Below are 57,671 nucleotides of genomic sequence, written 5' to 3' on the forward strand. Positions count from 1 at the left end.
AATCACTCATTTCGTGATACGAATCAAAATTATCCTGTCCGACTTGAGGCAAAACGATTGCCGAAGTCTTTTTTCCGAAAATATCAATTGCATTTCTCCAGTCTAAATACAAGCGATATCCAATTCTGTTATTTTCCCAACCCGGACCTTCATAACGAATATCAAACGAATGATCTGTATGTTCCGGGGCTAATTTTAGTTTGTCAACGTTTTTAAAAACAGTTCCTCCAATGTACTTTCTATTTTCCCATTTTCCATCTGTTTTTACCGATAATTCGGCATAGGTTTTTGCCGTTTTGATATCGTATTTCTTTTGAGCTTTACAAGCCGAAAGTCCAAAAACTAAAGCTGCTGATACCGTTATTAATGTTTTCATTTTATAAAATTTATTTAAATATTTTGTCCAAAAATTGTGTTATATACTTTGTCATTTCATCAAACCAAGGTTGAAAAAATCAAAAGGAATGTGGCGAATTTTCAATTGTTTTTACTTCGCTGTAAATCTTATTTTCCTCTAAAATTGCGATCATATCATCTCTTCCGGAATGAAACCTATCAAAACTACTGTTTATAAATAAGATTGGCGGCGTGCTTTTATTTGTATGGCTTAAAGCCGAAGCATTTTTCCAATTCTCCGGGTTTTCTTCATAAGAACCTTTTAGCCAAAATGCTGCCATCTCTCCTTCTTTTGATTCCGGATGTTTAAATGCTAATATTCCGTCTACATCAATAATTGCATTTACTTTTGATGAAGATTTACTTTTAAATTGTACGTCTTCAAAAGCCAAGTCCTCATTTGTTGTACCAATCAAAGCTGCCATTTGACCTCCCGAAGAACATCCTAAAACGGCAACTTTGTTTGGATCTACATGAAACTTTTTAGCATTATCTTTTATAAATTTAATTGCATTTTTAATATCATAAATCCCTTCCGGATATTTCGCTTCAAGTGATAATCTGTATTCAATTGCAAAACAAGAATAACCTTTTGAAGCAATTTCTTGTGCCATAATCCGCATCTGACTTTTATTTCCTGATCTCCATCCGCCGCCATGAATCATGATTACAGCTGGATTTCGTTTTTCTTTTTTATAAAAATAAGAATCTAAATGTAAGTCTCTATTTTGCTTTTTATCATAGACAACATCATAAATTTCAGTAACATTTTCATTCTTTTTTGACTCCGCAATTTTGATAAAAGAATATTGTTTTATCAACTTACTATAAGTGCTTTTTATCGTATACGAAGTGTCAATTTCAAACTTGCTTTGCGCAGAAATTGCCGTTGCATACATCATAAAAAACAGTACTATCTTCTTCATCTGCAAACTTCAATTATTGGTTAAGAAAGGAGTTTGATATGCGGTCAAACTCCTTTATAACTACTTCAAAAAAATAATCTCAAAAATTATCAAATTACTAATATGCAGGATTTTGAGGAAAATCTTTATTTCTGTTCAAATCTAATGCTGATTGTGGGATTGGTCTTAGAATTTTAAGATTACCATTTTGTCCTGCAAAAGCATTTGTTGTTGTCACTTTTGGGTTGTACAAAACAGTTCTTTCTACTAATGTTCCAGTACGTTTTAAGTCAAACCATCGGTGGTATTCTCCCAATAATTCTCTACCTCTTTCGTCTAATATTGTATTGATATCAATTGACGTTAATACCGGAATTGCTCCTACAACTCCGCCTCCAGCTCTTCTTCTTACTTCGTTTAATCGTGCTAAAGCTGTTCCTGATTGACCTGCTTTAAAATAAGCTTCGGCAGCAATTAGATACGTTTCACCCAATCTTGAAATAATAAAATCGCGCGTACTACTTCTGTTAGTAGCTGGTGTAATTGGCGTTGTGTTATAATTTGCACTTGTTGCACCACTATATGGAGCATTTGGATCATCAAATTTACGAACCGGAATCAGGTTATAATCTCCTCCCGAAGCCGCTGATGAAGAATAAGTTCCCCAATTATGATATCTGAAATTCGCTACCATTCTTGAAGCATTATCCAGTTTCCAAGCGTCTCTGTCAGCTGTTGTAAACCATTTTGGCTCATAGAAATCTGAAATTTTCAAAGCTGCTTTATCTGTTACGGTATAATAATCATAATATCTGCTGTAGATTTCATTCATAAAAGTACCTTCCCAACGTTTATCTCCTTTTTCATATAATGACAAAGCATAAACCGTAGGACAAAGTGTGTAACTTCTATTTGGATAAGGATTTCCAGCCGCCGCTGCGCCTAAATAAGAACTAAACCAATAGTTTTGAGAACTTCCTAAAGCTGTTGTTCCCGTTGCATTTGAAGCAATCGAAAACTGAACCGAAAAGATAGTTTCTGCATTCATTTCATTTCCTGGTTTTACAACATTATCAAAAGATACATTCAAAGCCTGACCACCAATTGCCTGATCTGCCAAAACAGCCGCTGTTGTAAAATCTGCCGGAGTTCCAAAAGTTTCATAACCTCTTGTCAAATATACTTTTGCCAATAAATCCTGAACCGCTCTTTTATTAACTCTTCCGCCATATGCCGCTGTACTTACTGCCGGAAGTGCCTCGTTAAGATCTTTGAAAATTTGTGTATAAACTTCCTCTGCCGTATTTCTGTCAAATGATGTCACTGCTGTATTGATATTATCCAAAACAACCGGAACTCCTCCATAAGTTTGAACTAACAGAAAATAAGCGTTTGCACGTAAAAATTTAAGTTCGCCAATTCTGGTATCCAACGTGCTTGATTTCTCTGTAATTGTCGAATAATACAATCCTTTATTTGCCTGTTGAATTGCGATATAACAAGTTCTGTACAATTGATCAACTCCTGCAGATGACGATGATAATGTCAAATATTTGGCTAATCCTTCCGGTTCTTGATTTCTTCCCTCAGAATACATATCTGTTCCTGCTTCAAACAACCACGGATCTCCTCCATAAATGTCTTTTAGTGTTGCATAATTTGTATTTATTAATGACTCAAATCCCGCAGAAGTCAAAAAATATTGCTCTGCTGAACCGTAAGAACGATTGTCTTCCTCGATAAAATCTGAGCAAGAATTTAATGTCGTTCCCAGTATTAGTATAGCTATTATTAATTTTTTCATTTTTTCTAATTTAAAATTTTAAACTTAATCCCATTTGAACTGTCATTGTCGACACACGATTCACTGCTAAAGCCGCAGTCGCCCATTCCGGATCGTACCCTTCATAAGGTGTAATTACAAACGGATTCAACACATTCACATAAAAACGCATGCTTTTAAGTTTCAATTTATTTACCAGATCATTATCCAAACTATATCCTAATGCTATGTTTTGAACTTTGACAAATGATGCATTTTTGTAAAAAGCAACATTATTAGTATCATAATAAACTCCCGCTCCACGTGGCAAAGGGTTTGTATTTGAATATTGTGGTGCAATACCGGCGCCATTGGCAGGAATGTACCAATCATCAAGATCTAATTTCTGACGACCTCTGTCTGTAACATCGGCAAAATTATCGTGGAAGCCACTAAACACAGTCATTCCCTGATTTGTGATTAAAGACAATGACAAATCAAATTGTTTTACTTTTAATGTAGTAGAAAAACTTCCAGACCATTTAGGATCGTAATTTCCTAAAATTGCCCTGTCATTATTGGCATCAATTTTACCATCATTATTTAGATCTTTGACTCTTGCTTCTCCAGGTTTCTGACCGTAAGAAAGTGCTTTTGCTGCTTCGCTTTCCTGCCAAACTCCATCAAAAACATAGTTATAATAAGAGTGAATGTTTTCTCCTATAAATAAGTTATTTCCAACATCATCAACTTTATCTTGTCCATAAATAGACTCTAATTTATTTACATTTTTAGTGAAAGTAAAACTGGTTTCCCAAGACACATTTTTAGTCTGAATATTTTTAGTTACCAATGCAACCTCGATTCCTTTATTACTGATAGAACCTACATTTGAAGTAATTGTAGGAACTCCAATCTCTAACGGTAATGCTTGTTGAAACAATAAATCTTTTGATAAACGATCGTAAACATCTACACTTCCTGAGATTCTGTTTTTAGCAAATCCAAAGTCTAAACCTAAATTCACCTCTCTTGTTTTTTCCCAAGTTAAATCAGTATTTCCTAAGCTTGAAGATGTAAAACCGTTTGCCGGAGTACCGTTAAAATCATAATAAGTTGGCACTTTTAAAACGCTTAAACTTGAATATGGCGAAACATTATCGTTTCCGGTATAACCAACACTTCCTCTTAATTTTAAATTAGAAATAAAAGAGACATTTTTCAAAAATGATTCCTGATTAATATTCCATCCTAAAGCCACAGAAGGGAAAGCAGTCCATTTATTTCCATCGGCTAAAACAGACGAACCGTCATAACGAACAGATGCTGTCAATAAATAACGCCCTTTGTAAGTATAATTTAAACGAGCTGCATAAGATTCTAACGTGTTTTTAGAATACGGAATAAATACTCCTGACGGAATTATCGCAATAGATCCTGAAGGCGTTAAATTGTAAGTTGGCTGTGCTCCTGAACCTAAATTATAAAATCCGGTTTCAAATGGATTTTCTCTTGAAGATTGGAAATAAGTTTCGGTCGTATTAGAATAAAAACTCTGAAGCAATAAAACGTTGAAAACATGATTTTCCTTTAAAGTATAATTGATATTAAACTGATTGTCCCAAGTATAATTAAAGTTCTGAACATTAGTTACATCTCCAGACGGCAAACTTTTGTTTTTAAGACCAAAATCTGTTTGAGCACCAAGAGATCTTCCTTCTCTCGCATTCATCGAACCAGCAGAAAAAGTCGATTTGAAAGACAACCAATTTGTAAATTTATATTCTCCATACAAATTACCAATTGTAGTAAATCTTTTTATCTCATCACTTGAATTTGCAATTTCTAAAAGCGGATTATAAGAACCCGTTTTATTAATTGCTAAAGTTCCGTTAGGATATCTTAGCGTACCTGGTTGTTGCGCATAAGTTCCAACAATTTCGTCGCCATTTGCATCAATTGCCCAAGGCGATGTATATGGATTTTGTCTAAAAGCTTCCTGCATAGCAGTTGCACTTCCTAATTGTTCATCCGTTTTTGATATCGTAAGATTTACTCCAAACGAAATTTTATCATTGATCTTATGATTTAAACCTGCTTTAAAATTATACTTATCAATACCTTCATTATCAATAACTCCAGTTTCTTTTTGCACACCAAGACCAATGTTATAAGACAAACTATTATCTGCACGACCGGTAATATTCAGATAATTATTCTGAGTCATTCCGCCTTTTAAAACCGCATCCTGCCAATTATAACTTTGATTATTAGCCACTCTGTTAAACAAAACAGGATTCGTTCCTGCCTGACCAACTGCCGTTTTTAATTCGGTTGCATCAATATCATTATACGTTGGGTTTGTAGCCGAAATTGTAGTTGCCAAAAATGCCGATTGATGATAATACCACCATTTTTCAGGACTCATTAATTTTGGTAATCTCACCGCTTGCTTATTTCCATAAGAACTGTCATAAGAAACTGATACGCCCGCTTTTGCATTTGTGCCACTTTTGGTCGTCACAATGATAACCCCACTTCCTCCTCTTGAACCGTAAATTGCCGCAGAAGAAGCGTCTTTCAACACGTCCATTCTCGCAATATCCTGCGGATTCAAAAAGTCGATATTATCCGTTGGAACGCCATCAACTACAAAAAGTGGTTTAGAACCGTCTTTATTAATAGAGTTTGCCCCTCTAATAATAACGTTGAACCCGTCGCCAATTCTACCGGAATTTGAAGTTACCTGAACTCCGGCAATTCCTCCCTGAATAGCTTCCATTGGGTTAGTAACATTTCTTTCCGTGATTTTAGCCGCAGATAAAGTATTTACAGCTCCGGTTAAATCTGTCTTTTTTACAGATCCATAACCTACAACCACAACCTCGTTAAGCGAATTGGATTGTTCTGAAAGACTAACATTTACTCTCGATTTTCCTGCAACGCTAACTTCCTGAGTCTGAAAACCCAAATAGCTTACAATCAAAACCGCTTTATTACTTGCAACGTTTATTTTAAAACTTCCCTCAAAATCTGTAGAAGTACCGTTTTTAGTACCTTTTTCCTGGATATTCACACCTGGAAGTGATAATCCTGCAGCATCAGTAATCTTTCCCTCTATCACACCCGACTGAGCGCTCATAGTGTTACTCAACAGAAAGTTGAGGAAAAATAAAAACACAAGATTGTATTTTATTTTTTTCTTTGATAATTGTTTAATGTTCATAGTTTGGTTAATTGGTTTGGTTAAAATGATAGTTTTCTTTTTTTAATTTTTAATCGATTCTACTTTCTTTCCATTGATATAAGTGCTTATAAAATTTATATTTTTTACGTTTTTTAACGAATAAACCGAGTCTACTTTTTCGATTACAACATCTTTAAAAGTGATATTTTCTATAGGAGATGTTTCGTAACCATCAGCAAGGATTCCGAACTTTCCTCCGTTTTTGACCCTAATATTTTCAAGGCTGATATTTTTGATTGCTGGTATAAAATTTCCCGATTGACTTCCGTAAACATCATAAAACATAGTTGCTCTCAAAACACATTCTTTTACAGTTCCAACCTCAATATTTCTAACATAAATGTCCTCTGTAGTTCCACCACGTTTAGAGTTTGTTTTGATCCTGATTGCCCTTTCTAAATTGGGACTATCCATTACACAATTCTCTACAAAAACATTATTTACTCCGGCAGAAATTTCGCTTCCCATCACAACTCCGCCGTGACCATCAATCATTTTACAATTCTGAACAATGATGTTTTTACTCGGAATCCCAACTCGTCTTCCATCAGCATCTCTTCCGGATTTTATCGCAATACAATCGTCTCCCGTATTAAAAGTGCAATTTCTAATAATTACATTTTGAGAATATTCAGGATCACAACCGTCATTATTAGGTCCGTGGCTATTGACCGTTACGCCGTCAACAATTACATTATTAGATTTTATCGGATGTAAAATCCAAAACGGAGCATTGATTATCGTTATATCTTTTACCAAAACCGTATTACACTCAAAAAACTCAATAAAATTGGGACGCAAATAATGTCCTTCTCCAAAAATTCTTTGTTCAACAGGAACTCCTTTTTCAGCCATTTCGATCAAAGCAATACGATTAAGAGGATCATTTTGAGAAGCAATACCTTTTTGCCAACCGTACATTTTACTTCCTGCCCAAATCCACCAATTTGTATTATTTGCCTGTCCGTTTAATGTTCCTTTTCCAGTTATTGCAACATTCGTTTTGTTCTTTGCATAAATAAGTGGCGAATGATTCATTAATTCTGTTCCCTCAAATGAAGTATGCACCAAAGGATAATCTTTTGAATCAATACTAAACAGAATTTCAGCATTGTCTTCTAAATGCAAATTCACGTTGCTTTCTAAATGTATTGGTCCAGTTAGATATTTTCCATTTGGCACAAGTACTTTTCCACCGCCATTTTCAGCGCAAGCTTTAATGGCTTTTTCAAAAACTGCTGTATTTGATGTTTTTCCATCTGCAACAGCACCATAATCCATAACATTATAAGTCTTGTCTAAAAACTGCGTTTGTGGAATGCTTTTTACGATTAATTCCATTTTTTTCCATGGATTAGCTTCTGAAGTATTCGAAACTTGTTTTCCACAAGACAAAAATGAAATCGCAGTCAGGCTAAAAACCAGAACAACTTTTGACGCTATAGACTTACTTGTAATCATTTAAATATAGATTTTGATTTTCCGATTACAAAAATCAATATTAATGTAATCGATTACACGAAAGTAGAAAAATTGTTTCAATACAACAAATTTATTTAGATAAAATTTATATATTTAATTTTTATTATTAATTATATTTACATTTAATGCAAAAATGCTCCTAAATTATTATCATTACGGAGTATACAACGTTTTAGTTATCCGTTATGGTAATCGATAACATTTTATAATTTGATAATAAAAAAATATGTATTTTTGTCTAACAATTAACCTGAAACACTTTTTGAATGAGCGAAAAAATAACCATTTATGATATTGCCGAGAAATTAAATATCACTGCTGCTACTGTTTCAAGAGCCTTAAACAACAACCCGAAGATCAAAGAAAGTACACGAGAGCTAGTTCTAAAAACTGCTGCATCGATGAACTATAAGCAGAATAAACTGGCGTTAGCCTTAAAAAGTGGTCGTAGTAATAATATAGGTGTAATTGTTCCTCGTATCGATAGCAACTTCTTTGCATCGGTAATTAGAGGAGTCGAAGAAGAACTTCATCCACATGGTTATCAGGTTATTATTTGCCAAACGCATGAAGATCCAAAAAGAGAAAATGAAAACTTATATACCTTAATAGATGCTCAAGTAGACGGTATTATCATGTCGGTTACAGATGTGACTAACGAAAATGATGGCGCGTTTCATAATGTTTTAGAGAAAAATGTTCCGTTAATCTTTTTTGACAGAAGCAAACATATCGATGGCGTAAGTTCCGTGACAATCAATGACTTTAAAGGCGGATATATCACAGCAAAACATTTAATTGATGAAGGCTGCAGACATATTGCGCATTTCTCAGGAGATCAGTCTCTTGAGATATTCAAAAATCGTTTTTTAGGATACAAACAAGCATTATTGGATCACGGAATTAACTTTAAAGAAGAATATGTTATTCGTACTAAAAGTAGCGTTGAAGCCGGAAAAGAAGCAATCGACACTTTATTAAAACTAGAAACTCCACCAGACGCTTTATTTTCTTCGAGTGATTTTGCGGCTTTAGGTGCTATTCAGGAATTAAAAGAAAGAAATATTAGTATTCCAAATGAGTTTTGTGTGGCTGGTTTCAGTAACGAACCTTTCACAAAATTCATGGAATTATCGATAACTTCTGTTGATCAGTCTCCATTAGAAATGGGAAAAATGTCAGCACGTGTTTTCTTAGAACAAGTCGACAAAACCAATACGATTAAAATCGAAAAAAAGGTAGTTCTCGCACCAGAATTACACATTCGTAAATCTTCGTCAAGAACTACCTTCTAAGGATTTATACCATATAAGTTATATAAGTAATTATAAGCTGCATGCTTAAATTATGCGCAAAGCTAAAATGAACTTACATAACTTATATGGTAAAAGTTTTCAAATAATATAAGCAATTATAAGTTGCATGATAAATATGCGCAAAGCTAAAATGAACTTATATAACTTATATGGTAAAATCATAGTGAAACTCCTCTTTTCCAAGGAATAAATACATCTTGTTTCAACTGGTCTGCTTTTGTTTCCACGTTTCCGCTTGCCAATTCTATAATGTAATCTACTATTTCTGCTCCAACCTCGGCAATGGTTTTTTCACCAGTAATCACCGTTCCGGCATTTACATCGATAATATCAGACATTCTATTAATTAATGCCGTGTTCGAAGAAATTTTTACAACGGGTGCAATCGGATTTCCCATCGGATTTCCTAAACCTGTGGTAAATAAAACAACTGTTGCGCCCGATCCCACCAATCCTGTGGTACATTCTGCGTCATTTCCCGGAGTATTTAAAAGATTTAATCCTGGTTTTGAAATATATTCTCCGTAATCTAAAACATCCACAACAGGCGAAGTTCCACCTTTTTTAGCTGCGCCAGCAGATTTCATTGCATCTGTAATTAATCCGTCTTTGATGTTTCCCGGAGATGGATTCATATCAAACCCTGAACCTGCATCTACAACTGATTTTTCAAAAGCTTTCATTAAAGTTAAAAACTTATCTGCTTTTTCTTCGTCCACACATCGGTTCATCAATTCTTGCTCAACGCCACATAATTCTGGAAACTCTGCCAAAATTGTTTTCCCTCCCAAAGCTGCAAAAATATCTGAAACAATTCCTAATGCCGGATTAGCGGAAATTCCTGAAAACCCGTCAGACCCTCCACATTCTAAACCAATACTTAGCTTTGAAAGAGGAGCAGGTTTGCGTTCAATTTTGTTGGCTCTTTTAATGGCTTCATAAGAATCTTTAATCACCATTTGAAACATTTGATCAGTAGTTCCAATTTGTTGTTGCTCATAGATCAAAATTTCTTTATCACTATTCGGGCTCATTTCTTTCAATGCCTTTTTAAAAATATCAACTTGCAAATTTTGGCAACCTAAACTTAAAACAGTTGCACCTGCAACATTGGGGTTGTTCACATATCCTGCAAGCAGTTTCGCCAACAATTCTGAATCTTGTCTAATCCCTCCACAACCACCTTGATGATTGATAAATTTTACTTCGACATTCTCTAAAAGATTTTCATTTAAATTTTTATCCGAAACTTCTTCTACGCTTTTTTCTTCAATTAAAGAGCGTAACAAATTTTTATAAGAAACTTCTTTTTTGGGCATTAATTCGTTTTCGAAAATATCTTTCAGTTTTTCGATATTTTTGTTTTCACAAAAAACCAATGGAAAAAACAACCAAACGTTTTTGGTACCAACTTGTCCATCCGTACGATGGTATCCGTTGAAAGTTTTGTCTTTCCAACGATCTACATTTGGTGGAGTCCAACCTAAATTTCCGTTTTTACCAAAAACTTTTTCACTTTGATGTTTTACATTTTCGGTGGTAATTACTTCTCCTTTTTTTATAGGTTTAGCAGCTTTTCCAACCAAAACACCATACATTATAATATCATTACCAATTGTAAAATCTTTCTCTGCGATTTTATGTTTTGCTTTAACATCAGTTGTTGGTGAGACGGTATTTCCTTCAAACATAATTTGTTCGTTTTGTACCAAATCGGTTAAAGCGACAATTACGTTATCTGCTGAGTTGACTTTTATTATTTTTTTTTGAGTTGCCATGATTAAGCGTTCTGAGTTGTAGTATGTAATTGTTTTTGAAAATTAGCAAAACCATTTTCAATTCCGTTTGCATCAATTTCCTCCAAAGCTGTTGTAATTGCTTTTGTCAAGCCCGGAATTAGCGTTAAATCTTCATCCCAGAAACTTTTATTCTGCAAAGTAAGTCTTGCTATTTTGTTATAATCATCAGATTTCCAAAGTCCATCGAAGAAAGTAACAATATCTTCGCTATCATTTACCGGTAAATTTTCACCTTTCCACGTTCCTTTATAAAAACGAATTAAAGCCGCAAATGCAAACGTCAAATGAACCGGAAGTTTATGATGAATATCTACATAACCCGTTAAACTTGGTAATACTCGAACTTTAAATTTAGAAATTGAATTTAAAGCAATCGAAGACAATAAATGCTTGATAAACGGATTTCTAAAACGGTCTAATATTTCTTCAGCGAAACTTGTTAATTCCGCTTTATCCATGTTTAAAGTTTCATTAATCTCCTCAAAAACTGCCTTGTTTACAAATTCTCCTGTAAAGGCATTATCAACAGTTTCTTTTACGGTTTCATTTCCGTAAAGCAATGAAAACGGAACCATTGCAGTGTGCGCTCCATTCAAAATTCTAACTTTTCTCGTGCGATACGGTTGCATATCGGCTACGATTTTTACATCTAAATCTGTTTTCTCAAACGGAAGTTTTACTTTCAATTTATCATCGCCTTCAATTACCCATAAAAAGAAACTTTCAGCGCTTACAATCAAATCGTCTTTATAACTTAATTGACTATTATATTCTTCGATTTGATCTTTTGGATATCCCGGTACAATCCTGTCTACCAAAGTATTATGGAACGTACAATCTTTTAATAACCATGATTTAAAATCTTCCTCCAGATTCCAATCATCACAATATTTCAAAACAATTTCCTTTAAAGTATCCGAATTATAATTAATTAACTCACAAGGAATAACGGTTAAAGCTTTCGATTTATCGCCATTAAAATGCTTGAATCTTTCATATAAAAGTACGGTTAATTTTGCAGGAAATGAAACTGGCGGTTGCATTGTCAGGCGATCAGATTCTATATATTCGATTCCGGCTTCGGTTGTATTTGAAATGATGAACGCCAATTCTTCTTCTTTGGCTAAAGCCAAAAATTCCTGAAAAGAAGCATACGGATCAATTGCTTTTACTATATTAGTTATAAGCTCTTTTTCCTGAATTTCTTCGCCTTTTTTCACGCCTTTCATAAACAACGTATACAAACCGTCCTGAGCGTTGATCATATTGACCAAACCTTTATCAATAGGTTGTACAACAGCGATTCCCGCATTAAAATCGGCTTTTTGATTTAACTTTTGAAAAGCATATTCTACAAAAGCTCTTAAGAAATTTCCCTCTCCAAATTGTACTATTTTAATCGGAAGTCTCTCTGAAAATTCCGTATTTGATCTGCTTATTTTATCCATTATAATTTCTTTAAAACTTTATAAATAATCCCAAAATGCCTTATTCGTTTTCTGTGCGAAGATTATAAACTTGTAAAAGAAACATTACACTTGTTTACGATAAAATAGAAACTTGCTGTGAGGAATGACAAGCTTTATTTTTCAAGCGTAATGCTCAATTACAATCTCTAAAACCAAAAAAACTGCGTTTCAAATAAGGAATTGGCATGATTACTCCTTATTTATTTTTAATATTATTTATGATGTCAAGAATCTGACTTACTTTCGTTTTTAAACCTTCAAAATCATTATTATCCAAAATATCTTTTGATATCAATTGTGATCCAATTCCAACACAATATGCACCCGCATTAAACCATGAAGTCAAACTTTCTACTGTTGGCAAAACACCGCCCGTTGGCATAATATTCGTCCAAGGACATGGACCTTTTATTGCTTTTATAAATTCTGGTCCATAAATATCTCCGGGGAATAATTTCACGACTTCACAACCTAATTCTTCGGCTCTTGCAATTTCTGTTAATGTTCCGCAACCTGGAGACCACAATACTTTACGACGATTACAGGCAATTGCAATATCTTCTCTAAAAACCGGAGTTACAATAAAATTAGCACCTAAACTCATGTATAATGAAGCTGCTGCAGCATCGGTAATCGATCCAACTCCTAAGATCATTCCCGGTAATTCGGCCAAAGCATATTTGTTTAAAGCTCCAAAAACTTCATGAGCAAAATCGCCTCTGCTCGTAAATTCCATTAATCTTGCGCCACCATCATAACAGGCTTTTAGCACCTTTTTACTAATTTCTATATCCGAATGAAAAAAGAGCGGAACCATTCCGTTTTCTTTCATCGTTAAAGCCACTTCAATTCTTGAATATTTTGCCATTTTTATCTAATTATCTTGATACTAATCCTGCCGAATTACCATCAATCATATTTTCAACTTCTTTTAAGGTTACCAAATTATAATCTCCTGCAATAGTGTGTTTTAAACAACAAGCCGACACTGCAAAATCTAACGCTTTTTGGTTATTATTTTTATATTCTAAAAGTCCATAAATCAATCCGCCCATAAAAGCATCACCACTTCCTACTCTATCTACAACTGGCGTAACTTCTTTAATTCCCGCATGATATATTGATTTTCCGTCGAATAAAACACCACCAATTCTCTGATGTGAAGCACTTACAGAATAGCGTAAAGTTGTTGCAACCGTTTTTAAATTCGGAATCAAATCAAACAACTTCGTATACAAAACCGGAAGTGATTTTTCGTCTTGATAATTCGGGTTTACTTTCGGAATTCCCAACATGAAATATGCAGTATCAATATCCCCCAAAATAACATTACAATATTTCAACATTTCGGGCATCACGTCACTTGGAGTTTTACCATATTGCCACAATTTTGATCGGTAATTCAAGTCGCATGAAATTGTAATTCCCATTTTGTGCGCGATTTTAATCGCTTCTAAACAAGCTTCGGCAGCGGTTTCTGAAATTGCTGGTGTAATTCCGCTCCAATGAAACCAATTTGCACCTTCCAGAACTTTTTCCCAATCAATATTTCCCTTCTCAATAGTTGCCATTGAACTATGCGCACGATCGTAAACAACGTTGCTTCCCCGCGTTCCTGCTCCGGTTTCTAAGAAATAAATCCCTAAACGTTCACCTCCATAAATGATATTTTTGGACTCAACATTCATTTTTCGCATTTCTTTTAATGCCGAAATTCCGATTTCGTTATCTGGTAATCGCGTTACAAACTCAGCGTTTACACCATAATTGGATAAAGACACGCAAACATTAAATTCTCCGCCTCCGTAAGAAGCGCCAAATGCTGTAGATTGTGAAAAACGCAAATGCCTTTCAGTCGAAAGACGCAACATGATTTCTCCAAATGCAACTACTTTATTCATATTGTTTTATTGTTTTACCAGTAAAATTTTTCTTTTTTCACCATTAAGATATTAAGTCAATTAAGCTTTGAACTTAATCTTAATTGTTATTTTTTTGCCACAGATTCCAATGATTAAAAGATTTTAAGCCCAAACAAAAATTCTTTCTTCTATATTCTATGTTCTTTCCTCTTTCTTCTCAACTAAAATTTGAAATATTCTTTTGCGTTGTTGTATGAAATGTCCTGAACCATTTTTCCTATCCATTCCATGTCGTTTGGAAGTTCTCCGCGTTTGATTTCATCCCCTAAAAGATTACATAAAATACGTCTGAAATATTCGTGTCTTGGAAATGATAAAAAGCTTCTTGAATCTGTCAACATTCCAACGAAACAACTAATTAATCCCATATTTGAAAGAGCATTTAATTGTTTGGTCATTCCGTCTTTTTGATCTAAAAACCACCATCCTGAACCAAACTGAATTTTTCCTTTGACACTTCCGTCATTGAAATTTCCAATCATGGTTGCCATTACTTCATTATCAGCCGGATTTAGATTATAAATGATCGTTTTGGTCAATTTATCTTTACTATCTAAAGCATTTAAAAAACTCGATAATTTTTGCGCCTGCGGAAAATCGCTAATAGAATCCCAACCAGTATCAGGACCTAAAATCCTGTGCATACGCGCATTATTATTTCTTAAAGCGCCTAAGTGAAATTGCTGAACCCAACCAAATTCATGGTAGGTTTCGGATAAAAACAATAGAATTGCACTCTGAAATTTCAATGCTTCTTCTGGAGAAATTACTTGATTTTCTCTTTTCTTTTTGAAAATAGAATTGATTTCATTTTCGGTAAAATTTTCAAAATAAATCTGATCTAAACCGTGATCGCTTAATTTACAGCCGTTTTGAGCAAAAAATTCAATTCTGTTTTTTAAAGCATTACACAAATCCGAATAAGAATTAATTGCAATTCCGGACACATCCCCTAATGTGTCCAGATATGCATTATATCCATCATTAGAAATTAAGATGGCTTTATCAGGTCTGAAAGCCGTACTTACTTTAGTTCCAAAAGGATTCTTAGCCAGTTTTTGATGATGTTCTAAGCTATCAATAGGATCTTCAGTTGTACAAACCAATTCAGCATTTACTTTTTTAAGCAGGTTTTGTGTACTGTAAGCTTCAGAATTTATTTTTTCTGAAGTCTCGATATATATTTTCTCTGCTGATTTTTCATTCAATAAATCGTAGATATCAAAATAACGTGCCAGTTCTAAATGTGTCCAATGATATAAAGGATTACGCATCGTGTACGGAACCGTTTTTCCCCAGTTTAAGAACTTCTCTTTATCAGATCCATTTCCGGTTATAAATTGTTCGTTTACACCCAACGTACGCATTGCACGCCATTTATAATGATCTCCATTTATCCAAACCTGCGTTATGTTATCAAAAATTTTATCTTCGGCAATAAACTGAGGATTCAAATGATTGTGGTAATCTATTATCGGCTGATTTTTAGAATAGTTATGATATAATTCTTCCGCGAATTTATTTTCAAGTAAAAAATTATCGTTTATAAAAGTCTGATTTACACTCATGTCTTTTTAGTTATAATTGAGAATTATGCTTCGTTTGACGGTTTACCAATTGTAGCGAGAATTCCACCGTCTACATACAAAATATGACCGTTTACAAAATCACTTGCTTTAGAAGATAAAAATATTGCTGCTCCGGCTAAATCACTCGGATCTCCCCATTTTGCAGCAGGAGTTCTACTTATGATAAAATCGTTAAACGGATGCCCGTCAACTCTAATAGGTTTTGTTTGTTCTGTTGCAAAATATCCAGGACCAATTCCGTTGATTTGAACGTTGTATTTTGCCCATTCTGTTGCCATGTTTTTGGTCAGCATTTTAAGTCCGCCTTTTGCAGCAGCATAAGCTCCAACCGTATTTCTACCAAGCTCGCTCATCATCGAACAAATGTTGATGATTTTTCCTTGGCGTCTTTCAATCATTCCTTTGGCAACATGTTTTGAAACTATAAAAGGCGAAACCAAATCAATGTCAATTACTTCTTTAAAATCAGTAACTTCCATTTCGATAAGCGGAATCCTTTTGATAATTCCCGCATTATTAATCAGGATTGCAATTGGTCCAACTTCAGATTCAATTTTCTGAATTGCAGTTATAACTTCTTGTTCATCGGTTACATTAAATTTATAACCAACAGCACTTATTCCTTCATTTTTAAGTTCAGCTACAGCATCATCAATTTTTTGTTGAGAAGAGTTTCCGTTTACAATAATAGTCGCTCCGGCTTGACCTAAACCTTTTGCCATTGCCATTCCAAGTCCGTGCGTACTTCCGGTGATTAAGGCGATTTTACCTTTTATATCAAATAAATTTGTCATGGTTCTTATCTTAAATCAGTGATTTTACAAACGTCCATATCTCCATAATCCAAGTTTTCACCAGCCATTCCCCAGATAAAAGTATAATTTGAAGTTCCTGAACCCGAGTGAATTGACCAAGGCGGAGAAATTACCGCTTGATGATTATTCATCCAAATATGACGTGTTTCCTGAGGTTGTCCCATAAAATGACAAACAGCCTGATTCTCCGGAATATCCAAATAGAAATAAACTTCCATACGACGATCGTGAACGTGCGCCGGCATTGTATTCCAAACACTTCCCGGTTTTAGTTCCGTCATTCCCATTTGCAATTGACAAGTGGTAACAACGCTTCCAATAATCATTTGATTTACCGTTCTGTGATTTGCCGTTTCCATTGTTCCCAGTTGTAATTTATTGGCTTCTGCCAAACTCACTTTTACAGTTGGATAACTTGTATGTGCGGGAGCAGAATTGATATAGAATTTAGCAGGATTCTTGCTGTCGTCGCTTTTAAAAACCACTTCTTTATTACCACTTCCGATATACAAAGCATCTTTAAAATCTAATTCGAAAGATTTCCCTTCGACAACAACAGAACCTTTACCACCAACATTAATAATCCCGATTTCTCTTCTTTCCAAAAAATAAGAAGCTTTAAGCGGATCGATACTTTCTAAAGTCAAATCACCTTTTACCGGAACTGCTGATCCTGTAATATATCTGTCGTAATGAGAATACGTTAATACAATTTCATCTTCCTGCATTAGATCTTCAATTAAGAATTCTTTTCTTAATTCCTGAGTATCATATTTTTTAACAGCTTCTGGGCTTGACGCGTATCTTGAACTATATTTCGTCATAATTTTAATTTAATGTAATCGATTGCACAAATTTAGATTTTTATTTTAAAATACCTTTTAGAATCGTTCTAAAATTTTGCTAAATCTTATAAATCTGTGATTGGACGGTATTTTGGAACCAATGTTTTCATTACGATCCAACCTGTTAAGTAACAAACGGCGCAAATAGAAAAGATGATAAAGTATCCGGCTTCAATTCCTTTAAAGCCCATAAAAGCCATATTGGTTTCTTTGCTATAATCAAACAACAAACCCGAACCTTTGTTGATTAAAGTTGAACCAACACCTCCGGCTAAACCACCAATTCCCGTAATAGTTGCGATTGCTTTTTTAGGAAACATATCTCCTACTGTAGTAAAAATATTTGCCGACCACGATTGATGTGCCGCGCCCGAAATTCCAATAATAATTACTGGAATCCAATAACTTATATATCCTAAAGGCTGTGCAATCAACGCTAATAAAGGGAAAAATGCAAAAATCAACATTGCTCTCATTCTGCCTTCGTATGGATTCATTCCTTTCTTTTCGACAAAATAAGTCGGTAGCCAGCCTCCAATAATAGAAAGCAATGTAATCATGTATAAAACAAATAATGGCAATGCGGCTTCTGTAGAATCCATTCCGTAAACCGAACTTAAATACGCTGGCGTCCAGAACAAAAAGAACCACCAAACACCATCTGTCATGAATTTTCCAAAAGCAAAAGCCCACGTTTGTTTGTATTTAAAACAATCCACAAAAGAAACTTTGGTTTTGGTTTCCGGAATATAGCCAACTAGTTTACTATCAGCAATATCATCTTGTTGAATATATTCTAGTTCTGCAGCACTAACTCTTGGATGTTTTTCTGGTTTATCATACATAAAAACCCAAAATCCCATCCATACAAAACCTAACGCACCAATGATAATAAAAGACATTTCCCAACCAAAAGACGCTGCAATGAACGGAATCGATATTGGAGCTGCCAATGCGCCAACAGTAGCTCCGGCATTAAATATACTGGTAGAAAATGCTCTGTCTTTTTTAGGAAAATATTCGGCTGTTGTTTTGATCGCCGCAGGAAAATTTCCCGCTTCACCAATTGCCAGAACAAAACGGGCAAATATGAACAATGTAACACTTACATTAATGACTAATCCGGTATCTTTTACAAGATGAATTGCTTCTTTAGCACCTTCAAAACCTACAAACCAGTTTCCTGTAATATATCCTGCCGTTGCAATCCCACAAAAGGCGTGTAAACAAGCTCCAAAAGACCAAATCCCGATTGCCCAAAGAAATCCTTTTTTAGTATCCAACCAATCCACAAAACGTCCAGCAAATAATAATGAAACTGCATAAAATATAGAAAATAATGCTGTAATATTCCCGTAATCATTATTAGTCCAATGAAACTCCGGCGCAATAAAATCGCTCCATGTCAACGAAAGTACTTGTCTGTCTAAATAATTAATTGTAGTTGCAAAAAATAGCAATGCGCAAATACTCCAACGATACTTTCCTGTAGATTTACCGGTTTGGCTCATAATAACTGCATCTGTTTGGTTCATTGTAATGGTTTATTATAAATTTTTACTTTTTGGCTTTTCAATTTCATTATTATTTAAAAATTCGAAAGATTCAAATCTTTAAAAAATCAAATAATGTAATCGATTGCACAAATATACTTTTAAATCTTTATATTCCAAATAATTTGTTTAAAATTTTAATTTAAGCCAATAAATAAACATATCGAATAAAAAAAATAATACATAATTACATATTAAACAATATATTTGTTAATTCGTGAATTTCAAAAAACAAAAGATTTATCAACATAAAAACACCCTAAAAGAGCTCTTTTTTCAGATGTTTTTTTCTAATAGAAAATTCCTCATATTTTTACCGTTTTTACAGCATAAATCGACTTTTATAAAGTAAATTACATCCCGATTACGACAACCCTAAATACTTTTAAAATTGAAAAAACTAAAAAACCAATTATTCAAGAAAACACTACTAATTCCAATACTGTTCTTAGCATTTATGAATTCTTTACAAGCACAAAATTCTCAACCAATACCACTTTGGGATAAAGTTCCAGGGGAAATTAAACACTATGATTATATTGAAAAACCTGGTTTTAATTTAAATCCTTGGTATATTGAAAGTACGAGTCATGTTACAATGCCTACTTTAACTGTCTTTTTGCCAAAAGAACAAAAGGCGATTCAAAGCGCCGTTATTATACTTCCCGGAGGAGGATATCAACACTTAGCAATTGATAAAGAAGGAACTAAGGTTGCTGAATGGTTTAATAGTTTAGGAATTGCAGCATTTGTTTTAAAATACCGTTTGCCTAGTGATTTAATTATGACGGATAAAACCATTGGTCCTTTACAAGATGCGCAGCAAGCCGTTCGCTATGTGAGAGAAAATGCTAAAAAATGGAATATTGATCCGAAAAAGATTGGTGTTTTAGGATTTTCTGCCGGAGGACATTTGGCATCAACTTTAGCAACACATTATGATGATAAAGTATATGAAAACGCTTCAAAAGTAAGTGCTAGACCAGATTTTTCTCTTCTGATTTATCCTGTAATTTCGATGCAAAATGATATTACACACAAAGGTTCACAAACTAGTTTATTAGGTGAACATCCTTCTCAGGAATTAATTGATTCATTTTCTAATGAAAAAAGAGTAACCGCACAAACTCCACCAACCTTTTTGATTCATGCTACAGACGATACTGTGGTTTTGCCCGAAAACAGCATCAATTACTATTTAGCACTCAAAAAAAATGGTGTTTCTGCTGAAATGCATATTTATGAAAAAGGCGGACACGGTTTTGGTTTAGGCATTGAAGATACCAGTAAACACTGGACTAAAGATTGCGAAGAATGGCTAAAAAGTAATGGTTATAAAAACTAAAAGTAAAAAAAAGGGTCTTTAGAATCAGTTAAAAAACCAAATCTAAAGACCCTATAAAAATTAGACAGACTTGTACTCTTGCAAATTTATACAACTCGACCCACGATCAAATGAATACGCCCAATTTTCATTGTAATAAAAAATTGTTTCTCCAAAAACAGTTTTAACCATAGAATCAAATAAGATGTTTAAAAAGGCAAAAGCATCTTATTTCTTGATTTCTACTCTACAAAACTACATTGTACTTTTATGAATTCATTACGGGTTTCCTCATTTTACACAATAAAAATCATTTTTTATTACTTATAATTTCTAATTTCTTGTTTTCGATCGCGTTAGAAATATTTTTTAACAAAAGTTTAATTAAAAGGTACTAAGGCTTTAAGCTCCTAAGTTACTAAGGTTTTAATCGAATGTTAATTTTTAGTTAGTATCGCGAAACTTTGATACTGAAATTCTGATTCATTAACATTTCTTGTTCTAGATTAAGTTGAAACTGTAATTTCTGAAATACATTTGTCATGTAAATTAGAAGTTCTTTTGACAACTAAAAAACTTAGCGACTTAGTACCTTAGAAACTCAGAACCTTAATTAAAAGATTTCTTGTTCTAGATTAAGTTGAAACTGCAATTTCTGAAATACATTTGTCATGTAAATTAGAAGTTCTAATAAAATATGAAGATTAAAAAAACTTAGAAACATAGAACCTCAAATAAAAACAAACAAAATGAAAATATTTGAATTCTTAATACTCGGAAAAAACGAACCAATTTTGGAGATCTTACTTAGATTGGTAAATGCATACGAAAATTGGAATGCAGTTGGCTTCAGCGATGAAAATCTAGCTCAGGAATATTTTCAAAACCACAAAATCGATATTGTTCTTTTGAGTTCCGGAATCGAAGATCACATCGAAAAAGAGTTTACCCAATTTTGTTTAGAACAACAACCTGATGTCGAAGTAATAGAACATTTTGGCGGCGGAAGCGGTTTACTAAAATCTGAAATACAACACAGATTATATCTTAAAGGAAAAATTTAGATACCCGAATTTTTCTCTTCAATACTTTATTAATTAACACATTTACGAAGATCGCCTAACTATTGACGATATATCGTTAAAATCTCTATTGCCTTTTTTTAAAAATTCGTTAGAAATCAACGCCTTACAAACAAGGCACTGCTTTTGAACGCAATAAACTGAAAATCAAACTGAATACAAATTTTAAAAACCTTTTTTATTAACAAACAAAATTACATTATCATGAAAAAATTAGTTTTAACAGCAGTTTTATTATTCGTAGTATTTATCGGTTTCGCACAAAAACCAAGCCCGGCACTACTAGACCCAACAAATCATACTTTAGTCTTAATTGATTACGAAAGCCAAATGGCCTTTGCAGTAAGCAACATTCCAATAGATCAGCTTAGAAACAATACTGCATTAGTAGCCGGAGCTTCTAAAATTTTCAAAGTGCCGACTATCGTAACAACCGTTGCCGAAAAATCTTTCAGCGGACCTGTTTTTAGAGAAATTGAAGAGTTTTATCCTCAAAAAACTTCTAACTATATCGATCGTACAACCATGAATACTTGGGAAGATGCCCCAGCACGTAAAGCAATTATTGCAACAGGTAAAAAGAAAATTGTTTTTGGCGGATTATGGACAAGCGTTTGTATTGTTGGACCGGTTTTATCAGCCATTAACGAAGGTTATGATGTGTATGTAATTACAGATGCGAGCGGTGATGTTTCTAAAGAAGCTCACGAAATGGCTGTAACTCGTATGGTTCAAGCCGGTGCTCATCCTGTAACTTCATTGCAATATTTATTAGAATTACAACGCGACTGGGCTCGTCAGGAAACTTATGTTCCTGTAACAGATTTAGTTAAAAAATACGGCGGCGCTTATGGTGTAGGTGTTCAGTATGCGCACGAAATGTTGAAACACTAAATACAATTCAACGCGGATAAAACGGATTCGCTATCGCGAAAACGCTGATTTTAAGGATTTTTTTAATTAAAGTTAAATCTATAAATCCGTTTTTATCCGCGTTTTTGCAACGCAAATCCCTAAAATCAGCGATCTATTTCCTCTTAAAATATTTCCAGAAATTGATTTTGAAAGCATTTTTTTGTTCCAGATAAATTCAAAATAAGACAGACTGATTAATAAGAAATTTATAGTATTTTTGATAAAGCAATTCAAAACAATACCACTTAAAGATTTCTGTTTATGAAAAATAGTCTACTCTTAGTAATACTTTGTTTATCGGTACAAATAAGCAATTCACAAAAATTATACTTTCCAAAAAGTAATTATACTGACAGCCTTAATTTTTCTAAAAACCTGACATTATTAGCCAAAAAGATAGTGCCTGTTTATTCCAATTCGGACAAAGCAACGTATTTGGATAATTACGCCCGAATCAATTTTATTGCTCAGGATTATACAACGATGAAAAAGACAATGCGAACTTATGCGCAAGAGATTATGGGTGACAGTATTGCCAATAAGCCGTTTGGTTTTCATTACAGAACTTATGCAAATGCGATTGCTAAAAACCCAAAAACAAAAGCTGAATTCGATAAATATTTCACCTCTGAATTTAAAACTTTATATGATAGTTATAATAATGATGGAAAAACCTGGGTAGAAAATTATTATAGTATTCAACTAAATGAAATGAAGAAGCAATATGAAACTAAACGAAACGATTGTCAGGCCAATGACAGTATCAGTTTAGAAGATGCCGCTTTATTATGTAAAGTCTATTCGAGATATGTAGTTTACAGTAAAAGCCTTGCTCCTGCCAAAGAAATAATCGCAAAAATAGAAGCCGAAAAATATATTATAGACAACAATATCATCATTACATTACCAAACGGAAGCACGATATCCGGCTCGATGGTTAGAAATCGAAATATAACGGAACCACAACCAGTTGTAATGCAATATAATATTTACGCAGGAGCTGAAGTTTCAGACTGCAAGGAAATTGCTAATATGGGATATGTGGGTTTTGTAGCAAATACAAGAGGAAAACGACTGAGCAACGATCCTATAGAACCTTATGAACACGATGGTGACGACGCTTATTACATCTTAGACTGGATTAGTAAACAGCCTTGGTGCAATGGCAAAATTGGTATTTATGGAGGAAGTTATTTAGGCTTTAGCCAATGGAGCGCTGTAAAAAAAGTACATCCAGCCTTAAAAACAATCGTTCCGCTTGTGTCTGTGGGCGCAGGAATTGATTTCCCCATGCAAAATGGCGTCTTTATGAGTTATGCTTTAAGATGGATTCATTTTGTAGCAAATAACAAACTAACGGATTTAAATGACTTTCAAAATAACAAAAAATGGGACGACGTTTTTACGCAATATTATAAAAATGGTTCCAGTTTTCGTTCCCTAGATAAAATTGAAGGAAATCCATCTCCATTGTTTCATAGATGGCTAGATCATCCAACTTATGACAGTTATTGGCAAAATATGACACCACAAAAAGAAGCTTTTGCCAATATTAATATTCCTATTTTAAGTACAACAGGATATTATGATGACGATCAGATTGGTGCAATGTATTATTACAACCAATATCATAAATACAACAAAAGCGATAACTATTATCTAATTATAGGACCTTATGATCACGGAGGTTCACAAGGATATCCCAAAAAAGAATTAGGCGGTTATACGCTTGACGAAGTTGCTACTATTCCGATAAATTCTATCATTTTCGAATGGTTTGATTATATCTTAAAAGGCGCAAAACGTCCGGAAGTTTTAAAAGACAAAGTCAACTTTGAAATTATGGGCAAAAATAAATGGAAAAGTGTTCCATCGTTGGATAAAATGCACAATCAGGAAATCACTTTTTATCTTGACAATGCAAACTCAAAATATTCATTACAAAAAGCGGCTCCTAAAAAACCAATTGCAATAAATCAAACCGTTGACCTTAAAGATCGCTCAGAAATTAACATCTATCAGGATGATTCTGTTTCCGGTTTTCCCAGAGTCATAGATTCGATTTTAAGAACCGAAAAACAATTAATGATTTTTGAAAGTGACGCATTAGCTGAACCAACAATTATAAGTGGTTCAATAAAAGCATCTTTAAAAATCAGTATCAATAAAAAGGATTTGGATGTACAAATACAACTTTATGAAAAAACTCCTGATGGCCGTTATTTTGCTTTAACAAATAACTTGCAAAGAGCCAGTTTAGCAAAAGACAGAACAAAAAGACAACTTTTGACTCCTAATAAAATAGAAACAATTGATTTGAATCAAAATTATATCATCTCAAAACAATTACAAAAAGGAAGCAAAATTGTAATTGCTCTTGGTGTAAATAAAAATCCAAATTGGGAAGTTAACTATGGTTCCGGCAAGAATGTAAGCGACGAAACAATGGCTGATGCCGCTGAACCTCTAAAAATAAAATGGTACTCAAATAGTTCGATTACAATTCCAATTTTAAAACAATAATTAATGCTGAACGATAAAAGAATAGTTCCTGTTTTCAAATTATTTTTAGGATGCCTTTTCGTGATTTTTATTTCATGGGTTTTATTTTTTTTGATCGATGAATTTGATCTTTATAGCAATCCTTTTTGGAGTTTGATTTTTTATATATTGTATTTTGCAGTTTTTATATCTTTTTATTTAGCTGTTATTTTATTCATTGCTTTAGTTTATTTAGTACTAAGAAAATATGTTTTAAAGAAGGTATAAAACAACGTTTTAAAGCAAAACAATTCTCTAAGTAAACAACCTTAAATTAAAATGGAAAAGAAATATTCTGTTGTTATTCATCCTTCGCAAGATGTTATTGATTCGATTAAAACGATGAAAGAACTTTTAGCGGATAAAGTTGGTTGGTTTAACAGCAAAAATTCTGTGGCTCATATTACGATTTGTGAATTTAAAATTGATGAATCTCAAATTGACAAATACAAACAGAAACTCTTTAAAATCTGTGATACTTTTTCGCCTTTTCAGGTTTATTTAGATCATTATGATTCTTATGAAAATGGCGCTTTTTTCATTTCTCCAAATGAAGATTCTAAAATGCTTCTAAAACCTATCATGAAAAAAACTCAGGATGCATTGCAGCTTTCAAACTTGATAAAAAGCAATGATCCTCATATTTCAATTGGTCGAAGATTAACGCCCGAAAGCCTTAAAATTGCCAATCATTTATTTACAACAATCGATATTGATTTTTTGTGTGACAATATCATTTTAAGAGAATTCGATCCCGTAAAAAAACAGTTTTTTGTAATTGATTCTTTTTCTTTTAATGGAAATTCACAACCGGAATTTGTTCAGGGAAGTTTGTTTTAAATACAAAGCTGGTATTATTTAATCGCGCAAAGACGCAAAGTCGCAAAGTTTATTTCCTTTACCACTTTGCGTCTTTGCGTGAATTAACTTTGCGAACCTTGCGTAAAACCTTGCGAGCTTTGCGGTTAAATAACAACAAAGTAAAAACATGAAACAAAGAAAACCTGAAACCCAAAAAACAATCTTTTAATTTTTCGTATATTTGAATTTTACAAATTTACTCTCATGAAATCATTAGATTCATTTTACGAAGATATTACAGGAGGCTCTACTATCGAACCGAGTTCATTGTTACCAAACGACATTAAAAAAGAAATTGGGCATTTTAATGTTTTTGATATAAAAGAGCTTTACGAAAGGATGAAAGAAAAGCCTGGTATGCCTTATGACAGAAGAGCTTATTACAAAATAAGTTTGATAAGAGGTAAAAACAGAGCCGAATATGCTGATAAAATAATCGAAATCGATAAACAAGGACTTTTATTTGCTACGCCAAAAATCCCTTATAACTATTTACCGCAAGACACAAATCAATCCGGGCAATTTTGCGTTTTCACAAGTGAGTTTTTATCGAAAAATAAAAGCGGAATTGACTTAGATGAACTTCCTATTTTTGCTACAGACGGATATCCTATTTTTCAACTTACAGATGAAGAAGTTGCCGAAGTTGAATTGATTTTCAATAAAATACAAAAAGAAATCAACTCCGATTATATTTATAAATATGATTTAATTCGAAATTATGTTGCTGAATTAATTCACTTTGGACAAAAATTACAGCCAATAACTGCGTTGTATTCTAAACATAATTCAGCTACAAGAGTTTCGTCTTTATTTGCAGAATTACTGGAAAGACAATTCCCAATTGAATCACCAAATCAACGATTAGAGCTAAGAACTGCTAAAGATTTTGCGGAAAGATTATCCGTTCATGTCAATCATTTGAATAAAGTTCTAAAAGAAAACACAGGAAAAACCACAACCGAATTAATCAGTACGAGATTAACGAATGAGGCCAAAATCCTTTTAAAACAAACCGATTGGAACATATCTGAGATTGCGTTTTCATTAGGTTTTGAAGAATTGGCGCACTTTTCTAATTTCTTCAAAAAACAAACTTCTTTTACGCCTTTAGTGTTTAGATTGTAGAATTTAGATTTCTGATTTTAGATTTCTGATTTTAGATTACTGCTTGTTGATTATTGCAGAATAGTAATCTCAAAGCTTGTCCTCCTGAGCGAAGTCGAAGGATCTCATGCTAAATCCGTATAGAACGTTAAACGGTGTGTGTCCTTCGACTTCGCTCAGGAAGACATAAAATGAAAATAGAAAATTGGATTTTATTCTTTCTCTGATTTGAATTTTGCAAACATCGGTTTGATATTTACAATTCCCCAAGACTACTTCGCTCCTACCTTTGTCTAATCAATTTAAAAGATCGAAAAGATGAATTTATCAAACAACAAAATTTTAATAACTGGTGGCGCAAGCGGCATTGGACTTGGGCTTACCGAAAGATTTATTCAGGAAAACAATACTGTAATTATTTGCGGAAGACGTGAATCTGTTTTGGAAGAAGTTAAAGCAAAATTCCCAACAGTAATTACAAAAGTACGCGACTTGTCAAACGAAGCAGAACGTGTAGCGCTTTACGAATGGATTGCAGAAAATCACAGCGATTTGAATGTTTTAATTAATAATGCAGGAATTCAAAAATGGGTTTCGGTTACAGATGCAGACTTTTTCGAAAGTGCCAAAACTGAAATCGCAACAAATATAGAAGCTCCGCTACATTTAACTTCTCTTTTTATTCAGTTAAAATCGCTTACAACTGTAATGAATGTAACTTCTGGATTATCACTTTCTCCATTTGCAAAAGTTCCTGTTTATTCGGCTACCAAAGCATTTTTCCGTTCGTTCACGATTTCACTTCGTCATATCTTAAAAGGAAAAAATATTGAAGTAATCGAAATTATTCCTCCGGCTTTAAATACAGATCTTGGCGGAGTTGGTTTACACGATGCACATCCAAGTGTAAGTGATTTTATCGTTTCTATTTTTGAACAATTAAAAGAAGGAAACGACGAACTTACTTTTGGAACCAGCGCAACAAGAATAAACTCCAGCATTCCGGAATTAAAAGAATCTTTCAACGCATTGCACGCTAATTTGTAAAACTGTGAAATGTAAAATGTGATTTGTGAAATACTATATACTAAAACATCTCACAAATCACATTTTACATCTAACATTTTACTTTTCACAATCAACAATTAACAATCAACAATTAAATAAAATGGCAGTAAATACAAAAATAGCTCTTGTTACAGGCGGTAGCAGAGGTTTAGGAAAAAATATGGCAATCGCAATTGCAAAAAAAGGAATTGACGTAATCATTACTTACAACAGTAAAAAAGACGAAGCAGATTCAGTAGTAAAAGAAATCGAAAGTCTAGGACAAAAAGCAGTGGCTCTTCAACTGAATGTTGCGGATTCAAGTACATTTGATGGCTTTTTCGGAAGTATTTCTGAAACTTTAAAAACCGTTTTTAGCACAGATAAATTTGACTTTTTGGTTAACAACGCCGGAATCGGAATTCATAATTCGTTTATAGGAACAACAGAAGCGGAGTTTGATCAATTGACAAATATTCAGTTCAAAGGACCTTTTTTCTTAACGCAAAAAGCGCTTAATGTAATGAATGACGGCGGCGGAATTGTAAATATTTCAACTGGTTTGGCAAGATTTTCATTCCCTGGTTATGCCGCATATGCATCTATGAAAGGTGCAATTGAAACACTAACAAAATACCAGGCAAAAGAACTTGGCGAAAGAAAAATCAGAGCAAACGTTGTAGCTCCGGGCGCAATCGAAACTGATTTTGGCGGCGGAGTCGTTCGTGACAATGAGCAATTAAACAAAAACTTAGCAGCTTTAACCGCTTTAGGAAGAGTTGGTTTGCCGGATGATATTGGCGGAGTTGTTGCTTTTTTATGTACCGAAGATGCTCGTTGGGTAAACGCACAAAGAATCGAAGTTTCTGGCGGAATGAATTTGTAATTTTAAATTAATCCACAATCTGATTAAACCTAGCAGATTTTATATCGAGGCTTCGGGCAATGGCATTAAGCTAAGCTTTTAGAAAATAAAATCCGTTTTTATCCGCGTTTTTACGAAGTAAATCTGTTTTATCCGCGTCAAAATTAGACGCTGATTTTACGGATTCGCTAAAGCGAAAACGCTGATAAAAACGGATTTTTTTAATTACTTTTTTGATTAAATTGTTAAGTAGTTTTGTAGATTTCTCCTTAACTTAAAGACATTGGGCTTCGGGATTGTTGGGTTTGTTATTAGAAGTAAACTTGCTTATTATAAAATATCTATCTCGATTCTTTTAATAAATTCACCTTCTTTATTAAAGACAATATTGTACATTTTTTTATCTTTTTTTGCTTCTGCAATGTACGTTTCATTGTTTTTATCATCAATCTTGGTCAAAATTTTACCGACAGACTTTACTTTACCTTTTATGGGGTAATTTATCTTTAGGTAATCCTGAGCTTTTAAAGGCAGTTTATTAATTGAAATTTCTGTTTTTAAAGATTTAAAAGCTCCATAACTATCATAAAGCACATATGCTTTGGTTGCAGTAACAGGATTAAATGTTCCTTCAAAATAAATTTCTTCCTCATTACCATACTCAATAGACCAAAGTACTTTTTTTTGAGAATATTCTTTTTCAAAAACTGTAGTCACAGCTTGTGGCGGCACAAGTATACTCCTTTGCCCTATTAAGAAACTCGTGTTTAAAAAAGTAATAATTAGTAAAATATATTTCATTTATATCTATTGTAATTTCAATGACTACAAATAACGTGAAAAATGTACAGTACTTAATAAAAGAAAGATAAAACTTACGTATTTTTTTTATTGACCACTTTTTGAAATTCATCTGAAATAGCAAACTATTGCTTTTTAGCTCCGATAGTCGAAGCATAGGGTGCGGGATTAGCTCCTAAAAAAATTACTATAATTAATTGAAAAACAAAATGATAAAAATCAAAACCCGACAAGTTTAAATAAACAAGTCGGGTTTCTCATTTTCAAATATATTGAATTAGTAAGTCTTCTTTTAGTCTTTTTGGATTATGACGTCAAAACCGCCATTTTGATCAAAGACAACATCGTAAAATTTTGATTCTTTTTCTACACCTACTTCATAAGTAGTTTTCTTTTTATCATCTACTACGACAGCAATTTCGCGAATGGCTTTTGCCGGATAATTTTTCTTTAAATAACTTTGAGCTTTCGCCGGAAGTTTACTTAATGGAATTTGCGTTTCAAATGCTTTTAAAACTCCCAGATTATCATAAACCGCTAGCGATTCTGTATTTTCATTGGTTCTAAACTTTCCTTCGTAACGTATTTCATCATCATCATCGCCAACATATTTTAAAGTCCAGGATGCTATTTTTCCAGGATATTCTTTTTGAAAAGTAAACAAGACTTTTTCTGGTGGCGTAACTGCACTACTTGGTGCAATTTGATTTTGCGCTACTAGAAAGCAACTATACAAAAGTGTTAAAATTAAAAATGCTTTTCTCATGAGTCCGATTTTTACATTAATAATACTTCACTAAAATTACATTTTTTTTAACAAGAAAAAAGAACTTTTAACGAATACTTCATTTTTTTAATCTATCGGACAACTCTCTTTTATAAGTAATTCCTATAGGAAGTTTCTCGTTTTTAATAATAACAAAATCTTTGTCCGTAGTTTCAATCTTATCCAACGCTACAATATAGGATTTGTGAATGCGCATAAAGTTCTTTTCGGGCAGACATTTTTCAAATTCACTTGTTGTAATCGAAGCTAAATAGGTTCTTTTTATCGTGTGTAGTTTCACATAATTTCCAAAACTCTGCGCAAACAAAAGCTGATCTAATTCGATGTCCATAAAATAACCGTCGACTTTTACGCTAACGGAATTTATAACTGTTTCTTCTGTTTTTGCTTTTGCGCTTTCGGCACCAAAAAAACGATCAACGGCCTTTAAAAATCTCGGAAAATAAATAGGTTTTAAAAGATAATCAATCACTCCGTAATCATAACTTTCAAGAGCAAATTCAGAATAAGCAGTCGTTAGAATAGTTTTAGGATGCGTTGGCAGAATCTTTAGCAATTCCATTCCTGAAATCTCCGGCATATTAATATCCAAAAACATCAGATCAACCGGATTTTCGCGAAGATAATCCATTGCTTCAATACCATTGTAGCCTTGAAAAACCAACTCTAATTGTGGATTTTGCTTGATGTAATTCGCCAACACATAATGCGCTGCGGGTTCATCGTCTACAATTATACATTTTTTGGATTCTCTCATTCTACAAACTTTTTCAATTGTACTTTAAAATCTACAATGTAAGTGTTCTTATCGTCCTGAATGTCCAATTTATAGTTTTTTCCGTAAATTAAATTCAAACGTTCGATTGTATTTTTTAAACCAATTTTAGTCGAAACTACATCGGTTTTCTTTGTTGGAATTGAATTTACAACATGCAAATGCAATAATCCATTTTCGACCGTAATAATTATTCTGACGAAACATTTTTCAATAGCACAAGTTCCGTGTTTAAAGGCATTTTCGATAAAAGCAATCAACAACATTGGAGACACTTTATAGGCGTTTTCGTTATCGATTTTAGAATCATAAGTGATTTCGCAACGATAACCAACACGTTCTTTTTCGAGTTGCACATAACTGTTTATAAACTCCAGTTCATCTTCGAGTGAAACACATTTTTTATTGTTACTTTCGAGCTGATAACGCATTAATTGCGAAACTTTCATGATCAAATCCGGCGTTCTGTCCGGAAATTCCAAGCTGATTCCGTAAAGCGTATTAAAGGTATTAAATAAAAAATGCGGATTCAATTGTCCTTTCAAAGAATTCAATTGCATTTCATTAAACAATAGGGTTTCATCTGTTTGTTTTCTGTGAATTCTGTAGAATTTAAACACAATTATAGGACTCAAAATACAAACCAAAGTTCCTAAAACACTCGCCAATTGGTAGACATAACTGCGTTGATGCGAGTTTTGATACAAGCGGCAATTACTAAACATATCGAGCATTGTTATCTCATATAAAAGTACTGAAAATACAAAAACTCCAAAAAGCGTTAGAAATATATAGGTTAAAGGACGTTGTGTTTTGAATAATATTGGCAAAAGAAAAAAACGATTGAATTGGGCATGCATGTATAAAATGAAGTAGAAAAATATGCCCATTAATATGGAAGTAAAAGAACTAAATAACATCCAGTCATTCTTTAATGTATAGATTGTAAATGAAAAGGCAACAACGGCAATTTCCTGCCACCATTTGTTGTCCAATATGTTATCAAATTTTTTATTCATTTTTAAAACTTAAATAGTTTACAAATTAACCACAATTTTTTAATTATTATTTCCATTAAATGACAAATTCAATTGGTCATTTATGATTGTATTACATCATTTAAGAATGGTTAAATCCGCTAAAGACGAATAATTTTGGTAGATAATTTCATACCACTAATTTTATGTACTTCAGAAAAATTACTTTGTTAGTTTTCTTGATTTTTGCCAGTGGCAGTTATTCACAAAACCTGACTTTAAAAGAAGCCATAAAAACAGGTTTAGAAAACTACGGTTCCATCAAGGCAAAAAGCAATTACACGAATGCCTCACGCGAGAGTCTCAAACAATCTAAGCGTGATTATTTGCCAAATCTAAATTTATCGGCACAACAAGATTACGGAACTATCAACGCTCAAAACGGTGCGTTGTATGGTTTTAATGGTTTAGGAACAGCTTCTTCCGGACCTGCATTGCCGGACCAAAACTGGAATTCAGCTTTTGGTGCGTTGTATTTAGTCAATATGAACTGGGATTTTTTCACTTTCGGAAAAACGCAGGAAAAAATCAATTTGGCTAAAGTTGATGTTCAGGCAAAAGAAAAAGACTTGAAACAAGAGCAATTTCAACAGGAAATTAAAATTTCTGCTGCTTATTTGAATTTGTTGGCAAGCCAAAGATTATTGATTTCGCAACAAAAGAATTTAAGCCGTGCCGAAGTTTTTAAGAAAACTGCCGTTGCACGAGTTAAAAACGGATTATTGGCGGGTGTCGATTCTACATTGGCTACAGCCGAAGTTTCGAAAGCTAAAATTGCACTGAATCTGGCTAGAAATTTTGTCAAGGAACAAAACAGCAAATTAGTCGATTTAATGGGCGTTGCGCCTCAGGATTTTGTTACAGATACTTTATTTGTAAACGATATTCCGAAAGAAGTTTTAAGAGGAACTGCAACTTCAGACAGTTTGCATCCTTTATTGCAATTCTACAAAACGAAGATCGATTACAGCAATCAGCAAACTAAATTATACAAACGTTTTTATTATCCAACGATGAGCGCTTTTGGTGTTTTACAAACGCGTGCTTCTGGATTTAATAGCGATTATGTGACGAATCAAAATTCTTTCAGCAGAAATTATTGGGATGGCGTAAATCCGGATCGCACCAATTATTTAGTCGGAATTGGTATTAGCTGGAATTTGACAACTCCGTTTAGAGCAAGCAAACAAGTAAGTGCTCAAAAGTATATTTCGCAAGGACTTCAAGAAGAATATAATCAGGCGGACAGAGAATTGAAATCGCAATTAAAACTTGCCGACGATAAAATACAAATCACGCTTGAAAACTTTGCCGAAGCGCCAATTCAGGTTGATGCAGCGAAAAGAGCGTATTTGCAAAAATCGACTTTATACAAAAACGGATTGACTGATTTAACAGATATTACTCAGACTTTATATACGTTAAACCGTGCCGAAATTGACCGCGATATCGTGAACAATAATGTATGGCAATCGTTTTTGCTTAAAGTAGCTGCGACAGGCAATTTTGACTTATTTATAAATGAATTTTAATTAGATCCTAATGAATTTAATACGTTTTGCACTCCGCAAACCCATCTCCATATTAGTATTGGTTGCGGGTCTATTTTTCTTCGGAATTGGTGCCATCCAAGACATTAAGGTAGATATTCTACCAAAAATGAACTTGCCGGTTATCTACATTGCGCATCCTTTTGGAGGTTATACGCCAGACCAGATGGAAGCTTATTTTGCTAAGACTTATGTCAACATTTTACCGTTTGCCAATGGTGTAAAATCGGTAGAAACCAAAAATATTCAAGGGTTAATGATCATGAAATTAACCTATTATGAAAACACAAATATGGCTCAGGCTGCAGCCGAATTAAGTTCACTTTCGAACAGGATTCAGGCGGCATTTCCTCCCGGAACCCAACCTCCGTTTATCATTCGTTTTGATGCTTCTTCTCTTCCAATTGGTCAATTGGTTTTGAGCAGTAAAATACGTTCAAACAATGAATTGCAGGATTTAGCCAACGTTTATGTTCGTGCTTCGTTTACTTCGATTCCCGGTTTATTATCGCCGGCTCCCTTTGGCGGAAGCCCAAGAACTATTGAGGTTAACGTAGATCCTGATTTATTGCGTTCGCACAATATGACACCGGATCAGATTGTAGAAGCGATTCGTATCAACAACCAAACGGCTCCTTCCGGAAACGTGAGAATGGGCGATGTAAACTATATTACGCCAACAAATAATACGATTAAAGAAGTTAAGGATTTTGAGAATATTCCGTTGTTTAAAGGAAGTGTTCAAAACTTAAAATTAGGCGATGTTGCGACTGTAAAAGATGGTGCCGATATTACGCAAGGTTATGCTTTGGTAAACGGAAAACGTTCGGTTTATATTAGTATTGCAAAAGCCGGAGACGCTTCGACTTGGGATGTGGTTCAAAAATTAAAGGCTGAATTGCCTAAAATTCAAAGTACATTACCGGAAGATGTAAAATTATCATATGAATTTGACCAGTCAGTTTATGTAATTAACTCGGTAAAAAGTTTGATTACTGAAGGTATTATTGGAGCAGTTTTAACCGGATTAATGGTTTTACTTTTCCTTGGAGACAGACGTGCGGCTTTGATCGTAATCTTGACTATTCCAATCTCGATTATCTCCGGAGTTTTATTCCTGAAATTATTCGGACAAACAATCAACTTAATGTCTTTAAGCGGATTGGCACTTGCAATTGGTATTTTGGTGGATGAAAGTACGGTAACGATCGAAAATATTCACCAGCATCTCGATATGGGAAAACCCAAGGCGCTCGCTATTTGGGATGCGTGTCAGGAAATTGCATTGCCTAAATTATTGATCTTACTTTGTATTTTGGCGGTTTTTGCACCGGCATTTACAATGGTCGGAATTCCGGGAGCTTTGTTCTTGCCTTTGGCTTTAGCGATTGGATTCTCGATGGTTATTTCGTTTTTACTTTCTCAGACTTTTGTGCCTGTAATGGCAAACTGGTTGATGAAAGGTCATGAAAAACATGCACATGGTCCGGAAATTACTGATGATGAGGCTGAATTTAATGATTGCGGATTAACTCCGGAATCTGAAAAAGATCTGATCACTCAGAAAAAAGCTTACGTAGAAAGAGATGATACTAATAACAACGGAAAAATTGGTGCTTTCGAGCGTTTCAGAATCCGTTTTATGAGAACTCTGGATCGATTATTCCCTTATAAAAAAATAACTGCTTTAGTTTACCTTATCGGAATTACAGTTCTTGCTGTTGTCTTTATTAATTTCATTGGAAAAGATGTATTCCCAAAAGTAAACTCAAGTCAGTTTCAGCTGAGAATGCGTGCTCCGGACGGAACTCGTTTAGAACGTACCGAAGAAAAAGCAATCATTGTTTTGAAAGAATTGCAAAAAATGGTTGGAAAAGAACATATCGGAATCTCATCTGTTTATGTTGGACAACACCCGTCGTTATTCTCTATTAACCCGATTTATTTGTTCATGGCAGGTTCGCATGAAGCAGTATTTCAGGTGAGTTTAAAAGAATATCATACGGATATGGACGACTTTAAAGACGACTTTAGAGCCCGAATCAAAAAAGTACTTCCGGATGTAAAACTTTCTTTTGAGCCAATCGAATTGACTGATAAAGTTTTGAGCCAGGGATCTCCTACTCCAATCGAAGTTCGTATTGCCGGAAAAGACAAAAAACGAAATGAATTGTATGCGACTCAAATTGTAGAAAAATTAAAGAAAATCTCTTATTTCAGAGACGTACAAATTGGTCAGCCAATTCATTATCCTGCGATGAATATTGATATCGACAGAACTCGTGCAGCTGAACTAGGCGTTGACATGAACGACATATCACGATCATTAGTTGCGTCGACTTCGTCTTCAAGATATACCGAGAAAAACACTTGGGTTGACGAAAGAGCCGGATTATCATACAACGTTCAGGTACAAGTGCCTTTGAACAAAATGAAAAGCAAAACTGATATTGGAGAAATTCCGGTATTAAAAAATTCGCTTCGTCCTGTTTTAAGTGACGTTGCAAAAATTACACCCGGATTTGTAAGTGGTGAAAATGACAATTTAGGGGCGATGCCATACATAACAGTTACAGCCAACATTAGCCAGACCGATTTAGGAACGGCAGTAAAAGATGTGGATGCAACAATCAATTCATTAGGTGAATTACCCAGAGGGTTATTCATCACTCCAATTGGAATGAGTAAAGTATTGGTAGAAACATTAAGTAGTTTGCAAGTTGGATTATTGGTTGCCATATTTGTAATCTTCTTAATGTTAGCCGCTAATTTCCAATCGTTCAAGGTTTCGTTGGTGATTTTAACAACGGTTCCTGCGGTAGTTTTAGGAGCTTTATTAATGCTTACAATTACCGGTTCAACGCTTAACTTACAATCGTATATGGGAATCATCATGTCTGTTGGGGTTTCGATTGCAAATGCCGTTTTATTGGTTACAAATGCAGAACAGCTTCGAAAACGAAACGGAAACGCACTAGAATCTGCACGTGAAGCTGCAGCGTTACGTCTTCGTCCAATTATCATGACATCTGTTGCGATGATTGCGGGAATGTTGCCAATGGCGATTGGTCATGGCGAAGGTGGCGATCAGGTTTCTCCATTAGGAAGAGCCGTAATTGGTGGATTATTATTTTCGACTTTTGCCGTATTGCTAATCCTGCCACTTATCTTTGCGTGGGCACAAGAAAAAACAACAACACAATCTGTTTCTTTAGATCCTGAAGACGAAGAAAGCATACATTATATATCATCATTAAATCCGAAAAATGAAAAGTAATAACATTATACAATCGACCGCATTATTTTTTGTAGCCGTATTTTTTCTAACTAGCTGTAATTCTAAGAAAGAAGAAACTCCGACCGCAGAACTGGAACCAAAAACTGAAACGTTTCTTTTAACAAAAGAAAAACTAACTACAGAATTGCGTTTACCAGCCGAATTAACTGGTTTTCAACAAGTAGATTTGTATGCTAAAGTAAGCAGTTTTGTAAAATTGCTAAAAGTAGATATTGGTACCAAAGTAAAAAAAGGACAACTTTTGATTGTTCTTGAAGCACCGGAAATCAGCTCACAATTGGCTGCAGCCGAATCAAGATTGAAATCAATGGAAGCTATTTATGCTACAAGCAAAAGCACTTACAACCGTTTGTACGAAACAAGCAAAGTTGAAGGAACGATTTCTAAAAATGATTTAGAAATGGCAAACGGAAAGAAAAACTCTGATTACGCACAATATCAAGCCGCAGTTGCAGCTCACAAAGAAGTGTCGATTATAAGAGGTTATCTTGAAATTCGTGCTCCTTTTGACGGAGTTGTAGCGGCAAGAAACGTGAATTTAGGAACATTTGTTGGTCCGGCAGGAAAAGGTTCAGATTTGCCTTTATTGACAATTCAGCAGCAAGATAAATTGCGTTTGGCGGTTTCTGTTCCGGAATTGTATACAGGATATTTGCATGAAGGCGACGAAATGAGCTTTAATGTAAAATCATTACCTGAAAATTTTAAAGCTAAAATTACCAGAATGTCTGGAGCATTAGATTTAAAGTTACGTTCTGAGCGTGTAGAAATGGATGTTATTAATACCAAAAAAGATCTTTTACCAGGAATGGTTGCCGAAGTTCTATTGCCGCTTAACGCGAAAGACAGCACATTTGTAATTCCGAAATCAGGATTGGTAAGTTCTGCCGAAGGTTTATACGTAATAAAAGTTGTAAACCACAAAGCAACTCGTGTTGATGTGAAAAAAGGAAGAGAAATCGAAGATAAAATTGAAATATTCGGAGATTTAAACCCGAAAGATAAACTGGTAAAAATTGCCAGCGAAGAAACTAAAGAAGGCGATATCATAAACGAATAACCTGCGTTTAGTCTTCAATTTAGTGATTACCTAAACTGTACGCTTAATGCGGCATTTTAAAATCTGATTTTAGAATGTAAATTAAATTTACCTTAAAGGACGATACTTAATATAGTATCGTCTTTTTTTTGTGCCTTAAGGTTTTCTTATTTTAATTTCAAGTATTGCGATTAGCGTTACTGCAATGTATTACGTTACAAACATCTATGAGAATTAATAATAAACAACCTTTTTTTCAAAAATATATGAGTCTGGCTAACAACCATTTTATTGTATTATTTTTTATTAAAAAACTTCATTAATTTTTAATAAATAACCTTTCAGTCAACAAAATCCTATTATATTTACCAAATATTTAACATTTTTTATATTCAGAAAAGTTTTACCTAAATTGATTTAAAAGTAACCTCAAAAAATTCCAAAACAAATTATTAAAATGAAAAAAATAATTACTTTAATAATATTATTTACCAACACATTTATTTTTGCTCAAGCCCCATTCCCTCATATTTCGACCTCTACTTTTAATGCCGAAAGAGTTGCTAGTTTTGGAGTAATCGATGCACCAAGTGATTTTTTAGAAATAACAAATTCAACTGTTAATGATAATTCATTTATTCCATCAATTTGGGCGCATCAACAAAGTGATGACAGATATGTTTTAAGACTTTTTGCGACTACTACTTCTGCCAGAGATAATGGAAGTATTCCTATAATGATTTTCAGAACAGAAATTAGAAATGATTTAGTTACCAATGCTCCTACCGGATATTCTTTTCCCTGGGGTACAACATCAAGCACTATAGCAACCAGACCTGTATTTGCCTGGGAAAATGGTACTACACAATTAATGAGAATTCTGGCAAATGGTTACGTAGGAATTGGAACAATTAATCCAACTGCATTACTTCACACAAATGGAACCGTTCGTTTTGAAAATTTACCTACTACTACAACAAACACATATGTATTAACCACCGATGTAAATGGAAATGTAAGCAAACAGTTGTCTTCCTCTTTTGGAAGCAGTCTTACTAACAGTTGTAATACCACGAATTTTGTATTAAAGAAAGGAATATCTGGTTTAACTTGTTCACAAATTTTCGATAATGGCACTAATGTAGGTATCGGAACAATTAATCCTACTGCTTTATTTCAGACCAATGGTACTCTTAAATTTGAAAATTTAGCAGATGCAACAAATCCTTTTAAACTTCTTGGAACTGACAATTTAGGTAATGTATTCGAATATAGTCCGGCAGCGTTAATAAGTCCTAGTACGGGAGACTACGATTGGCTAAAACCAGACGGAACTTTTCCTACTGCGATTACTGATAATATTTACACAAGAGGAAATGTTGGTATTAATGTCATTAATCCTACTGCAACTCTTAATACAAACGGAACGCTGAAATTCGAGAATTTAGCAGATGCAACAAATCCTTTTAAAATTCTTGGAACTGATAACACAGGAAATGTTTTCGAATATAGTCCGGCAGCATTAATAGGTCCTAGTACGGGAGACTATGATTGGTTAAAACCAGACGGAACTTTTCCTATTGCGATTACTGATAATATTTACACAAGAGGAAATGTTGGTATTAATGTCGTTAATCCTACTGCAAATTTTAATACAAACGGAACGCTGAAATTCGAGAATCTGGCAGATGCTGCAAATCCTTTTAAAATTCTTGGAACTGATAATACAGGAAATGTTTTCGAATATAGTCCAGCAGCATTAATAGGTTCAGGTGCAGGAGACTTTGATTGGTTAAAGCCAGACGGAACTTTTCCTACTTCGATCACTGATAATATTTATACTCAAGGAAATGTTGGTATTAATGTAGTTAATCCTACTGCAAATCTTAATACAAACGGAACTTTGAAATTTGAAAATCTGGCAGATGCAACAACTCCTTTTAAGCTTCTTGGAACTGACAATGCAGGAAATGTTTTTGAATACAATCCCGCTACACTTACAGGTCCAAGCACGGGAGATTTTGATTGGCTAAAGCCAGACGGAACTTTTCCTACTTCGATTACTGATAACATTTATACCAAAGGAAATGTGGGTATAAATGTGGTTAATCCTACTGCAAATTTTAATACAAACGGAACTGTAAAATTAGAAAATTTAGCAGACGCAACTAGTCCATTTAAGATTCTTGGAACTGACAATGCAGGAAATGTTTTTGAATACAATCCGGCTGAGCTTACTGGCTCAGGTTCAGCAGTACATGACTACGACTGGCTTAGACCTGATGGAAGTTTTGCAACTTCTATCAATGATAACATTTATACTAATGGAAAAGTAGGGATCAATACAAGCGTTTTTCCTACTGAAGTTGGAAGCGTTGACGTAAGCTCTTATAGTTTATATGCTAAAGGAGGGATTTTAACAGAAGAAGTTCGAATTGCATTAGACTCTGAATGGGCGGATTTTGTATTTGATAAAAACTATAAACTAGAACCTTTAGAAAATGTTGAAAAATTCATAAACGAAAACAAACATTTAAAAGATGTTCCAAGTGCTAAAGAAGTAGAAAAGAATGGTATTGAATTGGGTGAAATGAATAAAATTTTACTTCTTAAAATCGAAGAATTAACTTTGCATTTGATTGAAATGAATAAAAAAATAGATGCTCAAAATGCTATAATTGAAAAATTGAAATAGAAATGAGAGATACTCTTTTAATCCTTATTTTATTCGTTTTCAATTTTGCGTCGGCCCAAAAGACCAATTCAGATTGTACAGATAATTTTGTATTATCAAATACCGAAAGCAATAAAATCTACACTTACAACGCTCAAAATTCAATTACAACGCAAGACAATTATTCGATTAGCGCTTCAAGCGATATAAAAATGAAGGCCGGAAATGTAATTGTATTAAAGCCTGGTACCTATTTAAAAAAAGGACCTTTGTATTTAGCAAAAATAGAAGCTTGTACAATTTGTGAACAGACTTTTTCTTTTCCAAATTTCTTTACTCCAAACGGCGATGGTTTTAATGACTCTTGGAAAGTAGATTGGTTTGACTCGACTAGTTTTTCTGCAGTATCTATTTTTGATCGATACGGGAAATTAATTAAAGTATTACAAAATGTAAATGATTCCTGGGACGGAACAAGTAATTCAAATGATATTTCTTCTTCAGATTATTGGTTTAGACTCAAATATGTAGATTGTAACGGAAATTCGAAAGAATATAAATCCCATTTTTCATTGAAAAGATAGTTTATACAAACCAAATATTTCTCACAGAAAACCTGAAAAAAAATATTTTTAATTAAACGATAATTAAGTAAATTTGTCCACTAATAAAGCTCTGATTTTTGACAAATCAGAGCTTTTAATTTAAAAAATAACATGGGAATTATAAAAGATAGTCTATATAAAATTTCAAATAAAAACGCATTAGGTTTTTTTAAAAAACAGTCAGTTTTTCCGTACTATCATATTATCAGAGACAATAAAGTTGCTCATATTGAAAATTTATATCAATATAAAAACGTAGCTCAGTTTAAAAATGATTTAGATGTATTGTCTAAAAATTTTAGCCCAATAACTATAAATGACTTAATTGAGAAAAAGCCACATACTAATTCGTTTTTAATTTCATTTGATGATGGTCTGGAAGAAATCTACAGTGTTGTTTTTCCAATTTTAAAAGAAAGAAATTTAAAAGCTGTTTTTTTTATAAATCCTGTTTTTGTTGATAATAATGAAGGTTTATACAAACATTACATCAGCATAATTATAAGTGATCTAAAAAAGGCAAATTACCCTAAGGAACATTTAGATAAAATTTCTTCTATTCTTGATTTTAGTTACATTTCAAACGAAGATTTTATAAATAAATTCAAAAGCATCAAATTTTCTCAAAGAAGTAAAATTACTGATGTCTTAAACCTTTTAAATATTGATATTCAAAAATATTTAGAAACTCATAAACCTTATATTTCAAAAGAGCAAATTAAAGAAATGGTTGATAATGGCTTTTATTTTGGAGGTCACACAATGTCTCATCCCCCATTAGAACAACTTACTTTTGAAGAACAAAAAAAGGAAATTATAGATTCAATCGATTGGATTAAAAATAACTTTGACATCAAATATTCTTTGTTCGCATTTCCTTTTTCGGATAAAAAAATATCAAAAAAATTATTAAATGACTTGTTTCAATATGATGAGAATATCTTGTTATTTGGAAATTCAGGTTTAAAGAAAGATTTTGATAATAGAATAATTCAACGCTTTTCACTTGAAAATCCAAATAAAGAAGTTAAGAAGCTTATTGTAACTGAAAATCTATATAAAAATTTTAATAAAATTATTGGCAAATACAAAATCAGTAGAATATGATTGAGATAAAACAAATTTCTAAAAAAAATGTTCCTTTGTTGTTTGAAGATAAATCATTTTGGAATCATGATTTTTTATCAATAAGCAAACACAGACTACTATCTCATTATAGAAATCCAAATAGCAAGGATGATGATATTGTTTTAATCCTAGCGTATCTAGACAATGAAATTGTAGGTTATATGGGTGTTTTTATTGATCAGATAATCTTAGATAATGTTGAAACCAAAATTGGATGGCTTACGACTTGGTGGGTGCATCCAAAAAAGACATTTAGACTAGGAGTTGGCCGACAAATATTAGATACAGCATATCAAATTAATAATGGCAGGGTTGGAATTTCTCAATTTACCAAAAGTGCCAAAAGAGTATATGACAAAACCGGTTATTTTAATACTTTAAAAGAAAACCATGGTGTAAAAGCTGTTTTAAGAAGTAACTTGATTTTTGTGATTCCAAAATTATATCCAAAATTAAGTTCTCTTAGCCCATTATTAAATTTTACAGATAGTTTTTTAAATCTGTTTATAGATCTAAAACTAGATTTACAGCAAAAATCTCTATCTCGAAAATTAAAAAATATACAGCTAGAATATTTAAACAAACCTGATACTGAAGTTTTAGAGTTAATCGAAAGATATGGCAAAAATGATATTGCACATAAAAAAGAAGATTACTTTGAATGGCTAAAAGCATATTATTGGGTTCAGGAAGCTCCTCTTTTAGAATTTACAAATAAAGACAAATACGAGTTTTCTATTTACGATCATCAATTTAATATTTATTACATAAAAGTTATAAAAGATTCCGAGTGTATCGGTTTCTTAGTTCTGCAAAGAAGAAATAATGTTTGTAAATTATTATTTGCTTATTACGACCATACAATCCATGCAAATATAATGGCCGATATTATCAAATTACAATGCGTAAGACAAAATATCCGTGAAATAATTTGTTATGATGAAGCTATATGTGATAATTTCAAAAAGTCAAATTTGTTTATTTACAAAACAAAAAAACTAAAGCAATCCATAATATCAAAAGCATTCGAAAAAACGGATTTTAGCGATGTAAAAATGAATTTTGGAGATGGAGATTGTTGCTTCGCATAATTGACGAAGATTTTTTTTCAAACATAAATAAAAAGCTTTTTTTATCATGTATGTGATGAAAAAAGCTTTTTATTTTATATCCTTTCAAAGTTTTTATTTTTTGTCATTTCGACGAAGGAGAAATCCCCACTAGAAGCTCGACAAAGATTGGATTCTCGTTGCAGAGTTACTTGCGGAGATTTCTCGTTCCTCGAAATGACAGACTTTGCGGTTATATTCTTTTTAAACTTTTACTTAAATAAAAATTCCTAGAATTTTTAGGAGCTATTTCCTGCTATCATTCCAATCTTTTATGCCGAACCCCGGCACAAAAGGATTTTCCCTTCTATCAGGTCTAAAAATTCGTTTCTCATGAAAATAAACAGGTAAAAGTACTTGACGGTTTAGATTTATAAATTGATATTTTTGATAAATTGATATTTCTTTCAGCAAAATTAATCCAATAATAGTTTTTCAAAGAGATAATATAATTAGTACTACTCCTTTAGACAGCATATATAAGTTGAATACTTTTAAAAGGATAAAAATAAAAACCTATAATTATTAAATAAAATTTAGTTACTTACCACTTACAAGCAAACAAATTATTATGAGACTTGCAGCTATATATATCTATGATCACTTTCTATTCGAAAATTCTAAAACGATTAATTTTGGTTCAAAATATAATTATGATATTGAAACAGATGGAAAATTTTGTTCAATTAAGAGAAAAGAAAACTTATCATTTATTTCAAATTTTTTCGCAGAAGATACTATTATAAATATATCAGCAATAGTAGGGACAAATGGAGTTGGGAAGACAACAATTTTAAAAGAAATAACAGATTTATTTGGATCAAGATATGGGACAAAATCAATAATTATTTTTGAAAGTGATGATGAAATGATAATTCACAAAAATCATTATGAAAAAAGAATTATTACTGAAATAAAATATAGATCAGAAATTATAGATTTTCAAACTATTTATTATTCCCCTTTCTTAGATTTCAAAGAACCTTTTTCAGGTATTGATTTGAGTTTCGATAATCTATTATCTTTCGATTTAGACAATATGAAAGGGGTACGGGAGGGAAATGAGAGAGTTATTCCAATAGAGCGTTTAAAACAAAAGAATTCGAAAAGAATAAGAAATTTAAAAAATTCGGAATTTGCGCATTCAATTTCAAAAATTTTTGATTTCCCTGAGGATGATTTACATAGAGTAACTTTCACTCGTCATATTATAGATGCAAATGAAAAAGAAATTAACTTTCACAACACTCCAATGGATTTTCGATTCTTTCTAGATGAATTATTTTTGAAAATCAGGAATGAAAATAAAAATGCAAACAGAAGCGTTAATAATGAATTTGAACGTTTTCAACTTCAAAAAAATCTTTATAAGAATTATTTACTAATGGATGTTTTGTGTCTATTAGTCAATTTGATGGAGTCTAAAAATACATATTTAAGTGAAGGACATTTTATATCAACACCTTATGATAAACAAAAAGAATTAGTAAAAAAACTTAGTGCATTCGAGCTATTAGAATTTTGGTTAAGTAACTATAAATATTCTAAAGGTAAACCGCAACCACTTCCACATAAAGAAGTTCTTGATTTACTGAATTTTATTTATGAATATTTAGATAAAATTGAATGTGATGAGTTTGGTAAATCAGAATTATTTGATTGGGGGAGAAAGAATTTATATTTTAATTCAGAAAATCTAGACAAGTTATTCTTACTAGATAAAGCCTTAATTAATAAATTACCAATGTATTATTCAAAAACGGGTGTCAAAAATGAAACCTATTATGATTTGCTATCTGAACTGTCACATTTTACAAATCTTGAACCTTCGACAAGAAATCTAAGTTCTGGAGAAACAGCAATGCTCAATTTATTTAGTAGAATATATGATTATTTTGACAATAGACTTCTACAAATACAAACAGAAAAAAAATATGCAAATTATCTTTTATTATTAGACGAAGCTGATTTAGGATTTCATCCTCAATGGAAAAAAAACTTTATTACAATTTTAATAACCTTCATAAAAGATTTTTTTCTAAAAATAGGATCGGAAGTACAAATAATTTTCACAACTCATGATCCTTTAACTCTTTCTGAATTACCAAATTATAATATTATATATCTAGATAAAGATAATTCTGGAAAATCTCAAATTATGAAATATGACGATCCTAAAAGACCAAAAAAATCATTCGCAGCTAATATTACAGAGCTTCTTGCTGATTCCTTTTTTGTAAAAGAAGGATTAATTGGGAAATTTGCATCTGATAAAATTGATAAAACAATTCAATGGTTGAATTCAAAAGACAAATCAAATAATGAATATCATAAAAAACTGATTCAAAACATTGACGAGCCAATCATTCAAAGAAAATTAGCGGAAATGTATTCTGAAAAGATGCAGCAAAATCTATCAAAAGAAATATTGAAAAAAGAAATTGAAATGTTAACAGAAAGATTAAATAATTTATAACTATGATCTATTTCGATATAAATTCAAGGCAAGATATTATTGATGAACATTATAATTCTCTTAAGGATTATCTGGATTCTCAAATTGCTTCTAGCACAATTAATAAAGAACTTAAGGAATATATAAAAAAGAATCTCGAAGAAATAATTAAAGGTAAACCAAGTAAAATCAAAAACTTAAATTCAAGTTTCAAATTATTAAAAACTTATAAATCAACAAAAATTCTTAAAGGTAAAATTTCTAAAATTTTTAATTACAAACATTTTGCAACAAAAAAAGACAATGCATATGACGGATATGATTTAGCACAAAAATTAAATATAAAAACTTGTTTATATTGTAATCGTAACTACACTCTTACTGTTTTAAAAGGAAAAAAGAAAATTGAAAAAATAACTAGACCAGAATTTGATCATTTTTTCGATAAAAGCGAAAATCCATTACTTGCCTTATCCGTACAAAATTTAATTCCTAGTTGCAAAGTTTGTAATAGTACATTAAAAGGGCGTAAAAAATTTAATTTAATTTCAAATTTACATCCTTATAAAGATGAAGTTATTAACTTTTATAATTACGCCTTTGTTCCGCATGTTGTAACATCTATAATTGGCAGAACTTCAAATGTTTCTGTAAAATTAAATATCGTAAGTGGTAATATTGATATCGATAAAAAAATTAAAAAATCTAATGAAATTTTCAAATTAGAAGATATCATGAGTGCGCACTCAGACGAATTAAAAGACTTGTTTGATATTAGATACAAATTTTCTGAAAGATATTTTGAAGAACTTTTTAATAAATATCAATCTTTGGGACTAAACTATGAAGATGTATATAAAATTGTTTTTGGTGTGCAATACAATGAAATTAATTTCTGCGACAGACCTTTTAGTAAATTAAAAAAAGACATTTTAACAGAATTAGGTATAATAAAGTAATACAACTGGAGAGACCGTCTCACTCGTAAACACAAAGATTGACAACATTCAAAATATAAAAAAACCTCGACTTACAAAAATCGAGGTTTTATAATATATCAAAGAAAAGATCCTATTCCACATCCAAATAAGGATTCAAAACCTCAGCTAATTCATTTAGCCAATAAAAGCTGTTTTCTATGTTGTCGATTTCATTTTGAAGAGTTTCATTTTTTCGCATGACTTCTAAAGCGAGTAGATAATTTAGTTGTCTTATTGCTTTAGCCATCGTTTCTGGCTCGATTGTCTTGTTGAAAAAATTCATAAGCCTTGTTTCGGCTTCTTTCGAAAGGGAGTTTGTACTCATAACTTACATTTTAATGAATATAAAACCCGTGATAATTAAGATGCATTAGTATTATTCTAATAATGCAACCATATTACAAGGGCAAATTTTATTTCGTCTTAATGTGAAGATTTAAGAACGGTAAATATAAAGAAAATTCTCTCAAATAATAAGTATTCAGTATCAATAAAAAATAAGTTCTTTTAAATTTAAAAAATACTTATTTTCGTTTTAGTTTATTAATCATTTCCAATTGCTAAGAAATATTAAAGCCATATTACGTAAGCTAAAATAAAGAAACCAAATCTAATATGAGTCAAAGTCTAAATTTATATCAAATAAGTAAAGCCAATTTTGAAGAGTTTTCAAAAGATCATGAATCTTTCCATTTAGATTTTAGCGACGATAATTCTTCTATATTCGATCAAAATTTCGAAGGATTAATTTTCCTGTTTTCATCTTACTATTTCGATCAATTGCCAAAATCTTTAGAAGAGCTTTTTTATCCTCAGGATTTTATTGGTGAGTATGTTAATTTCAGCGAAATTGATTTTGATACTATTGAAGATTTTCCGGAATCAACTTCTATCTATTTTTTAAATCCCATAGTAATAAAAGAAATTAATTCAGTTTTGGAGAACATTCAAAATGATAAAATTTTAGATTTTTACAGCGCTGATCTTTTTAATACACACGATATTTATCCTTCGGTTTGGCATGATGACGAAAGCGAAGACAGAGCATTTAATAAAAGACACTTAGAAGAAGGTTTGGTATTACTAAAACACACCATTTCTCAGGCAAATATTAATGGAAATTATATTTTATTTTTCGGTTGATTTAAAACAAAACTTATCATAGAACCCTTAATATTGGTTTTATCCAAGACGTTTATTTTTACAAGTGCAATTTTTGGTTATTCACATACAACAGAATCTCAATTGAAATGAAAAATGTTATTATTTTATTAGTTTGTTTCGTTTTTTCAAAAGTAGCGTTTGATCAAACTTGCCTGCATAAAAATCTATCTAAAGATTTTAATTTTAAAATAACTGTTCGAAAAATAAAAAACCCTAATAATGAAATTGATAGTAATTCTGTAAAAATCATAGTCTCCAACAAAATCTCAAATAAAAAGCAAGAAATTAATTTTGGATCAAGTTACCTTTTTGAAAAAACTTTTATTGATTGTAAGACAGTAAGATCTTATTCAACTGGCATTAATAAAAACAATAAAGCTATTGATAATGACTTTGGAGATTTAATAATTACTGATTTTAATTTTGATAATAGAGAAGATTTTGCTGTTAAAAATGATTCCGGAGGAAATGGAGGTCCAACATATAATTTTTACATTCAGGACAAAAATAAAAACTTTGCATTAGATGAATTTTTAACCTCACAAATGGAATTTTTCCCTTCAAAATTTATCATAAAAAGTAAAAGGCTAGTAACATACGTTCATGCAAATGCCTATCAATTATCCGAAAATATATTTGAATACAATGAGCAATTAAAAAAATGGAAATATAAAAGTTCAAAATTAATAACTCCTAAGTAAACTGAGTATAAAAACTATTGTATTTACCAGCAAGAAAATTGTCCTATCAAGAACCTTTCGTTAATCAAACTGAAATTCAAAATTTAGAAAATGTTTTTCAATTTAACTTTAGCGATAAATTACCTTTTTAGTTAGATTTGTTATTTCTAAGAAAAGTCGATCACATTATTGGTAATCTAAAAACTTTCATCAATAATAAAAAAGTCATTTGTTCTGCTAGTGATCGCACATAAAATAAATTTATAAATGAAAAAATTAAGATTTCTAACTTTTATAGTCTTACTATTCGCTTCTTGCAATAGTAATGAAAATCCTCCTATCGCTGAACCCCTAACATTTGAACCCAGCTTATTACTAAAAACCTGGACATATGACACCGTTCTATTGCAAGGAAACCTTTATCTCTATGATCATAATCCAGATTGCTTTAAGGATTATTTTACGTATAGAAACAATGAAGGGCAAATGTATCAATATGATGAAATTTATTTCACAAATACTTATTGCAGTGGCAATCAATCTATCTTAACATGGGAACCTGCTGGCGATCATATTAATTTTTATTTTGGAACAGTCATAGTTGACGAATATAAAGTAATTTCTTTAACGGAAAAACTTTTTACTTTTGCTATTGATAGAGATATCGATAATGATGGTAAAAAAGAACATCTAATCATTACTGCAATACCATATGATATTTTTAATTCTTCTAAAATTAAAGATAAAAAAAACCAAAAACTGAAAACATTTCCAGTAAAATTAAACTTCTAATTCGATTTCAAGGCTTCTTTAATTTATCATAATTTGTATTTTCGTTTAGCTGAAATATATTTGAAACAAATCCAATTATGATTAGACTATTATTTATACTTTTTATTTGCTCGACGAATGCAATTGGACAAACTTCTTCAGGAAAAGAGTATATTATAGATTATTCTGTTGGCCATTACAACTTTGGAAAAACGGGAGAATATGAAAAAAAAGAAATTTTTAAATTTACTATAAATGATGAAGATTTCGTTCTCACAGAATTTCAATCTATTTCAAATAAATATGTATATAATCCTGAAACCTTAAAAAACGACCGAAAAGTTTCTGATACAATCTTGAAATTTCCAAATAATAAAATTGCAAAGGAAGAGTTTGAAAACCTCCTTAAACAGTTAAACCAACATGAAGATAATTTTAATGCTGATTTCTTAAGTTCAAAATTTTCTACAAGAATATCAGAAAAGGAGATTCTAAAAATTGCGAAAAAAAACGAAGTAAAGTTTTTGTTTATTGACGACGAAACTGGAAAAATTGACGATTCTGGAAAAGAAAAAATTAAAGAAATTCAAAGTTTAAAAAACTTTGAAAAATACATTGAAGATGTAAAACCAAAAACAGACACCTTTATGGCATTTTCTGATGCTTGGAATTTTGCAAGATTAGGCTACGCAAATTCTACTTTGACTGACAGAATGGATTTCAATTCAATTTTGGGTCAACCAATTCTAAAAAGCGATAATATAACCCAAATAATAAACTTAAATGTAAATCTTATTTTATTGAAAATATTACCAAAAGAATCTTTATTAATTAAAGAAGTAAATTTTGAAAATATAAAAGATGGCTATATCAATTGGTTTATTAGAAACATCAACTAACAAACAAGATTTATTTAGGATTACCTCTAATCTTTCTTAAGAACCAAATCTTCTCATAAAACCAAATGCCCTAGCCCTGATGGGAGGGAAAATCCTTTTACTTTTTTCTTTAAAAAGTAAAAGATTTGGAAGGACAGCAGGAAATAGCTTCAAATTAAAATTCAAATAGATAAACTCCAAATTCCAACATTTACCGTGTGATTAGTGTTGTTGTTTCGACTTTATATGCCCTCTCCTATCTCAAAGATTCTGGATCGAGATTGGTTTAGTGCAACAAATTGGTTTATATAAAAAACTTTGTGTTTTAGCATCTTTACAACATTATCCTCATTATTTCTTCCTTTATAAAAATACTACATCGTTTTTTATATAAAATTTTTCTTATAAAAAATACAAACTTTAACAGTCTTTAATTTAAAATCTCATTACATTAGCTTTTTATTGCTTCATAATGAAGCAATAGTTTTATAAAATTGTTTTGTCTTATCAGGTACCTTACAAGACTCAATATTAAAATTTTATAAAGCAAATCAAGAGTCAAAAAAATTAAAATATGTAGCCATGAGATGTAGAATTATAAATGGAATTGCCATTGCAAGTATGTTATTTGGTGTTAACAGTTATTCGCAGGTAAAAAACGATAGTATCGCAAAAGTCGAAAAGGACAAAAAAGAGACAAAATTAGTAAAGGAACAAGCTCAAAATATGATGCTTAACGCTTCTAATGATAACGGACCAAGAAATGTAAATATTGGTTTACCGGCAAGTATTGGCGGTACGACGATTTTAGAAAACGGACTTCCTGTTGTTTACAATTGGTCTGGTCAAGGTCCTACGAGTGTTTGGCGTGCAGGATCGAGTTTTAGCAAATTTCAAGTGCAAACCGTTGGTGAAACGGCAATTTCTGTGGGAGATGTAGGAGTTTCAGTAAGTACTTTTTCGAATAGAGGAACAGAAAAACACGAACAAAATTTAGCTTTTAATACCAATAGTTTTGGACTTTTAAGAGGTGATGTGAGTGTTAGCGGTCCTTTAAAAAACAATTGGTATTATGCCGCAAGTATATTTCTGAATTTTGATCCTGGAACTTTTAATTCGGATTTCACTAATTATTTCGATAAAACACAAATCTATAAAGGTGTTATTACAAAGAAATACAATGATGGAAAAGGAGAAATTTCGGTTCAGTACAAATTTGCAAATTCTGAATCAATTACTTCAAAAGTAAGTCCGTATATCTATAATCTGGATGGAACGATAAGCCAGTTTGGAGATTTTAAAATAGGACGAGATTCATATCTGGAACGATCCGGAAAATCGACTATTATTAATCCTATTTCGGGACAAAGAGAGACGTTGGACCAAATGAAAGATATGGGTTCTACAACAAATGTCGTTGATGTAATGGGTAAAAATGCTTTGAACAATGGTATGAAACTAGATTATATTGTTCGTTTTCAAAATGCCAAATCAGGTTTGTATAATCCGTATTACACTAATCTTGGAAAAATTGATCCGGCCAAAAATCGTTTTGTATATGCTGATAATCAAAATGAGGTTTATCAGGGAAATTACGTACAGGGAGTTGCAATGCTAGCGACGCCAAAAATTTCTCAAAATACCATTATGGGAAAAGTAGATTTGAGCAAGAAAACGCAAAAACATCATTGGTTAGTTGGCTTAGCTGATTATTACTATGATATCGACAATTATTACCAGTCGACTTATAATATGGTTCAGGAAGTAGCGGCAAATCCTTCTAAATTAATCACTCAGACTAAAGATGCAAGCGGAAACTGGATAAACGCAACAGGAGTTGATGATTACGGAAACTCAGGTTATAACAGTGCATTACAATATTATACGGGTCATGAAAATAAACTAGCAGTTTATGCCACAGAAAAGTGGACTGTAAATAATAAAATTGATCTTAATTTTGGAGCCCGATTAGAATGGCAACGCATCGATGGAATGTGGTATCCTAAATCTAGCAGAGATGCTGCGAAAGCAGATGGATTTACGAACAATCAAATCGATATGTCACGAAGAGAAAACGTTCAAAAAGATTGGTTTAATAAAGCTTTTACCGCTAGTTTTCTTCATAAAACATTTAGTAATGTTGGTTTTTTAACTGATCTTTCTTATACCGAAGTAGCAGGAAATCTAAGCAGTTATTCTGGTGCTGATGATCCTAATGTTACTCCTTCACAAATTCCCGGAGCTTCTGTAGGAACTTATTTTAATCACCCTATACTAAGTTTGGTATCTAAAATTACGTATATCCAACGTAATAATTTTAAGAACAATTCTTCTTTTCAAGGCGGACACAAACAAACGATTACCTATGATATTCAAACAATAGGCTGGACAACTGATATGGAAGTTAAACCATTTAAGAACTTTAAATTTCATGCGCTATTAACGTTTCAGAATCCGGAATATAAAAACTTTATTGTCGATCTAAGCGAAGTTCCTGCCGAAGGAAATAAGGTTTATGATTTTAGTGGTGGTACTGCACGCAGTGTTTCAAAAGTACTTATAGAATTAGATCCTAGTTATACTTATAATGACTGGAAACTATGGCTTAGTGCTCGTTATTTTAGTAAAGAAGCCGCAAATTATCCAAATACCTTATTCTTCGCAAGCCGTTGGGAAACCTTTGGCGGTGTTGCACGTAAGTTGAACAAAAAAATTGATCTAAACCTTAATGTCGTAAACTTTTTAAATCAAAAAGGAGCGCAAGGATCTATTTCAGGAACTAATACAACTTCTATTGAACAAGCGCAAGCTTTTGACGGAAGACCTTTAGTGGGGACTTATATCCGTCCTTTTACAGTTGAATTTGGTATAAAAGCAAAATTATAATTTTTAACAAAAAACGATCACCATGAAAACATACAAAATCTTCTTATTAGCAGTTTTCCTTTTTGGAATAACCTCAACTATTACGGCTCAAAAGTCGAAAACAACAGCAAAATCAAAAACAGTGACTTTCTATATTGCCCGACATGGCAAAACAATGCTTAACACGCTTGACAGAGTACAAGGCTGGTCTGATGCGCCATTAACTCCAGAAGGAATTCAGGTTGCTGAATTTTTAGGCAAAGGCCTTAAAGGAATTGACTTTAAAGCGGCTTATACAAGTGATTTAGGACGTGCAACACAAACCACTAATATTGTATTAAAAGCAAAAGGAGATAAAAAAATACCTATTACAGAAACTGAAGGTTTGAGAGAAACCAATTTTGGAAGTTATGAAGCCGATCTGAATTCTAAAATGTGGGGAGATATTGCGATTTATCTTCATTTTAAAACTACTGAAGATCTTTTTGCCGATGTAAAAGTAAACGGAGTAAATGAACCTTTGAAAGTTGTAAAAATACTTGACAAACTAAATATGGCCGAGGATTATGAACAAGTAAGAACACGCACACAAAATGCATTGAGAAATATTGCAGAAAAAGAAGCTGCAACTGGCGGGGGAAATATTTTTATAGTAGGACACGGAATGGCGATTGGTACTATGTTGTCTAATATATCTGGCGAAGAAGTTGCGCGTTCTCATATGGCAAATGCTTCTGTATGCAAAGTAATCTACGAAAATGGCAAATTTACCGTAGAATCTTTTGGAGATACGAGCTACATAGAAAAAGGAAAGAAAGAATTGTAACAATCTGTTCGACTCATTTTAAATGATTTAGTTCTTTAATCATTTCAATATTTGCATAAAAAAATCGGGTAGCTTAAATTAAGCTACCCGATTTTTATTTATTTTAAATTTATAACAATCAGTATAGAGTGTCTTTGCGTTTTTGTGAATTACTGTTTTTTATAAGTTTCAGTTCTGGTATCTTTTATAACACCTTTCCAGTTTAATCCATAAGCAAAATCATAAACATTTCCTTCGCTGTCTTTATGCGGAATCATATCGTATGGTACGTCTTCAAATTGTTTTTCGACAGTTTCCATATTTGCTGGCATCTGAACCGGAAGCAATCCTGATGGTTCTGTTTTTCCGGAGATAATATCCAAAACAGCTTGTGTCGAAACTCCAAAGTTTAAAACAATTCCATCAACTTCTTTTTCAAATTCATTAAAAATCATTGGTTTTGAAGCTGTAACAGATACAATAACCGGTTTTCCGTTCATCATATCTTTTGTATCCAGAATCGTTCTTAAATCCATTGTATTGGCAACAGTAACTGTTTTGTTTTTATACGTTCTGTCTTTTATCATTGGATCAATAACCTGATCTCCGGCAGCGATACTTTTGGTTCTGGCTTCGGTTGCTGTATAAGTGCCGTATTGTAGTGAAATTGGCACGTAACCATTGCTTCCATTCTGTCTGTCTTTTAAATCATAACCTCCTTCTAGACTTTGCGGACTGGTTACAAAAACAATTGCAAAATCTGCTTTTGTAGGATCTTCGGTAACATTATAATATTTTTTTACCAACTCAAGATTTACCGGATAATCAAGTTTTGGCTGACTTGGAATTCCCCACCAATCTTTGGTCGAAGCGGTATAAATCTTTGGAATAAAAACGGTTTTCTTTTCTTTTACAGGAAGAAGTGAAGTTTTGTTTTTTAACAACACTACAGATTTTAACTGAGCATCATATCCCGCTTTCATAAATTCAGGATTTCCAACAATTTCTTTTGTTTCGGCAACATTTAAATATGGATTTTCGAAAAGACCAACTCTAAAAATGTTTTTTAATAATCGCACTGCTGATCTTTCAAAACGAGCTCTCATAAATGATTCTCCGTATTCTTTTACTCCCATATCATAGGCTTCGAGAACAGGTTTTTTATCATTGTTTCCGCCAAATTGATCTACGCCTGCAATAATCGCTTTATAATGTCTTTCGGCAATCGAAAGATTCTCAACTCCCCATGGTTTTCCTGCAAACACATTTGGAGTTTTTCCTTCATCTGCAGTAATTAGCCAATCTGTACAAACAACACCATCGTAACCGTATTTATCTCTTAATAAATCTGTAATAATATATTTGCTGTAACCATTTGCTACATTTTCATTGTACTTTTTATCCTGATCAAAACTGATCGTGTAATATGGCATTACTGCAGAAGCTTTTCCGGTTTTTCCTTTTAATTTGAAAGCACCATTTACAAAAGGATCAATGTGCTGTTGCAGATTATTTCCGGGATATACCGCAAATTTCCCGTAAGCCCAATGTCCGTCACGTCCGCCTTCTTCGGCACCACCGCTTGGCCAGTGTTTAACCATTGCATTGACACTTTTGTATCCCCAACCGTCTTTAATTTCATCTTTTCCGTATGAAGTTTGAAAACCATCAATATAGGCACGTCCCATATCTCTGGTTAAAGCCGGGCTTTCGCCAAAAGTCATCGAAATTCTATACCATCTTGGCTCTGAACCTAAATCTATTTGTGGCGAAAGTGCCGTAGCGATTCCTAAAGCGCGATATTCTTTGGCAGCTATTTGTCCAAACTGTTCTACAATTTTCGGATCAAAAGTTGCTGCCATTCCCAAACCATCAGGCCACATTGATATCGTCCCTCCTGCTCCTGCGTTAAACTCTGCCGTTACAACAGCATTATGACGCGGATCTGTACTTGTATTACTTGGGATTCCTAAACCAATACCTTCTACAAAAGCCTGCATTCTATTGTTCCATAAAGCAGCTGTTTCAGGACTTTCGACGCTTGTGATTAAGACATGACGAAGATTATCCTCTTTTAAAAAAGCTTTTTGCTGATCTGTCAGGTCGTAAGCTTTTGCATTACTCTCAGGAAATGGTTTTCCGCTGTAGGTCCCTGCCATAAAACCTGAAATTCCTGCCGGCAAAGCCTGATGACGACTATAAAGCATTAATCCTGCGATTTGTTCAACAGACATTTTTGAAGCTAAATCCTTGGCACGTTCATCTGCAGAAAGTCGCCAATCTTCATATTTATCGAGTTTTCCGTTTTTGTTTAAATCTTTAAATTTCTTTCCGTCAACAGTTAGAATTTTAATCCCAGATTCAGGAGAATATCCTAAATCTGCTCCTTTATTATTTTTTATAATCGTGAAATTTTCACTTTGAGCCTGTAACGAAGCACCTATCAAAAAGGCTAAGCCGGCTGAAATAATTCTTTTTTTCATGAGTTCGTAATTTAGTTTTACTTTTGTAACTTTTCATTGCTTCATTACGAAGCAATATTAATTACAATTTTTCATATCAACAAATAAATGGCTACTTAATTTCTATAATCCCATAAAAATCAGATATTAGAAAACCATCTTATTATAAAAAATCACTAATGAAAACAAAAAAGAAATGAGATTTGCAGGATAAAATTAGAACTCAGTATGAGTTAGAATCAAAAAAGAGTAAATTTGAATTTAATTGTAAAGAATGGAATTTAAAAAATTAGTTGAGCAAAATTCTGTAGAGGCTTGGAAAAAATATATTCCAACGCTCTCGATTGATTGTGTTATTTTTAGTTTTAAAGATACTTCGCTTCAGGTTCTGACGATTAAACTTAGAAATCAGGATTCATGGGGATTGCCGGGAGGTTACGTTCAGAAAGATGAGAATGTTGATGACGCTGCAATTCGTATTTTAAAAGACAGAACCGGTACTGAAAATATCTATCTCCAACAATTTTATACGTTTGGTAACTTAAATCGTTCTGAAAGTGTTTTTCAGGATTACGAGGATAACTTATGGAACAAACAGCGCTTCGTTTCGATAGGATATTATGCTCTTGCTGATTATTCGAAAGTGAAGCTAATTATTGATGACATTTCAAATGCATGCGAATGGCAATCTATCGATGATTTGCCGCCATTTATGATGGATCACAGAACGATATTTGACAAAGCACTTCTTACGCTGCGTGAGCAATTAAACAATCATCCTATTGGTTACAATCTCTTACCTGAGAAATTTACTATGCCTGAATTACAGAAATTATATGAGATTATTTTGGGCAAAAAATTAAATCGAGGCAATTTTTACCGAAAAATTTTGAGATACGACATCCTGACAAAACTAGACGAATCAAGAAAAGGCGGTGCCCATAAAGCTCCCGATTTGTATAGTTT

The 57,671-nt window shown here is 32.6% G+C and carries 44 protein-coding genes (2 of these 44 running past the window's edge); 25 read left to right on the top strand and 19 right to left on the bottom strand.

What is annotated here, in order from left to right; genetic code table 11:
• From CLU81_RS01640 to CLU81_RS01660, 5 genes are all read right to left on the bottom strand, one after another.
• Positions 1-376 carry the 5' end (the start) of a DUF4861 family protein gene (locus CLU81_RS01640; protein WP_099708234.1) on the bottom strand. 593 nt of this gene lie to the left of the window's left edge, so the window shows 376 of its 969 coding nt (coding positions 1-376); it begins with the start codon at positions 374-376; its stop codon lies beyond the left edge, outside the window.
• A gap of 79 nt (positions 377-455) precedes the next feature.
• Complete coding sequence (locus CLU81_RS01645) at positions 456-1,322, bottom strand: alpha/beta hydrolase (RefSeq protein ID WP_233209630.1); 867 nt, start codon at positions 1,320-1,322, stop codon at positions 456-458.
• Between the two features lie 97 nt (positions 1,323-1,419).
• The gene (locus CLU81_RS01650; protein ID WP_099708235.1) at positions 1,420-3,105 is read right to left on the bottom strand and encodes a RagB/SusD family nutrient uptake outer membrane protein; all 1,686 of its coding nucleotides are present in this window, start codon (positions 3,103-3,105) and stop codon (positions 1,420-1,422) included.
• A 10-nt stretch (positions 3,106-3,115) separates the two neighbouring features.
• Entirely contained in the window at positions 3,116-6,205 is a 3,090-nt protein-coding gene (locus CLU81_RS01655; RefSeq protein ID WP_233209631.1) for a TonB-dependent receptor, read from the bottom strand.
• A gap of 126 nt (positions 6,206-6,331) precedes the next feature.
• Positions 6,332-7,771: a glycoside hydrolase family 28 protein gene (locus CLU81_RS01660; protein WP_099708237.1), complete on the bottom strand. Its 1,440-nt coding sequence runs from the start codon at positions 7,769-7,771 to the stop codon at positions 6,332-6,334.
• Between the two features lie 287 nt (positions 7,772-8,058).
• On the opposite strand from CLU81_RS01660, the gene CLU81_RS01665 reads away from it, so the two are divergent.
• On the top strand, positions 8,059-9,087 hold the full coding sequence (locus tag CLU81_RS01665) for a LacI family DNA-binding transcriptional regulator (protein ID WP_099708238.1): 1,029 nt from the start codon (positions 8,059-8,061) through the stop codon (positions 9,085-9,087).
• A 179-nt stretch (positions 9,088-9,266) separates the two neighbouring features.
• Here CLU81_RS01665 and CLU81_RS01670 read toward each other — a convergent pair whose 3' ends face one another.
• From CLU81_RS01670 to CLU81_RS01705, 8 genes are all read right to left on the bottom strand, one after another.
• Positions 9,267-10,886 (bottom strand): UxaA family hydrolase, encoded by a 1,620-nt coding sequence (locus CLU81_RS01670; RefSeq protein ID WP_099708239.1) that lies wholly within the window; start codon positions 10,884-10,886, stop codon positions 9,267-9,269.
• Positions 10,887-10,888: 2 nt separating this feature from the next.
• Positions 10,889-12,355 (bottom strand): tagaturonate reductase, encoded by a 1,467-nt coding sequence (locus CLU81_RS01675; protein WP_099708240.1) that lies wholly within the window; start codon positions 12,353-12,355, stop codon positions 10,889-10,891.
• 217 nt (positions 12,356-12,572) lie between these two features.
• Positions 12,573-13,244, bottom strand: a complete 672-nt coding sequence (locus CLU81_RS01680) for a bifunctional 4-hydroxy-2-oxoglutarate aldolase/2-dehydro-3-deoxy-phosphogluconate aldolase (protein WP_099708241.1) — start codon at positions 13,242-13,244, stop codon at positions 12,573-12,575.
• A 10-nt stretch (positions 13,245-13,254) separates the two neighbouring features.
• Positions 13,255-14,277, bottom strand: a complete 1,023-nt coding sequence (locus CLU81_RS01685; RefSeq protein WP_099708242.1) for a sugar kinase — start codon at positions 14,275-14,277, stop codon at positions 13,255-13,257.
• A gap of 182 nt (positions 14,278-14,459) precedes the next feature.
• Entirely contained in the window at positions 14,460-15,866 is a 1,407-nt protein-coding gene (gene uxaC / locus CLU81_RS01690) for a glucuronate isomerase (RefSeq protein ID WP_099708243.1), read from the bottom strand.
• Between the two features lie 23 nt (positions 15,867-15,889).
• Positions 15,890-16,681: a gluconate 5-dehydrogenase gene (locus CLU81_RS01695; protein ID WP_099708244.1), complete on the bottom strand. Its 792-nt coding sequence runs from the start codon at positions 16,679-16,681 to the stop codon at positions 15,890-15,892.
• A gap of 5 nt (positions 16,682-16,686) precedes the next feature.
• Positions 16,687-17,526, bottom strand: a complete 840-nt coding sequence (gene kduI, locus CLU81_RS01700) for a 5-dehydro-4-deoxy-D-glucuronate isomerase (RefSeq protein ID WP_099708245.1) — start codon at positions 17,524-17,526, stop codon at positions 16,687-16,689.
• 86 nt (positions 17,527-17,612) lie between these two features.
• Complete coding sequence (locus CLU81_RS01705) at positions 17,613-19,082, bottom strand: MFS transporter (protein WP_099708246.1); 1,470 nt, start codon at positions 19,080-19,082, stop codon at positions 17,613-17,615.
• Between the two features lie 409 nt (positions 19,083-19,491).
• Here CLU81_RS01705 and CLU81_RS01710 point away from each other — a divergent pair, with 409 nt between their 5' ends.
• From CLU81_RS01710 to CLU81_RS01750, 8 genes are all read left to right on the top strand, one after another.
• Positions 19,492-20,445, top strand: coding sequence for an alpha/beta hydrolase (locus CLU81_RS01710; RefSeq protein ID WP_233209632.1), 954 nt, complete (start codon positions 19,492-19,494; stop codon positions 20,443-20,445).
• Positions 20,446-21,173: 728 nt separating this feature from the next.
• Positions 21,174-21,488, top strand: coding sequence for a hypothetical protein (locus CLU81_RS01715; RefSeq protein ID WP_099708248.1), 315 nt, complete (start codon positions 21,174-21,176; stop codon positions 21,486-21,488).
• Positions 21,489-21,710: 222 nt separating this feature from the next.
• Positions 21,711-22,400, top strand: coding sequence for a hydrolase (locus CLU81_RS01720; protein ID WP_099708249.1), 690 nt, complete (start codon positions 21,711-21,713; stop codon positions 22,398-22,400).
• Positions 22,401-22,682: 282 nt separating this feature from the next.
• Complete coding sequence (locus CLU81_RS01725; RefSeq protein WP_099708250.1) at positions 22,683-24,944, top strand: CocE/NonD family hydrolase; 2,262 nt, start codon at positions 22,683-22,685, stop codon at positions 24,942-24,944.
• A gap of 297 nt (positions 24,945-25,241) precedes the next feature.
• Complete coding sequence (locus CLU81_RS01735; RefSeq protein WP_099708252.1) at positions 25,242-25,802, top strand: 2'-5' RNA ligase family protein; 561 nt, start codon at positions 25,242-25,244, stop codon at positions 25,800-25,802.
• A 225-nt stretch (positions 25,803-26,027) separates the two neighbouring features.
• On the top strand, positions 26,028-26,951 hold the full coding sequence (locus CLU81_RS01740) for an AraC family transcriptional regulator (protein ID WP_099708253.1): 924 nt from the start codon (positions 26,028-26,030) through the stop codon (positions 26,949-26,951).
• 297 nt (positions 26,952-27,248) lie between these two features.
• Positions 27,249-27,977, top strand: a complete 729-nt coding sequence (locus tag CLU81_RS01745) for an SDR family oxidoreductase (protein WP_099708254.1) — start codon at positions 27,249-27,251, stop codon at positions 27,975-27,977.
• Positions 27,978-28,098: 121 nt separating this feature from the next.
• Positions 28,099-28,863: an SDR family NAD(P)-dependent oxidoreductase gene (locus CLU81_RS01750; protein WP_099708255.1), complete on the top strand. Its 765-nt coding sequence runs from the start codon at positions 28,099-28,101 to the stop codon at positions 28,861-28,863.
• A 309-nt stretch (positions 28,864-29,172) separates the two neighbouring features.
• Here the strand turns inward: CLU81_RS01750 and CLU81_RS01755 are convergent, their stop codons facing one another.
• From CLU81_RS01755 to CLU81_RS01770, 4 genes are all read right to left on the bottom strand, one after another.
• Complete coding sequence (locus tag CLU81_RS01755; RefSeq protein ID WP_099708256.1) at positions 29,173-29,643, bottom strand: hypothetical protein; 471 nt, start codon at positions 29,641-29,643, stop codon at positions 29,173-29,175.
• A gap of 292 nt (positions 29,644-29,935) precedes the next feature.
• Entirely contained in the window at positions 29,936-30,409 is a 474-nt protein-coding gene (locus CLU81_RS01760) for a PepSY-like domain-containing protein (protein ID WP_099708257.1), read from the bottom strand.
• A gap of 79 nt (positions 30,410-30,488) precedes the next feature.
• Positions 30,489-31,187, bottom strand: coding sequence for a LytTR family DNA-binding domain-containing protein (locus CLU81_RS01765; protein ID WP_099708258.1), 699 nt, complete (start codon positions 31,185-31,187; stop codon positions 30,489-30,491).
• Complete coding sequence (locus CLU81_RS01770; RefSeq protein WP_099708259.1) at positions 31,184-32,224, bottom strand: sensor histidine kinase; 1,041 nt, start codon at positions 32,222-32,224, stop codon at positions 31,184-31,186. Before CLU81_RS01770 ends, CLU81_RS01765 begins: the two co-directional genes overlap by 4 nt.
• Positions 32,225-32,388: 164 nt before the next feature.
• Here CLU81_RS01770 and CLU81_RS01775 point away from each other — a divergent pair, with 164 nt between their 5' ends.
• The 9 genes from CLU81_RS01775 (at position 32,389) to CLU81_RS01815 (ending at position 47,059) form a co-directional block, all read left to right on the top strand.
• A complete protein-coding gene (locus tag CLU81_RS01775; RefSeq protein ID WP_099708260.1) occupies positions 32,389-33,774 on the top strand; it encodes a TolC family protein in 1,386 nt (461 codons plus the stop codon).
• Between the two features lie 10 nt (positions 33,775-33,784).
• A complete protein-coding gene (locus tag CLU81_RS01780) occupies positions 33,785-37,069 on the top strand; it encodes an efflux RND transporter permease subunit (protein WP_099708261.1) in 3,285 nt (1,094 codons plus the stop codon).
• Positions 37,059-38,150, top strand: a complete 1,092-nt coding sequence (locus CLU81_RS01785) for an efflux RND transporter periplasmic adaptor subunit (protein WP_099708262.1) — start codon at positions 37,059-37,061, stop codon at positions 38,148-38,150. Before CLU81_RS01780 ends, CLU81_RS01785 begins: the two co-directional genes overlap by 11 nt.
• Before the next feature lie 436 nt (positions 38,151-38,586).
• Positions 38,587-40,824: a hypothetical protein gene (locus tag CLU81_RS01790; protein WP_099708263.1), complete on the top strand. Its 2,238-nt coding sequence runs from the start codon at positions 38,587-38,589 to the stop codon at positions 40,822-40,824.
• A gap of 2 nt (positions 40,825-40,826) precedes the next feature.
• Positions 40,827-41,387 (top strand): T9SS type B sorting domain-containing protein, encoded by a 561-nt coding sequence (locus CLU81_RS01795; RefSeq protein ID WP_099708264.1) that lies wholly within the window; start codon positions 40,827-40,829, stop codon positions 41,385-41,387.
• Positions 41,388-41,519: 132 nt separating this feature from the next.
• Complete coding sequence (locus CLU81_RS01800) at positions 41,520-42,515, top strand: polysaccharide deacetylase family protein (RefSeq protein ID WP_099708265.1); 996 nt, start codon at positions 41,520-41,522, stop codon at positions 42,513-42,515.
• 38 nt (positions 42,516-42,553) lie between these two features.
• Positions 42,554-43,627 carry a GNAT family N-acetyltransferase gene (locus tag CLU81_RS01805; protein WP_144444451.1) on the top strand — a complete coding sequence of 358 codons (1,074 nt, stop codon included), beginning with the start codon at positions 42,554-42,556 and terminating at the stop codon, positions 43,625-43,627.
• Between the two features lie 589 nt (positions 43,628-44,216).
• Positions 44,217-46,121 (top strand): AAA family ATPase, encoded by a 1,905-nt coding sequence (locus CLU81_RS01810; protein WP_099708267.1) that lies wholly within the window; start codon positions 44,217-44,219, stop codon positions 46,119-46,121.
• Between the two features lie 2 nt (positions 46,122-46,123).
• The gene (locus CLU81_RS01815; protein ID WP_099708268.1) at positions 46,124-47,059 is read left to right on the top strand and encodes a hypothetical protein; all 936 of its coding nucleotides are present in this window, start codon (positions 46,124-46,126) and stop codon (positions 47,057-47,059) included.
• A gap of 112 nt (positions 47,060-47,171) precedes the next feature.
• Here CLU81_RS01815 and CLU81_RS01820 read toward each other — a convergent pair whose 3' ends face one another.
• Positions 47,172-47,405, bottom strand: coding sequence for a hypothetical protein (locus tag CLU81_RS01820; RefSeq protein WP_099708269.1), 234 nt, complete (start codon positions 47,403-47,405; stop codon positions 47,172-47,174).
• A 290-nt stretch (positions 47,406-47,695) separates the two neighbouring features.
• Here CLU81_RS01820 and CLU81_RS01825 point away from each other — a divergent pair, with 290 nt between their 5' ends.
• The 6 genes from CLU81_RS01825 to CLU81_RS01850 all read left to right on the top strand — a co-directional run bounded on the left by CLU81_RS01825 (position 47,696) and on the right by CLU81_RS01850 (position 54,264).
• Complete coding sequence (locus CLU81_RS01825) at positions 47,696-48,223, top strand: DUF1877 family protein (RefSeq protein WP_099708270.1); 528 nt, start codon at positions 47,696-47,698, stop codon at positions 48,221-48,223.
• Between the two features lie 107 nt (positions 48,224-48,330).
• Positions 48,331-48,945 (top strand): hypothetical protein, encoded by a 615-nt coding sequence (locus CLU81_RS01830; RefSeq protein ID WP_099708271.1) that lies wholly within the window; start codon positions 48,331-48,333, stop codon positions 48,943-48,945.
• A gap of 246 nt (positions 48,946-49,191) precedes the next feature.
• Positions 49,192-49,716 carry a hypothetical protein gene (locus CLU81_RS01835; protein WP_099708272.1) on the top strand — a complete coding sequence of 175 codons (525 nt, stop codon included), beginning with the start codon at positions 49,192-49,194 and terminating at the stop codon, positions 49,714-49,716.
• A gap of 77 nt (positions 49,717-49,793) precedes the next feature.
• Positions 49,794-50,594 (top strand): hypothetical protein, encoded by an 801-nt coding sequence (locus CLU81_RS01840; protein ID WP_099708273.1) that lies wholly within the window; start codon positions 49,794-49,796, stop codon positions 50,592-50,594.
• A 561-nt stretch (positions 50,595-51,155) separates the two neighbouring features.
• Positions 51,156-53,459, top strand: coding sequence for a hypothetical protein (locus tag CLU81_RS01845; protein ID WP_144444452.1), 2,304 nt, complete (start codon positions 51,156-51,158; stop codon positions 53,457-53,459).
• A 22-nt stretch (positions 53,460-53,481) separates the two neighbouring features.
• A complete protein-coding gene (locus CLU81_RS01850) occupies positions 53,482-54,264 on the top strand; it encodes a histidine phosphatase family protein (RefSeq protein ID WP_099708275.1) in 783 nt (260 codons plus the stop codon).
• A gap of 149 nt (positions 54,265-54,413) precedes the next feature.
• Here the strand turns inward: CLU81_RS01850 and CLU81_RS01855 are convergent, their stop codons facing one another.
• Entirely contained in the window at positions 54,414-56,726 is a 2,313-nt protein-coding gene (locus tag CLU81_RS01855; protein WP_099708276.1) for a glycoside hydrolase family 3 N-terminal domain-containing protein, read from the bottom strand.
• Positions 56,727-56,979: 253 nt separating this feature from the next.
• On the opposite strand from CLU81_RS01855, the gene CLU81_RS01860 reads away from it, so the two are divergent.
• Positions 56,980-57,671 carry the 5' portion of an NUDIX domain-containing protein gene (locus tag CLU81_RS01860; RefSeq protein ID WP_099708277.1) on the top strand. Its footprint extends 55 nt past the window's final position, so the window shows 692 of its 747 coding nt (coding positions 1-692); it begins with the start codon at positions 56,980-56,982; its stop codon lies off the right edge, out of view.

The sequence above is a fragment of the Flavobacterium sp. 9 genome (assembly GCF_002754195.1).
In the GTDB taxonomy this organism is placed as follows: domain Bacteria; phylum Bacteroidota; class Bacteroidia; order Flavobacteriales; family Flavobacteriaceae; genus Flavobacterium.

Coding starts and splice junctions, on each gene's coding strand:
- CLU81_RS01830 (WP_099708271.1), top strand. CDS start 48,331: ATGAAAAATGTTATTATTTTATTAGTTTGTTTCGTTTTTTCAAAAGTA.
- CLU81_RS01735 (WP_099708252.1), top strand. CDS start 25,242: ATGGAAAAGAAATATTCTGTTGTTATTCATCCTTCGCAAGATGTTATT.
- uxaC (WP_099708243.1), bottom strand. CDS start 15,866: ATGAGTGTAAATCAGACTTTTATAAACGATAATTTTTTACTTGAAAAT.
- CLU81_RS01655 (WP_233209631.1), bottom strand. CDS start 6,205: ATGAGCGCTCAGTCGGGTGTGATAGAGGGAAAGATTACTGATGCTGCA.
- CLU81_RS01685 (WP_099708242.1), bottom strand. CDS start 14,277: ATGAATAAAGTAGTTGCATTTGGAGAAATCATGTTGCGTCTTTCGACT.
- CLU81_RS01725 (WP_099708250.1), top strand. CDS start 22,683: ATGAAAAATAGTCTACTCTTAGTAATACTTTGTTTATCGGTACAAATA.
- CLU81_RS01855 (WP_099708276.1), bottom strand. CDS start 56,726: ATGAAAAAAAGAATTATTTCAGCCGGCTTAGCCTTTTTGATAGGTGCT.
- CLU81_RS01720 (WP_099708249.1), top strand. CDS start 21,711: ATGAAAAAATTAGTTTTAACAGCAGTTTTATTATTCGTAGTATTTATC.
- CLU81_RS01670 (WP_099708239.1), bottom strand. CDS start 10,886: ATGGCAACTCAAAAAAAAATAATAAAAGTCAACTCAGCAGATAACGTA.
- CLU81_RS01765 (WP_099708258.1), bottom strand. CDS start 31,187: ATGAGAGAATCCAAAAAATGTATAATTGTAGACGATGAACCCGCAGCG.
- CLU81_RS01850 (WP_099708275.1), top strand. CDS start 53,482: ATGAAAACATACAAAATCTTCTTATTAGCAGTTTTCCTTTTTGGAATA.
- CLU81_RS01770 (WP_099708259.1), bottom strand. CDS start 32,224: ATGAATAAAAAATTTGATAACATATTGGACAACAAATGGTGGCAGGAA.
- CLU81_RS01815 (WP_099708268.1), top strand. CDS start 46,124: ATGATCTATTTCGATATAAATTCAAGGCAAGATATTATTGATGAACAT.
- CLU81_RS01785 (WP_099708262.1), top strand. CDS start 37,059: ATGAAAAGTAATAACATTATACAATCGACCGCATTATTTTTTGTAGCC.
- CLU81_RS01715 (WP_099708248.1), top strand. CDS start 21,174: ATGAAAATATTTGAATTCTTAATACTCGGAAAAAACGAACCAATTTTG.
- CLU81_RS01775 (WP_099708260.1), top strand. CDS start 32,389: ATGTACTTCAGAAAAATTACTTTGTTAGTTTTCTTGATTTTTGCCAGT.
- CLU81_RS01760 (WP_099708257.1), bottom strand. CDS start 30,409: ATGAGAAAAGCATTTTTAATTTTAACACTTTTGTATAGTTGCTTTCTA.
- CLU81_RS01810 (WP_099708267.1), top strand. CDS start 44,217: ATGAGACTTGCAGCTATATATATCTATGATCACTTTCTATTCGAAAAT.
- CLU81_RS01800 (WP_099708265.1), top strand. CDS start 41,520: ATGGGAATTATAAAAGATAGTCTATATAAAATTTCAAATAAAAACGCA.
- CLU81_RS01745 (WP_099708254.1), top strand. CDS start 27,249: ATGAATTTATCAAACAACAAAATTTTAATAACTGGTGGCGCAAGCGGC.
- CLU81_RS01750 (WP_099708255.1), top strand. CDS start 28,099: ATGGCAGTAAATACAAAAATAGCTCTTGTTACAGGCGGTAGCAGAGGT.
- CLU81_RS01665 (WP_099708238.1), top strand. CDS start 8,059: ATGAGCGAAAAAATAACCATTTATGATATTGCCGAGAAATTAAATATC.
- CLU81_RS01680 (WP_099708241.1), bottom strand. CDS start 13,244: ATGGCAAAATATTCAAGAATTGAAGTGGCTTTAACGATGAAAGAAAAC.
- CLU81_RS01645 (WP_233209630.1), bottom strand. CDS start 1,322: ATGAAGAAGATAGTACTGTTTTTTATGATGTATGCAACGGCAATTTCT.
- kduI (WP_099708245.1), bottom strand. CDS start 17,526: ATGACGAAATATAGTTCAAGATACGCGTCAAGCCCAGAAGCTGTTAAA.
- CLU81_RS01820 (WP_099708269.1), bottom strand. CDS start 47,405: ATGAGTACAAACTCCCTTTCGAAAGAAGCCGAAACAAGGCTTATGAAT.
- CLU81_RS01660 (WP_099708237.1), bottom strand. CDS start 7,771: ATGATTACAAGTAAGTCTATAGCGTCAAAAGTTGTTCTGGTTTTTAGC.
- CLU81_RS01695 (WP_099708244.1), bottom strand. CDS start 16,681: ATGACAAATTTATTTGATATAAAAGGTAAAATCGCCTTAATCACCGGA.
- CLU81_RS01840 (WP_099708273.1), top strand. CDS start 49,794: ATGATTAGACTATTATTTATACTTTTTATTTGCTCGACGAATGCAATT.
- CLU81_RS01825 (WP_099708270.1), top strand. CDS start 47,696: ATGAGTCAAAGTCTAAATTTATATCAAATAAGTAAAGCCAATTTTGAA.
- CLU81_RS01780 (WP_099708261.1), top strand. CDS start 33,785: ATGAATTTAATACGTTTTGCACTCCGCAAACCCATCTCCATATTAGTA.
- CLU81_RS01795 (WP_099708264.1), top strand. CDS start 40,827: ATGAGAGATACTCTTTTAATCCTTATTTTATTCGTTTTCAATTTTGCG.
- CLU81_RS01755 (WP_099708256.1), bottom strand. CDS start 29,643: ATGAAATATATTTTACTAATTATTACTTTTTTAAACACGAGTTTCTTA.
- CLU81_RS01845 (WP_144444452.1), top strand. CDS start 51,156: ATGAGATGTAGAATTATAAATGGAATTGCCATTGCAAGTATGTTATTT.
- CLU81_RS01740 (WP_099708253.1), top strand. CDS start 26,028: ATGAAATCATTAGATTCATTTTACGAAGATATTACAGGAGGCTCTACT.
- CLU81_RS01790 (WP_099708263.1), top strand. CDS start 38,587: ATGAAAAAAATAATTACTTTAATAATATTATTTACCAACACATTTATT.
- CLU81_RS01835 (WP_099708272.1), top strand. CDS start 49,192: ATGAAAAAATTAAGATTTCTAACTTTTATAGTCTTACTATTCGCTTCT.
- CLU81_RS01675 (WP_099708240.1), bottom strand. CDS start 12,355: ATGGATAAAATAAGCAGATCAAATACGGAATTTTCAGAGAGACTTCCG.
- CLU81_RS01705 (WP_099708246.1), bottom strand. CDS start 19,082: ATGAACCAAACAGATGCAGTTATTATGAGCCAAACCGGTAAATCTACA.
- CLU81_RS01650 (WP_099708235.1), bottom strand. CDS start 3,105: ATGAAAAAATTAATAATAGCTATACTAATACTGGGAACGACATTAAAT.